This window comes from Azospirillum sp. CT11-132 (genome assembly GCF_047302835.1).
In the GTDB taxonomy this organism is placed as follows: Bacteria; Pseudomonadota; Alphaproteobacteria; order Azospirillales; family Azospirillaceae; genus Azospirillum.
On sequence record NZ_JBGLZA010000003.1, the window covers coordinates 7,501 to 64,677 of the forward strand.

The following is a 57,177-nucleotide window of genomic DNA, read 5'->3' on the forward strand; positions in this document are numbered from 1 at the left end:
ATGACGGCATCAGTGGGGCCGTCCCCGAAGGTCAGATATTGGCCGAAGACACCGCGCAGGCCGGCGGCATTGGCGGCAATCTGCGCATCGTCCAGCATCGGCCGGGTGGTGTCGCGGAAGCTGGGATCGCCGATCCTGGTGGTGCCGCCGCCGATCAGGACGATGGGGCGGTTGCCGGTGCGCTGAAGCCAGCGCAGCGCCATGATCGACAGCAGATGCCCGACATGCAGGCTGGCCGCCGTGGCGTCGAAGCCGACATAGGCGGTCAGCACCCCGCCCGGCGCCGCGGCGGCGAGGCCCGACCGGTCGTCGGCCGGGTCGCTGCATTGGTGGAGGAAACCGCGCTCGCGCAGGATGCGCAGGAAGTCGGCGGCACTGGAACTGGTCGGCATCGGGACGTCTCTACGGTTGGCCGGGCCGTCCGGAGACTGTCTCTGTCGCGTGAGAGAACCATGGCCGCCGGACTTGCGACGGCATGGTTTCGGGTATGACCGATCGACGCCGCGCTATGCGAGCGGCGGATAATACATCGGGGTGGTGAGGGCGATGCGGTCGGTCATGGCGGCAGTCCTACCTGGGGATGCCGGAAAGATCCACCCCCATCAGGTCAATGCAGGCCCCCGCTCACCGCCGCCCGAGCATCTGCCGGCGGGCCAGCGCGCGGTGGAGCTGCATGCGCTGGGACACGCTGCGCAGGCGGGGGCTGCGGGCGCCGGGGGCGAACAGCCCGTCCAGATTCCGGCCGAACATTTCCCAGCTGCGCAGCGGGCCGGTGTCGATGTGCAGGAAATGCGAGCGCGGATACCAGCCGACGCCGCCGCGCTTGAGGTCCAGCGCGCTACGGTGCGCGTCGGGCAGGCGCGACGACAGGGTGACGTCCAGGGCGCGGCCGAGCAGATGCTGGCTGTGTTCCGCCACCCCCAGGCTGCGGGCGGCGAGCATGGCGTTGGTTTCCGGCGTGCGGAAGGCCGACAGGATGGTCGCCTTGGACTGACCCACCGCCTCCAGTATGTCGGCCAGGAAGTCGAGCGTGCCGACGTCGACCGGCCCTTCCTTGTTGGCGTGGTGGTCGCGCAGGAACTTGGCGAGATCGGCCATCGCGTCGGGCAGCGGGCCGGAGGCGTCGCGATAGGGGCCGTCGAAGGATTCGCCGGTGTTCTGGTTCTTCAGGCTGAGACGGCGCGGCGCAGCCGGGGCGGCCAGCGCGCGGTCGGACATCAGAACCAGCGCGCCGCACCCGATCAACAGGCTGCGGCGCTTCAAGGACAAGGGCGAGGAGGACATGCTGGCGGTCGATTCCTTCGGCGGGGCACCGTCAGGTCAACAAAATGGCGACCGATTCGCAAATGCAAAGTGGCGGCGCATGGCGCGGCTGCATGAGAAGCGGGAGAGCCGGGCTTTCACAGCAGGCGTTGCGCCTTGAAGCTGGTGTGGCGGCCGCCCTTGCCGATCACCAGATGGTCGTGGACGACGAGACCGATGGCGTTGCCGGCGCGGACGATCTCCTTGGTCATCTCGACATCGGCGCGGCTGGGGGTGGGGTCGCCGGAGGGGTGGTTGTGCACCAGGATCACGGCGGCGGCCGACAACTCCAGCGCCCGCTTCACCACCTCGCGCGGGTAGACGGGGGTGTGGTCGATGGTGCCGCGCTGCTGCACCTCGTCGGCGATCAGCTTGTTCTTGCGGTCGAGGAACAGCAGGCGGAACTGCTCCGTCGGTTCATGCGCCATGGCGGCGGCGCAATAGTCGATCAGTGCCTGCCAGGAGGCGAGCACCGGCCGGTCGATCACCCGCTGCTGCAGGGCGCGCAGGGCCGCCGCACCGACGATGCGCACGGTGGCGACGGCGTTGTCGGTGCCGAGAGACACGCCCTCCGCCTTCAGACCGCGCAGCCGTTCGGGCGGAGCGTTAACCACTCCCCACAGGTCGCCGAAGGTGCGGATCAGCAGCTTGGCCAGCGGCTTCACGTCGCGCCGCGGGCTGGCGGCGAACAGCACCATCTCCAGCAGCTCGTAATCCTCCAGCGCGTCGGCGCCGCGGTCGAGGAAGCGGCGGCGCAGCCGGTTGCGGTGGTCGAGGTAATGGGGATCGCCGTCCTCCGTCCCGTCCTCCGCCCCGCTGTCCGCGGCGGGGGATGGGGAGCCGGTGGCGGCATTGGCGGCGGCATTGGAGGCGGTATCGATCCGGGACGACAGCAGGTCCGGGAGGGGCAGGAGGCCGGCGGTCAGGCCGGCGTCGTCCATCTGCGCGCCGCCGTCCTTGCCCGCCGTTCCGCGCGCCTTCCGGCCGCGTCCCCCCGAAGCTTGTCCTGCCGTCCTGTGTCCTGCCATCGGTCATCGCCATGCATCTGTATGGAGATGACTATAGCGTCTGAACGCGCGAGCGCACAGGGGTCGCGCTCGCGCGGATGGGGAAAGCCGTGGGTCGCCCCTGGTTCAGTCGGCGAGGCCGTGCTGTTCGCTTCCCCGGCCGGGCAGCATGCGGGTCAGGACGTTGTCGCGGCGGACGAAGTGGTGCCACAGGGCCGCCGCCGCGTGCAAAGCGGCGAGCGCAAGGATCAGGTTGGCGCCAAGCTCGTGGATCTCCTTCACCGAGCGGCCCAGCGTGCGGTCGGCCTCGACGGGGGAGGGGATGGTGAACAGGCCGAAGAAGGACAGCGTGTCGCCACGCAGCCAGGTCAGCACCACGCCGACCAGCGGAATGCCCAGCATCAGGAGGTAGAGCCCGAGATGGACGGCCTGGGAAGCGCCGCGTTCGACCGGCGTCATCTCCGGCGGCAGGGCGGGCGTGCCGCGGGTGAAGCGCAGGCCGATCCGCGCCAGCACCAGCCCCAACAGCAACAGGCCGAAGGAGATGTGCAGCCACCAGATCGTGGCGCGCATCGGATGACCGCGTTCATAGAAGTCCTCGCCGAAGGTCAGCAGATAGACGCCGACGATCAGAAGGGCGATCAGCCAGTGCAGGGTTTTCTGGGTTGCGCTGTAGGTGTTGGGCATCGGACGGACTCCTGTGGAAAGGCGGCGTTGATCGCGCCTCCATTCAGGCGGTGATGTTCAGGGTGCGGCCCCGGTTGGGGTCGGCGGGCAGGCTGGGAGCGGACCCGCGCGACTCGGCGGCCTGGGCGGCGGCGCTCTCGCGGGTGTCGTTGTCCCGGTCGCCGTCGCTGTCGATCCCGGTGGGGGCCGGCGGGGTTGCCGGGCGGCTCTGCAGCGGCGACGGCATCGACGGCAGGGAGGCGGAGGACGTGGCGGACAGCATTGGCGGTCATCCTGGCAAGAGCGGTGGGGCAAGAGCGGCGTGGGGAGCCGGGGCCGATCACGCCGGCGCGGCTGGGGAGGGGCATTCCCCACCGGTCTATCCTGCCAAGCTTACATGTGGCTTACGGGGCGCCGGAGACAGCCGGGATCGGGCGCCCTGCGTCGGTTCGCCGCTGCATAGGCGGAAAGTGCAGGGTGAAGCTGGCGCCGCCGCCGGGGGTGTCCTCGACCGAGACGCTGCCGCCATGGGCCGCCATCGTGCGGGCGACGATGGACAGGCCCAATCCGGCACCTTTGGAGCCGTCGGCGCGGTCCCGGCCGCCCTGCCAGAAGCGTTCGAACACATGGGCGCGCATGTCCGGCGGAATGCCGGGGCCGCGGTCGATCACCCGCAGCACCGGCTCGCCGGCGGCCGAAACCGCCAGCTCCACGCTGACCGTGCTGCCGGCAGGGGCATGGCAGACGGCGTTTTCCACCAGATTGCGCAGGGCGCGGAACAGCGGATCATGGGCGCCGCGCACCGGCAGCGGCCGGTCGTCGCCGACCACCTCGATCAGGCGCCCCTGCCCGAGCGCCAGCGGGGCGAGGTGAGCCGAGACCTCCACCGCCAGCCGGGCGAGATCGACCGTATCGTCGGGGGCGATGCGCAAGGCGTCCAGCCGCGCCAGATCGAGCAGCTGGTCCACCAGCCGGGCCATGCCGGCGACATCCTCGCGAATCGGGGCGCCGGGGGTGCCGATCAGCGCCAGATGGGCGTCCAGCACCGCCAGCGGCGTGCGCAGCTCGTGCGCGGCGTCGGCGATGAAGCCGCGCTGCGCCTCGTATCCGGCCTCCAGCCGGTCGAGCGCCAGGTTGACCGCGCGGACCAGCGGCAGGACCTCGCGCGGCATGCCCTGTTCCGGCAGCCGTTCCGACACGCTGTCCGGCCCGATGGCGGCGGCGCGGGCCGACGCGCGGCGCAAGGGGCGCAGGCCGCGATGGATGATGACGAGGTTGACCAGGATCAGCACCAGGGCGAAGGGCAGCCAGATCCAGCCGAAATGCTCGATGAACTCCTCCAGCAGCCATTCGATGTGCAGCTCCTCCTCGCCGGAGGCCACCTGGATCCAATAGGGCTGGCCGCCGACGGTGATGCGGTGGCTGAGCCCGTAGAGCGGCGGTTCTCCATTCTGCGCCGGCACGCGGAAGACGTTCCGCGGCCGGTCCGTCGCGCTGGGGTCGAGCGGTCCATCGACGCCGTCGGAGCCGAGCAGCAGCCGGTCATTCCCATCGACCACGGCGAAGGAGGCGGCATTCACCCGCAGCATCGCGCGCACCGACTCGGGCAGGTCGGTGTTCAGCCGGCCATCCTTCTTCTGGTCGTCGGGCCCGCGAATCGCCTTCTCGATGACGCGGGCGACGCCGGACAGGGTCCGCTGGCGCATGCGGTCGTGGGTGCCCTTGAACTCGACATAGAGCAGCAGCGCCGTGGTGGCGACCGCCAGCAGCGTGACCAGCACCAGCCAGCGCGCGATGGCCGCCAGCAGGGACGGCGGGCGGTTTTCCTTCGCGCCGGCGCTCATCTCCCGTTCTCCTGGCCCCCGTCCTCCCCGCCAACCTCCGCCGGGGCTTCGGTCAGGATATAGCCGATGCCGCGCAAGGTCTGGACGCCGGCGGTCGCACCGGCGGCCTGCAGCCGCTTGCGCAGCCGGTGGATCAGCACCTCGACCGCGTTCGACCCGACCTCGTCGCCAAAGCCGTAGAGGCCGTTTTCCAGCGCCGCCTTCGACACCACCCGGCCGGCGCGCCGCAGCAGCAGCTCCAGCGCGTCAAGCTCGCGCCGGCTGAGGTCCAGCGGCCGGCCGGCGACGGTTGCCAGACGCGCGGCCGAATCGAAGGCGACGTTGCCCTGTTGCAGCACCATGCCCAGCGCCGCCCCCGGCCGGCGCAGCAGGGCGCGGATGCGGGCCACCAGCTCCTCCAGCGCGAAGGGCTTCAGCAGATAGTCGTCGGCCCCCAGGTTCAGGCCCCTGACCCGGTCGTCCACCCCATCGCGGGCGGTCAGGATCAGCACCGGGGTGGTGTCGGCCCGCGCCCGCAGCGCCGACAGCAGGGTCAGCCCGTCGGCGTCGGGCAGGCCGAGGTCGAGCAGGACCGCGTCGAAACCGGCGACCGCCAGGGCGGCCGACGCATCCTCCGCGCTGTGGACGAGGTCGACGGCGAATCCGGCCTTGCGCAGCCCCTCGGCGGTCAGGGACGCCAGCCGGCGGTTGTCTTCGATCAGCAGCAGCCGCAAGGGGAAGTTCCGGAGCCGTGGGCGGGATGCGGTCGCCGCGACTTTCCGCCTTTTGCCCGGCGACTGCAAGCGAGGCGGGATGGGGGCAGGGCGGGTTCAGATTTTGCTAGTCGAGGCTGTTATCGGCCGTCATCCCCGCGAAGGCGGGGAACCAGGCGGTTCCGTGCCTAAGATTTTGAATTGGCTGGATTCCCGCCGTCGCGGGAATGACGGCCGAGAGACGTCGGCAGGAGTCGATACAAGCTCATAAACTCTCACCTCAGCCAGGGCGCGGTGGCCCACAGGTCGCGCAGGGCGTTGGTCGATCTGGCCAGCTCGGCGGCGTACTGGTCGGGAGGCAGCAGGCGAAGCTGCTGATACAGATCCTTCATGCTGGCCTGGAAAGCCGGATCCTTGGTGGCGCCGGCCAGCGCATCGATCAGCTTCGCCCGTACGTCGGGCGGCAGGCCCCGCGGGGCGGCGATGCCGCGCAACGACGACATCAGCGTGGGGAAGCCCTGCTCCGCGAAGGTGGGAATGTCCGGCACCTGCTCCTGCCGCCGCTCGGTCATCACGCCCAGGATGCGGATGCGGTCCTTCTTCTTGTACTGCATCGCCTCGCCGACATTCACGCCGCTCAGCATGATCTTCTTGTTGGCCAGCGCCGCCTCGTTGGCGGCGGAGCCCTGGAAGGGCACATGGGTGAAGGTCACGCCGGCCTGACGCTGGAACATCAGCATCGCCAGATGGTCGTCGGAGCCGATGCCGGTGGTGCCGACCGTCACGCTGTCGGGATTGGCCCTGGCGAAGGCGGCGACGTCGGCCAGCGAGCGGAATGGGCTGTCCTGATGGACGGCGAAGGCGCCGGGATCGTCCACCAGATTGTAGAGCGGGTCGAGCCGGTCCAGCGAATAGCGGGCCTGGCGTTCGATCGGGATGGCGTTGACGTTGGGCGAGTTGATGGCGCCGATGGTGTAGCCGTCGGGAGCAGCGTCGGCGATGGCGGCGAAGCCGATCTCGCCGCCGGCGCCGGGCTTGTTCACCACCTCGATCCGGGCGCCGTTGCCCAGATGCCGTTCGAGAACGGGCACCAGCGCACGGACCAGCAGGTCGGTGCCGCCGCCCGTGCCGAATGCGACGATCATCGTGACCGGCCTCTCCGGATAGGCCGCCTGGGCATGCGTCGCCGACAGGAACAGGGCGCCGGCCACGGATGCCAGGGTCAGAGCTTTCCAGAACGTCATGGTCCCCCCCTTCGACGATGCGCCGTGCTGCGATGCGCCACGCTGGCGGGCCGGAGGCGGCTTGCCGGGCGGCAAGGAGCGGCATCCAGGCCGATTCGACACAAAACGGCAGCCATCCCGGCGGGTTCGCTGTAATCGCCCATGGCGACGGTCCGGCTGCCGCGGAATATCTGGGATTGTTCCTAATTCAGCAAGAACAATCCTTCAATGCTGAAGCATATGGCTTCGCGTCATCGCGTCAATACACCGCAGAAGCTCAGGTATGATTGATGACAGGGATGGGCTTGCCCAAATATGTACTGTAAATATGTCGCGGAAGTCAGAAGGTTTTGCTTTGCCGTTCCTGGCTATGGGAAGTCGAGAATCGTCGTCGGACAGTCGTCTTCCGCCGCCCGGTCGCCGACGACCCTTAACGCAGAGTTGCAGGTTCCCGATATGCTTTGGCGCCTTGGCGTCGGGGTTTTCCCTTTATTCGGGAGGGCAATGAAATCTTTATCGGCCCTTGATATGCGACGCATTCATCGGTACTCGCGGCTGTGGCGCCGGATGGGCCGCGGACGGCGGAACGGGCGGCGGCAGGCCGATGGAAAAGGACGGCATTCCGGGCCATTCCCGGGCGTTGACAGTTGGTGGGCACCGCACTATGGTGCGCGCCTTCAATCGAGCCGCCGAGCGTTCAGGAACAGCATCATGAAAATCGTCAACTCCCTGAAGTCGATGAAGACGCGCCATAAGGCCTGCCGCGTGATCCGCCGCAAGGGCCGCGTCTACGTCATCAACAAGCAGAACCCCCGTTTCAAGGCCCGCCAGGGCTGATCGATCCGCAAGGGTCGATCGACTGCGAGGCCGGGCATCGCGCCCAGCCTCCCCGTCATCGGGTGTTTACGCAAGAGCCGCGCCTTCGGGTGCGGCTCTTGCGTTTTGGGGCTTCGGTATCGGGGCCTCCGGAATCGGGGCCTCCGGAATCGGGAACGGCATCGTCTTGTATTAGGATCGCGGCGGATGGTACGTGTGGCGGACGAGTTCGCCGCAACGGGATAAGGACCGCCCGCCATGAAGATGCCGGTGCCGGACAGCGGGATCATCGCCCGCCGCCGGGAGATCGTGGAGGCGCTGCGCGCCATCGTTCCCGGCGAAGGCGTGATCGTCGACGAGAACGAGCTGCGCGCCTATGAATGCGACGGCCTGACCGCCTTCCGCCAGCTGCCGATGGTCGCCGTTCTGCCCAGCACGGTGGAGCAGGTGTCGCAGGTCCTGAAGGCCTGCAAGGCGATGGGGGTGAAGGTGGTGCCGCGCGGCGCCGGCACCTCGCTGTCCGGCGGCGCCCTGCCGCTGGCCGACGGCGTGCTGCTGGGCATGGGCAAGTTCAAGCGCATTCTCGACATCGACTATGCCAACCGCTGCGTCACCGTGCAGCCGGGGGTGACCAATCTCGGCATCTCCAACGCCGTGGCGCATGAGGGCTTCTATTACGCCCCCGATCCGTCCAGCCAGATCGCCTGCACCATAGGCGGCAACATCGCCGAGAATTCCGGCGGCGTGCACTGCCTGAAATACGGGCTGACCACCAACAATGTGCTGGGGCTGGAGATGGTGCTGATGGACGGCACCGTCATCCGGCTGGGCGGCAAGCATCTGGACGCCGGCGGTTATGACCTGATGGGAATCATCACCGGGTCGGAGGGGCTGCTGGGCGTGGTGACCGAGGTCACGGTGCGCATATTGAAGAAGCCGGCGACCGCCCGCGCCGTGCTGCTGGGCTTCCCGACCAGCGAGCAGGGTGGCGACTGCGTGGCGGCGATCATCGCCGCCGGCATCATCCCCGGCGGCATGGAAATGATGGACCGCCCCGCCATCCACGCGGCGGAGGCCTTCGTCCATGCCGGCTACCCGCTGGACGTCGAGGCGCTGCTGATCGTCGAGCTGGACGGACCGGCGGCGGAGGTCGACCACCTGATCGACCGGGTGGAGGCCATCGCGCGCGACAAGGGCGCCTGCTATGCCCGCGTGTCGACCAGCGAGGAAGAGCGGCTGGCCTTCTGGGCCGGGCGCAAGGCCGCCTTCCCGGCGGTGGGGCGGATCAGCCCCGACTACTACTGCATGGACGGCACCATCCCGCGCAAGGCGCTGCCGCTGGTGCTGCAACGGATGCAGGAGATGTCGGACCGCTGCGGCCTGCGGGTCGCCAACGTCTTCCATGCCGGCGACGGCAACCTGCACCCGCTGATCCTCTACGACGCCAACAAGCCGGGCGAGCTGGAGGCGGCGGAGGAGTTCGGCAACGACATCCTGCGCCTGTGCGTCGAGGTCGGCGGCGTGCTGACCGGCGAGCATGGGGTCGGCGTGGAGAAGCGCGACCTGATGACCGACCAGTTCGACGAGGCCGACCTCCAGCAGCAGCAGCGGCTGAAATGCGCCTTCGACCCCGACGGTCTGCTGAACCCCGGCAAGGTCTTCCCCACGCTGCACCGTTGCGCCGAGCTTGGCCGGCTGCATGTCCACCAGGGGGAACTGCGCTTCCCCGACATCCCGCGCTTCTGAAGGGCCGCTGTCCGTCATGACCATCACCACATTGAAGCCGGAGACCGCCGCGCAGGTGACCGACGCGGTGCGCTGGGCTCTGTCGGCCGGCGAACCGCTGGAAATCCTGGGCAGCGGCAGCCGCCGCGGGCTGGGCCGCCCGGTGCAGGCCGGCCACGTGCTCGACCTGTCGGGCCTGTCCGGTGTCATCGCCTATGAGCCGGAGGAACTGGTGCTGACCGCGCTGGCCGGCACGCCGATGGACACCATCCGCGTCCTGCTGGCCGACCGTGGGCAGCATCTGGCCTTCGAGCCTCCCGAAGGAGGAACTTTGGGCGGTCTGGTCGCCAGCGGGCTGGCCGGTCCGCGCCGCATTTCCGCCGGATCGGCCCGCGACCACACGCTGGGGATCGCCGGCGTCAGCGGCCGGGCCGAGGCCTACAAGGGCGGCGGCAAGGTGGTGAAGAACGTCACCGGCTATGATGTGCCCAAGCTGATGGCGGGCTCCTTCGGCACGCTGACCGCGCTGACCGAGATCACGGTGAAGGTGCTGCCGGCGCCGGAGGACACCGCGACTCTGCTGCTGTTCGGGCTGGACGACGCGGCGGCGGTGGCGATGCTCGACCGCGCGCTGCGCAGCCCCTACGAGGTGTCGGGCGCCGCCCATCTGCCGGCGGGGACCGCCGCGCGGTCGGGGGTGGCCGACGTGGCGGGAGCGGGCGGGGCGGTGACGCTGGTGCGTCTGGAGGGCTTCGGCCCCTCGGTCGCCGCGCGCGTCACCATGCTGCGCGAGGAGTTGCGGGCCGACGCCGTGCTGGGCCGCGACGAGTCGTTGGCGCTCTGGCGCGAGGTTCGGGATGGGGGGTGGTTGGGTGCGGGTACGGACCCCCACCCTAACCCTCCCCCGCTGGGCGGGGGAGGGGACTATCGTCGCTCTGCCGCATCAGCACCTGACTCCCTCCCCCGCCCAGCGGGGGAGGGTCGGGGTGGGGGCAACCGCAGCGACACCTCCCACCTCTGGAAACTCTCCGTCCCCCCTCCACCGGCCCCTCCACCGTCGAGACCATCCGCCGGACGCTCGACGTCGAGGTCTTCTATGACTGGGGCGGCGGGCTGGTCTGGCTGACGGCGCCGCCCGACTCGGCGGCAACCATCCGTGCGGCTCTCTCCGCCGGCGGCCACGCCACGCTGGTGCGGGCGCCGGAGGCGGTGCGCGCGGCGACGGACGTGTTCCAGCCCTTGCCCGAGCCGCTGATGGCGCTCAGCCGCCGGGTGAAGGAGAGCTTCGACCCCAAGGGCATCCTCAACCCCGGCCGCATGTATGCGGGGCTGTAACGGGAAGACCGATCTCGATGCAAACGAACTTCTCGCTGGCCCAACTGGCCGATGCCGCGATCCGCGAATCGGACCAGATCCTGCGCAAATGCGTGCATTGCGGCTTCTGCACCGCGACCTGTCCGACCTACACCATCCTTGGTGACGAACTGGACAGCCCGCGCGGCCGCATCTACCAGATCAAGGACATGCTGGAGAAGGGCGGCCCGCCGCCCGACACCACGGTCAAGCACATCGACCGCTGCCTGTCCTGCCTGTCCTGCATGACGACCTGCCCGTCGGGCGTCCATTACATGCATCTGGTCGATCATGCCCGCGCCCATATCGAGGCGACCCACAGCCGTCCGCCGGCCGACCGGGCGGTGCGCGACCTGCTGGCGCGGGTGCTGCCGAATCCTCGGCTGTTCCGGATGGCCCTGCTGGGCGCATCGCTCGGCCGGCCGTTCCGCGTCATGCTGCCCAAGCGGCTGTCGGCGATGCTGGCGCTGACCCCGGCCAGCGTCCCAGCGCCCAGCTACAGCGACCGTCCCGGCGTTCATCCGGCGGAGGGGCCGCGCAGGAAGCGCGTGGCCCTGCTGATCGGCTGCGCCCAGCAGGTGCTGGCGCCGCAGATCAACGAGGCGACCATCCGCCTGCTGACCCGCCACGGGGTGGAGGTGGTGGTGTCCAAGGGCGCCGACTGCTGCGGCGCCTTGACGCACCACATGGGCAAGGAGGACCTTGCCCACGCCGCCGCGAAGAAGACCATCGACGCCTGGACGAAGGAGATCGACGGCGAGGGGCTGGACGCCATCGTCATCAACGCATCGGGCTGCGGCACCAGCGTCAAGGATTACGGCCACATGTTCCGCGAGGACTCCGCCTATGCCGCCAAGGCGGCACGGGTGGCGTCGCTGGCGAAGGACGTGACCGAACTGATGGACGAGATCGGCTTGGCCCGGCCGGTGGTGGAGACGGGGCAGGCGGTCGCCTACCACTCCGCCTGTTCGATGCAGCATGGCCAGCGCATCAAGGAGCCGCCGCGCGCCCTGCTGCGTGCCGCCGGCTTCCTGGTGAAGGAGATTCCGGACGCCCATCTCTGCTGCGGGTCGGCCGGCACCTACAACATGCTGCAGCCGGAACTGGCGGGGGAACTGCGCGACCGCAAGGTCGCCGCCATCGAAAGCACGCAGGCCCAGGCGGTGGCGGCCGGCAATCTCGGCTGCATCACCCAGATCGCAGGCGGCACCGGACTGCCGGTGGTCCACACGGTGGAGTTGCTGGATTGGGCGACCGGCGGCCCGATGCCCGACGCGCTGGCCGGCCGCGCCGCCTTCCGCCAGGGTGGCGCGCGGGCGGCCTGAGCGGCAGGGCGGGGAGGGCGGCAAGGACCGGGGCGCACGTCAGCGTGGGCGGAGCCGGGGGTTCCGTACCCCCACAATTCTGTGTTTATCTAAGTTCATCTGTGTCAGAAAATCCGCCCGCTCCACCGCCCATCCTCCCATCCCCGCCCCGTTCAGGTCATCACCTTGTCCTTGCCACCCACGGAAAACATCAGCATGAGCGCCGCCTACGGAATCACCCAACGCCTGTCGGCTTGGGGTGTTCACATCTTCACGGCCAGCGGCGCCGTGCTGGGGCTGCTCGGTCTGCTGGCGGCGGCGGCGGGTGACGCCAAGCTGTGCCTGATGTGGCTGGGCATCGCGCTGGTCGTCGACGGCGTCGACGGCACGCTGGCCCGCCGCGTCTCGGTCAAGCAGGTGCTGCCGGGCATCGACGGGTCGGCGCTGGACCTCGTGATCGACTACCTGACCTATGTCGTCGTGCCGGCGGTGTTCATGCACCGCTTCGGCCTCCTGCCGGAGGGGCTGATCAGCATCGCGCTGGCCGCCTGGGTCCTGCTGACCGCGCTCTATTGCTTCGCCAATGTCGGGATGAAGAGCGGCGACAATTATTTCGTCGGCTTCCCGGCGATCTGGAACGTTGTGGCCCTCTATCTGTGGCTGCTCGACCTCAGCCCCTGGTTCAACGCTGCGGTGGTGGTGGCGCTGGGGCTGCTGACCTTCACCACGGTCAAGTTCCTGCATCCCTTCCGCGTCAAGGCGCTGATGCCGCTGAACATCGGCGTCACTACGGTCTGGCTGCTCTGCTGCATCGCGCTGGTGGTGCTGGAGCCGGCGCGGCCGGGCTGGCTGTTCGGCCTGTGGCTGGCGACCTCGGTCTATTACGCCGCGGTCTGCGCCTGGCGGACTCTGCGCGGTCCCTGATGAGGGCCTAAAGGGAGTCGCGGGGGAACCGGGACGGCCGGCGGACGTTGCTCATGGGCAGTCCGGCATCCGCTCCAGCGAAGGGTTCCCGCTTTGGCCGAAGGCTCCACCAAGGTCGTGCTCGCCGCGCTCGGCGGCAATCTGATGATTGCGCTGACCAAGTTCGTCGCCAGCGCGATGACCGGCAGCGCCGCCATGTTCAGCGAGGCGATCCATTCCGTCGTCGACAGCGGCAACCAGCTGTTGCTGCTCTACGGCATCCGCCGCGCCCGCCGTCCGCCGACGCCTCAGCATCCGTTCGGCCATGGGCGCGAGGTCTATTTCTGGTCCTTCGTGGTCGCCGTGCTGCTGTTCGGCATCGGCGCCGGCCTGTCCGTCTATGACGGCTGGCACGCCCTGTCCAACCCGGAGCCGGTGGAAAGCCCCTGGGTGAATTTCGCCGTGCTGGGCTTCGCCGTGCTGTTCGAAGGCTTTTCCTGGTTCGTCGCGCTGCGCGAGTTCCGCCGTACCCAGAGCGGCGTCGGCATCCTGTCGGCGCTCCACCGGTCGAAGAACCCGTCGGTCTTCGTCGTGCTGCTGGAGGACACCGCGGCGCTGATCGGCCTGCTGATCGCCGGCATCGGCCTCTATCTGGGCGAGGCGACCGGCAATCCCATCTACGACGCCTATGCCTCCATCGCCATCGGCGTCGTGCTGGCGATCGTCGCCGCGCTGCTCGCCTACGAGTCGAAGGGGCTGCTGATCGGCGAGTCGGCCGACCGCCGCATCGTCGAGGGCATCCGCCGCATCGTTGGCGAGGAGGCGCGGGTGAAGCGCCCGCTCGACGTGCTGACCATGCATATGGGTCCCGACGACGTGCTGCTGAACCTGTCGGTGGAGTTCCAGGACAGCCTGAACGCCCGCGAGGTGGAGGACGCCGTCTGCACGCTGGAAAGCCGCATCCGCAGCCAATACCCGGTCGTCCGCCGAATCTTCGTCGAGGCCGAGTCGCTGCGCGCCCGCCGGGGCCGGCAGGAAGATGGCCGGCAGGCGGATGACGGAACCGCCCCGGCGCAGGGGCTTCCCGCCGAGTGATGGCGACGGCCCACCCGATCCGCATCGGCACCGCCGGCTGGAGCATCCCGAAGCTCTCGGCCCCGGGCTTCCCGGTCGAGGGCACCCATCTGGAACGCACCGCCCGCGTCATGCCGATGACCGAGGTGAACAGCAGCTTCTATCGCCCGCACAAGCCGGAGACCTGGGCACGCTGGGCGGCCTCCACCCCGCTCGGCTTCCGCTTCGCGGTGAAGCTGCCCAAGGCGATCAGCCACGAAGCCCGGCTGGTCGGCACGGAGGCGGCGCTGGACCGCTTCCTGGCTGAGGCCGGGATGCTGGGCGACCGTTTCGGTCCGCTTCTGGTCCAACTGCCGCCCAGCCTGCGGTTCGACCGTGGGGTGGCGGAGGATTTCTTCGCCCTGCTGCGCGCCCGTTTCGACGGCGACGTGGTATGCGAGCCGCGCCACGCCTCCTGGTTCACCGACGCGGCCGAATCGCTGCTGGCCGCCCATCGCGTCGCCCGCGTCGCCGCCGATCCTGCCCCGGTGCCGGGAGCCGGCGAGCCGGGCGGCTGGGATGGGATGCGTTACTGGCGGCTGCACGGGTCGCCGGTGATCTACCGCTCCGCCTACGAGCCGGCGGTGCTTGACGCGCTGGCCGAGAAGCTGTCGGCGGAGGCTGCGCTGCGGCCGGTCTGGTGCGTCTTCGACAACACCGCCGACTTCCACGCCGTCGACGACGCGCTGGCGACGATGGCGCGGCTGGGAATGGAACCGCCCGTCGCCCAGCGCTGAGAAACGCTCGATTATCGGCGGACTCTCCTTTGGAGGGAGCCTCCAGCACGACCGAGACAGTGCATTGTTGCAAGGCTATGCTGCGGCAAAACGCCCCCGATAGAGGGGCAACGTCGTGCAGGCGGTGCGGTCATGGAGTTCGTTGTTCTACTGCTGATCTTCGGCTTCATCACCCACCGGCTGGACCGGCGGTTGAAGGCACAGGCGGCTGAAATCGCCCTCCTGCGCGGCAGGTTGGACAAGGCGCTGGCCGGCGCGCTGCCACCCTCCCCCGCCGAGGCTGTACCCGCCGACGAGGCCGTCCCCGAGGTCGAAGCACTTCCCGAGGAGGAGGTCGGCGAACCGGTCTTCGCGTCCGAAGCCGAAGAACTGCCAGCCCTTCCACCGCCACCCACCGCCCCGGCCCCGGCGCGGGCGGGTTGGCGCGAGTTGGAAGAATCGCTGGCCTCGCGCTGGCTGATCTGGCTCGGCGGCGGCACCATGGCGCTGGCGGCGGCCTTCTTCATCAAGCTGTCGGTCGATCACGGCTGGCTCGGGCCGAGCGTCCGCGTCGCGCTCGGGCTGCTCGCCGGCTTCGGGCTGATGGTGGGGGGCGAGTGGCTGCGCCGCCGGCCGATGCAGCGCGCCGTCGCCGCCCTGCAGCCGGATTACGTGCCGCCGGCCCTGACCGCCGCCGGCCTGTTCACCGCCTTCATCAGCGTCTATGGCGGATTCGCCCTGTTCGGCCTGTTCGCGCCGCTGGTCGCCTTCGCGTTGCTGGCCGCCCTGTCGCTGATCGGCATCGGGCTGTCGCTGCTGCAGGGGCCGCTCATCGGGGCGCTGGGGCTGCTGGCCGGCTATGTCTCTCCCCTGCTGGTGTCGACGGACAATCCCGACGCCTGGGGCCTGTTCGCCTATCTGCTGGCGCTGAACGGGGCGGGAATGGCGGTGGTGCTGTATCGCGGCTGGCGCTGGCTCGGCTGGGGCGCGCTGACCGGCGCGGCCCTTTGGCCGCTGCTTTGGCTGATCGACCCCTGGCGCAGCGGCGACGCGCTGCCGACCGGCATCTACCTGCTGCTGACCTCGGCGCTGTTCCTGGTGCCGGCGGTACTGGGCGTGCTGGACCAGACGCCGCCGGAGCCCGCACCCGCCACCGGCTGGCGCCGCGCGCTGCCCGACTGGATCCGGCGCAAGCAGCGCCATCCCGCCGACCGGCTGGCGATGATGGCGATGCGGGTGTTCGGCCTGCTGGTCGCTGCGGTCACCTGGATCGACGACCACGGCTCGGTGTCGCTGGTCGTGCTCGGCCTGTTCGCCCTGTTGGCGATGGTCGCCGGCCGGCGGACGGAGCGGATCGCCGGCGTCGCCTGGATCGCCGCGCTGAGCGTGCTGCTGGCGCTGGCGCCCTGGAGCCTGCCCTATGTCCCCGCCAGCCCGCCGCCGCTGAACGCGGACGGCCAGCCACTGATCGTTGCCGATCCGGCCGGCTATCCGGCGGCGGTCGCGCATTTCCTGTGGGTGGCGGGCGGATTCGCCGCCCTGTTCGGCATCGGCGGCTTCATCGCCCTGTGGGACGCGCGGCGGGCCGCCCTGTGGGCCTCCCTGTCGGCGCTGGTGCCGCTGGCCCTGCTGACTCTGGCCTATGCCCAGGTGGCACCGCCGGAAACGGCCATCGGCTGGCCGGCCGCCGCGCTTGGCCTTGCCGCTCTGCTGGTCGGCGCCACCACGCCGCTGGCCCGCCACCGCCACCGGCCGGGCGCCTCGCTGGGGCTGGCCGCCTTCGCCGCCGGGGCCACCGGCGCCATCGCGCTGGGCGCCACCATGGTCCTGCAGGAGGCGTGGCTGACGGTCGCGCTGGCGATGCAGGTGCCGGTGCTGGCATGGCTGGAGCGGCAGCTGAACCTGCGCGAGCTGCGCGGCGTCACCCTGCTGGTGGCGGTGGCGGTGCTGGTGCGGCTGGCGGTCAATCCATATGTGCTGGATTACGAAGGCTATGGCTGGATCGCCTACGGCTATGGGCTGCCGGCGCTGGGATTCCTGGCGGCGGCGCGCTGGATGCGCTCGGCGCCGGATGGCCAAGATAAGGGCGGCAGAGGCGACGATCTGGTGGTGATGGTGCTGGAGGCCGGCGCCCTGATCTTCACCACCCTGATGCTGTCGCTGGGCATTCACCGCTGGATGACCGGCAGCCTTGATGAGGCGCCGTCCACCCTGGCGGAGGTGGCGCTGCACACCCTGTCCTGGCTCAGCCTCGCCCTGCTGCTGGCGGCCGACCGGCGGTGGAGCGCGCGGCCCGTCGCGGTGTGGGGTCGGCGCCTGCTGGTGCTGCTGGCCGCCTTCAACGCCGTCTTCCTGCATCTGACCGCGCTGAACCCGCTGTGGAACGACGAATGGGTCGGCACCTGGCCGGTGGTCAACCGGCTGCTGCTGGCCTATGGCGCGCCGGCCCTGCTGGGGCTGGTCTATCTGTGGTACGACCCGCCGCGGTCGCGGTCCTTGCGCAGCGCCGCTCCGGTTCTGCCGCTGCTGCTGATCGCCACCAATCTGGCGCTGGAGATCCGCCGCGCCTTCCAGGGTCCGGTCCTGTCCGGCTACGAGATGTCGGACGCCGAATGGTACAGCTATTCCGCCGGCTTCCTGCTGTTCGCGGTGGCGATGCTGGTGGTGGGCATCCGCTTCGGCTGGGGCTGGATGCGCCATGCCGGGCTTGTCCTCGTGCTGGCGGTGGTCGCCAAGGTGTTCCTCAGCGACATGTCCGACCTGGAGGGGATGTACCGCGTCGCCTCCTTCCTCGGCCTCGGCCTCTGTCTCGTCGGCACCGGCTGGCTCTATCAGCGGCTGCTGCGCCCGCCGCCCGCCGGTGCGCCTTCAGAGCCGCCGCTCCCAGCCACAGATGATCTGTTGGACCAACGGACGCATTGACAGGCCGGGCGCGGGACGCTCCCATACGGGCAAGGATGGGCCGGGGACAAACCCGGCCCGTGCAACCGGAGGAGCAGTGCTCATGGCAAGCGACACGCACGGCAACGCCTATCCCATCCTGCCTGACGGCGAGGAGGGCTTCACCGTCGAGGCGGCGCGGATGAAGTTCGGCCCCGGCATGCTGGCCGAACTGGGCGGTGACGCGGTCTCGCTGGGCATGACGCGGGTGGCGCTGTTCACCGACCCGCGGGTTGCCGCAACCGCGCCCTTCGCCATGGCGCTCGACTCGCTGAAACGGGCGGGCATGGATCCCGTGGTCTATGACCGCTGCCGGGTGGAGCCGACCAGCGCGTCCTTCCTCGACGCCGCCGATTTCGCGCGGGACGGCGGCTTCGACGGCTATGTCTCGATCGGCGGCGGGTCGGTGATCGACACCGCCAAGGCGGCCAACCTCTACGCCACATATCCCGCCGACTTCCTTGCTTACGTCAACAAGCCGCTGGGGGAGGGCATCCCGGTCCCCGGCCCGGTCAAGCCGCACATCGCCTGTCCGACCACCTGCGGCACCGGCAGCGAGACCACCGGCGTGGCGATCTTCGACCATGTGGAAAAGCAGGTGAAGACCGGCATCTCGTCGCGCTACCTGCGGCCGAGCCTTGCCGTCGTCGATCCACGCACCATCGACAGCCTGCCGCCCGGCGCCATCGCCGCCACCGGCTTCGACGTGCTGACCCACGCCATCGAGAGCCACACCGCGCGCCCCTTCCGCTCCCGCCCGAAACCTGAATCGCCGACCGCCCGTCCGCCCTACCAGGGCGCCAACCCGTGGTCGGACATCGGCAGCCTGCAGGCGATCCGGCTGGGCGGGCAATGGCTGGAACGGGCGGTCAACGACCCCGACTGCGCCGAGGCCCGCGACGCCCTGATGTTCGCGGCGACGCTGGCCGGTCTGGCCTTCGGCAACGCCGGGGTGCACATCCCGCACGCCATGTCCTATTCGGTGGCCGGGATGAACCACAGCTTCACCGCCACCGGCTACGAGACGGTGGAGCCGATGGTTCCGCACGGCATCTCGGTGGTGCTGAACGCCCCCGCCGCCTTCCGCTTCACCGGCCCCGCCGCCCCGGAAGCGCACCTGCGCGCCGCCGAGGCGCTGGGGGCGGATGTGCACGGGGCCTCGCCGGAGGATGGCGGCGAGTTGCTGGCGACGCGGCTGATTTCGATGATGCGAGCGACCGGCCTGCCGAACGGGCTGTCGGCGCTGGGCTATGGCGAGGCCGACATCCCGGGACTGGTCAAGGGAGCCGCCGCCCAGCAACGCCTGCTGACCATCGCCCCGCGCCCGGTGTCGGAGGACGACCTTCGCGGGCTGTACGCGGATGCGATGCGTTACTGGTGAGGGGATGGGGCCGCGCTGCCTTCGAGCTTGGCGAGGGTGGCGCGGGCGGCGGCGAGGTTGTTGGTTGCGACGGTGATGTAATAGGGGGTTCTTAGATTCCCGAAGATCTTAAGAGCCGCTTCGTGAGAGGCGACGGCCTGTTTTGCATTGTCTATGTCGCAGGTCAGTTCTGCAAGCGCCTGCAAGGCACTGCCCAAGTTGGTCTGAGTCGATGCCCAATCAAGTGGAACGCGCTCGCTGGTTCGTTCGAGTAAAGCGTTTTCGTAGGCTCCGACAGCCTGCCGCAATCGAGCGCTATCTTTCTCGCGCTCCCCAATTATTGAGAGTGCATTGCCGAGATTGTTCTGTGTCATTGCCCATTCGAGCGGAATACGCTCCCGAGTATATTCAAGTAAGGCGCTTTTGTAGGCATCCATAGCCTGCTGCAGCAGGATGCTATCGTTGATGTGTTCCCCGAGCGTATGCAGGGCAACTCCGAAATTGTTCTGCGTGCTGGCCCATAGGAGGGGGGTGCGATCACGGGTGAGTTCGAGCAATGCGTTTTTGTAGGCTTCCACAGCCTGCCCTAGCAACACGCGGTCATCCTCGCGCTCGCCAAGGATTGAGAGTGCGTTGCCAAGATTGCTCTGTATTCCGGCCCATTGAAGGGGGGTGCGGTCGCGGGTGAGTTCGAGTAAAGCGCTATTCCGGGCGTCGATACCCTGTCGCAGTTGAGAACTGTCACCCTCGTACTCACCGAGCGTCTGGAGCGCATTTCCAAGATTGTTCTGAACGCGTGCCCACAGATCGGGTTGATCGCTTCGTAGCGGCATGGCTTCGCGATATCGAACAATTGCAGTGCGCAGAGCCTCGTTGTCACCCCGCTCCTCACCCTGCTGCCGAAGGGCGTCAGCGGAAGAGGTGAGATAGTCGCATCGTTTTTTCGTGTCCCCGATGGGCAGGAGATTGGCGGCGGCGAGGAAATGGTCGGCGGCGGCGCGGTGGTCGAAACGCAGGGTGCTCAGCCGCGCGCGTTCGGCGCGGGTGGCGGCCTGGCGGCGGGCGAGATCGTCGGCGTTGGCCTGCGCCTTGGCGCGGGCGGCGGCCTGGGCGTTTTCCAGCCCGACCAGCAGGCGTTCGGTGTGATCGTAATCGCCCTTTTCAATGGCGGCGCGGACCTCTCCCAATGTTGGGCGGTCATCCGGGCCGGCGGCCTGCTCCAGCGCGGTAAGACGCTCCACCATCTCGCGGTATTGCAAGGCGATGGAGGTCAGCTTGGCGGTGAGATGTTCGGGTGGGACCTGTTCGTGCCGCAGGACGGTGAAGAAGGAGGCCAGCGCCTCCCGACTGATCGTGCCGAAATGGTCGGCGGTGGCGATGGCCTTCGCTTCGGAGCTTTGGGACAGATCCCGCACGCCCGCGAAAATGGCGGCGATCTGTTCCGGCGTCGCGCCGTGGTTCGTCGTGATCGTGTTGCCGGTCATCGATCCACCCGCACCGACGCCGCCAGTGCTGGCGCTGACGTAGGTGCCGCCGGTCTGGTACGGTGCGGGCGCTGTGGATTTGCGCCGCCAAAGCCAGCCACCCGCACCGCCCGCGAGCGTCAGAACGGCCAGCACTGCGGACACCGCTCCCGCATTCTGTTCGGCATTGAGCCATGCCCAGATCGTTTCAGCGAATGTGGAAAGCGTTTCGGTCATGGTAACGCGCAGTCTTGGGAAGAATTGCGCGCATCGTGTCACGTGGGTGGAGTATCCCGCAAGCGAGGCGTGTTGCGTGCGGGCCGGTGCGCCGACCATGGCCCTCTCCCGCCCCGGGAGAGGGAGGGGACCCACGAAGTGGGGAGGGTGAGGGGGAGGCCAAGAATCCCGAACCGCATGGCTTCGTGCCTAACCCCTCACCCTTCCCACCGCTTTGCGGCGGGCCCCTTCCCTCTCCCGGGGCGGGAGAGGGGACGTCGCGCTGGCTTCGGGCAGGTGCCATCTTGACAAGGGGCGCCGCCCAGCCGGATTTTCGGCGGTCGGTTGCCTAAGACATCCGCTGGACATAGGATTAACGTCCTGCGTTTCTGCGGAGTCCCCATGTCCCTCGTTGCCCGGTTTCCCACCCCGTTCACCGCTCCCCGCCGCCATCACGTGGGCGGCGTGGAACAACTGAACAGGGCCCGGAAAACCGTTTCACGGTGTTTCAAACGTTCCATCCACCCCCGCGAAACAGGGGCGCCAACGTCAGAACTGCTCCTCGCTCAGCGCCATCACCGTGTTGCGGGCGCTGGCGATGGTCGGCAGCAGGGCGGGGGCGGTGGCCAGCACCTGCTCGGCGTAGAAGCGCGCGACGATCAGCTTGGTTTCCAGGAAGGACGCGTTGGCGCCCGGCTGGCGCATCCCCTCCATCGCCTTCATCGCCGAGCGGGCGAGCATCCAGCCGCCGGCCACCGTGCCCCACAGCTTCAGATACGCCACCGCGCCGGCCGCCGCCCCCTGCAGGTCGCCCTCCGCCTGGGTCGCGACCATCCAGTCGATGGCCTTGTCCAGCGCGTCCAGCCCGGCCGACAGCTCGGTGCGGATCACCGCGAGGTCGTCGCCGGGGGCGGCCCCCAGCTCCTCCACCGTCGCCCGCATGTCGGCGACGAAGGCTCTCGCTGCCGCGCCCTTGTCGCGGCCGGTCTTGCGGAAGGTCAGGTCGTTGCCGTGGATGCCGTTGGTGCCCTCATAGATCGGGGTGATGCGGGCGTCGCGGTAATGCTGGGCGGCGCCGGTCTCCTCGATGAAGCCCATGCCGCCATGGATCTGCACGCCGGTGGAGGCCACCTCGCAGCCAATGTCGGTCGACCACGCCTTGACGATCGGGGTCAGCACGTCGACCCGCGCGGATGCTGCGGCGCGCACCGCCGGATCCTCGTGGTGGCGGGAGATGTCCAACTGCGTGCCGGCATAGAGCGCCAGGGCACGGGCGGCCTCGGTCTTGGCGCGCATGTCCAGCAGCATGCGGCGCACGTCCGGATGCTTGATGATGGCGACGCCGGAGCCCTTGGGATCGGCCAGATCCTTGCTCTGCACGCGGCTCTTCGCGTAGTCGCGGGCCTGCTGATAGGCGCGCTCGGCAATCGCGACACCCTGGATGCCGACGCCGAGACGGGCGTTGTTCATCATCGTGAACATGTATTCGATGCCGCGGTTCTCCTCGCCGACGAGGTAGCCGATGGCGCCCTCGTCGTCGCCATAGGCCATCACCGCGGTCGGGCTGGCCATGATGCCCAGCTTGTGCTCCAGGCTGGCGCAGCGCAGGTCGTTGCGCTCGCCGGGTGTGCCGTCGGGCTTGGGCAGGAACTTTGGCACGATGAACAGGCTGATGCCCTTGATGCCGGCCGGGGCGTCGGGCAGGCGGGCCAGCACCAGATGGACGATGTTCTCCGTCAGGTCATGCTCGCCATAGGTGATGAAGATCTTCTGGCCGGTGATGCGATAGCTGCCGTCGCCGGCCCGTACCGCCTTGGTCCGCACCGCGGCAAGGTCGCTGCCCGCCTGCGGTTCGGTCAGGTTCATCGTCCCGGTCCATTCGCCGGAGATCATCTTCGACAGATAGACCGCCTTCTGCTCGACGCTCGCATGCTCGGTCAGCAGATCCACCGCACCCTGGGTCAGCAGCGGGCACAGGCCGAAGGACAGGTTGGCGGCCTGCCACATCTCGTTGACCGCGAAGGCGACGGTCCAGGGCAGGCCCTGCCCGCCATACTCCGGCTCGAAGGGCAGGCTGTTCCAGCCGGCTTCGGTGAACTGGCCATAGGCCTCCTTCCAGCCGGTGGCGGTGCGGACGACGCCGTTCTCCAGCTTCGCCCCTTCCTTGTCGCCCACCCGGTTCAGCGGGGCGAGCACGCCGGAGGCGAATTTGCCGGCCTCCTCCAGGATGGCGTCGACCAGATCGGGGGCGGCGCTGTCGCAATCGGGCAGGGCGGCGATGGCGTCGAGGCCCACCACCTCGTTCAGGACGAAGCGCAGATCGTCGACCGGAGCGGTGTAGGTCATGGCGGGGCGAGTCTCCCAGAGCGGATTTGTAGGGGAAGGATTGTTTGGTTTACCTATACGTTAACATACAGCATCGGATGGCGCTTGGCGAGAGGGCGGGATGCCGCGTCATGACAAGGCTAGGCCCGCTCCGCGGCGTCATCAAGCCTCCGTCCGCTTGGCATGGCGTCTGCATGGGAGTGACCGCCTCCCATCGGGGCCATCACACGGGGATCGACCCATGACCTACGCTTCCGCTCTCGGCAACCTCAGCAACGCAGCCACCCAGGCCGCCGCCCAGGCCGCAGGGGCCACCCGTGGCCCGGCCAATGTGGAGGCCGCCGTGCGCAATGCCAGCGCGAAGACGGGGGTCGATTTTTCCTACCTCATGGAAAAAGCTGCCGTGGAGAGCGGCTATCGCACGGACATAAAGTCCTCCTCCTCCTCGGCGACGGGGCTCTACCAGTTCATCGACAGCACCTGGCTGCAGACGATGAAGGATCACGGCGCCGACCATGGCTATGGCAAATACGCCAACGCCATCCAGACCCGCGGCGACGGCCGGCCCTATGTCGCCGATCCGGCGATGAAGAAGGAGATCCTGGAACTGCGCAAGGACCCGACCGCGTCGGCCCTGATGGCCGCGGAATACACCCGCGACAACAAGGAGTATCTGGAGGAGACGGTGGACGGCAAGATCGGCTCGACCGAGCTGTATCTGGCGCATTTCCTGGGGGCGGGCGGCGCGTCGAAGTTCCTGAACGCGATGCAGGAGAACCCCGGCCGCACCGCCCGCGACGTCTTCCCCGACGCGGCGGCGGCCAACAAGAACGTCTTCTACGACAAGGCCACCGGCAAGGCGAAGTCGCTGAAGGAGATCTACGACCGCTTCGCCACCAAATTCTCGGAGAACCCGCTGGCCAACTTCGCCCCGGCCCAGGTGGTCAACGACGCGGTGCGCAAGCAGGACATGCCGGACGGCTTCACCACCCAGGTGCCGATGGCCCCGGCCAAGTCGCTGAACGGCACGCCGCTGTCGATCTATCAGGTGCTGGCGCTGAACGCCCTGGAGACTCCGGACGAGGTCGACAGCGTCAGCGGCCGCCCGGCCCGCCTGCGCGACAAGGACCACCGCCGCATGCGTGACGAGCCGGTACGCACCGACCAGACGGCGGGCACCGGCGTCGCCATGGGCTTCGGGCTCGGGCTTGGTCGCATCGTCGGGTCCGAATCGGCGACGCCGGTCGCCTCGGCCACCGCGGGTGCCGCCGGGACCGACGGGGTCGCCAAGGCGGCGTAAAGCTGTCGACAGGGCAGGGTGGGGTCAAAATGCCCTACTCTGGCGCTTTGACTTGATGGCCGGATGGGTGCAAGGTCGCGCCGTTTTTTGGCGCTCACCCCTCAGGACCGATCATGAGCAACCAGCAGCCCGCCGTCACTTTCGAGGAAATCCGCGCGCTCGTGCGCAACCTGCCCGGCCCCGACCTGGAGGCCGGCACTGCGGCCCTCCAGCGCGAACGGCAGCTGACCAAGCCTGCGGGCTCCCTCGGCCGGCTGGAGGAGATCGCGCAGTGGATGGCGACGTGGCAGGGCCAGCACCCGGCCGAGGCGCGCCGTCCCCGTGTCGCCGTCTTCGCCGGCAACCACGGCGTGGCCGCCCGCGGCGTTTCGGCCTTCCCGGCCGATGTGACGGTGCAGATGGTCGCCAACTTCCAGAATGGCGGCGCCGCGGTCAACCAGCTCTGCGAAGTGGCCGACGCCGACCTCCGCGTTTACGAACTGGACCTGGACAACCCGACCGCCGACTTCACCCAGGGCCCGGCCATGGGTGAGGAGGAGTGCTGCCGCACCATGGCCTACGGCATGATGGCGGTGGAGATGGGCGTCCAGCTGCTGTCGCTGGGCGAGATGGGCATCGCCAACTCGACCTCGGCAGCGGCGCTCTGCCTCGCCCTGTTCGGCGGCGAGGCGGCCGACTGGACCGGCCGCGGCACCGGCATCGACGACGAGGGCCTCGCCCGCAAGATCGCCGCGGTGGAGGCCGGTGTCGCCGCCAACCCGCAGGCGAAGGACGACCCGTTCGAGGCGTTGCGCTGCCTGGGCGGCTACGAGTTCGCCGCAATCGCCGGCGCCATCCTGGCCGCCCGCGTCGCCCGCGTTCCGGTTCTGCTCGACGGCTTCGCCTGCACCGCCGCCGCCGCCGTGCTCTACAAGGCCGACCGCCGCGCGCTCGACCACTGCATGGTCGCCCACCGCTCGGTCGAGCCGGGCCACACCCGGCTGATGCAGGCCATCGGCAAGGAGCCGCTGCTCGATCTCGGCATGCGGCTGGGCGAGGGCTCCGGCGCGGCGCTGGCGATCAACATCGTGAAGTCCGCCGTCGCCTGCCACGCCGGCATGGCGACCTTCGCCGAGGCGGGTGTCAGCACGCAGGGGTGATTGGCGCGTGGGATTTTGTGGGGGCGGTCCTCGCCCTCACAGCATCCCGATTACAGCATCCCATCCGCCAGATCGCTGATCGCCGCCGACAGGAACAGGTCCAGCATCACCAGCGCGGCGGCGGCCAGACCCGACAGCGACAGGGCGGTGCGCAGGACAAACCACTGGTAGGTCAGCATCGCCATCATCACGCCGAAGACCAGCGCTTCGGACACTCCCGACGGCAGCAGGCCGGTGGCGGACAGCACGATGGTCGGCAGGTAGATCATCATCTGTACCACCGCCGACCAGTTGTAGGCGGTCAAAGCACCCGGATAGAGCTGCTCCTTGCCCATCAGCGACGCGATGCGGAACAGGGCCAGCGGGAAGGCGGTCCAGCTGACGACGTAGGCGATACCCTCCACCGTCACCAGCTGCAGGATCGGCGTGCCGCCCAGCTGGTCCCACAGCCGGATCGCCAGCAGCAGCGCATAGGCCGGCAGCACCACCAGAGCGGCATAAAAGGAATTCAGCGCGCCGTCCGGTGTGCGGTCGAAGAACTCCATCCCCGTCCGGTCGAAACGGGCCAGCCGCCACGCGCCGGTCAGGGAGGACAGGATGGCGGGGGTGGTCAGCGGCATCGTGATGTCCCGGTCAGGCTTCTCACCCGGCAAGGCGCGCGAACACGCCCTTCAGGATCGACTCGTAGATGGCGGTCAGCTGGCGCAGATCCTCCACCGAACAATATTCGTCCACCTTGTGCATGGTCTGGCCGACAAGCCCGAACTCCACCACCGGGCAGACATTCTTGATGAAGCGGGCGTCTGACGTGCCGCCGGTGGTCGAATATTCCGGCCGGCGCCCGGTCACCTCCTCCACCGCCTCCGCCACCAGCTCGGTCAGCGGGCCGGGCGGGGTGACGAAGCTGTCGCCGGAGCAGTAGATCTCCAACTCATAGGCGCCGCCGACGGCATCGAAGGTTTGACGCAGCCACGCCTCGATGCTGGCCGGGGTGTGGGCGTCGTTGAAGCGGATGTTGAAGGTCGCCTTGCCCTGCGCCGGGATGACGTTGGTCGCCTTGTTGCCGACGTCGATGGTGGTCAGCGCCAGGGTGGAAGGCTGGAAATGCGCCGTGCCCTTGTCCATCGGGTGTTCGGTGATGGCGGCCAGCATGCGGACCAGCCGCGGCAGCGGGTTGTCGGCCAGATGGGGATAGGCGACGTGGCCCTGCGCGCCGAATACGGTCAGGAAGCCGCTCAGGCTGCCGCGCCGGCCGATCTTGATCATGTCGCCCAGCGCCTTGGGGTTGGTCGGCTCCCCCACCACGCAGGCGTCGATGCGCTCGCCGCGCTCGGCCAGCCAGTCCAGAACCTTGCGGGTGCCGTTGATCGCCACCCCTTCCTCGTCGCCGGTGATCAGCAGGCTGATGGAGCCGGTGGGCGGCCCATCCTGCAGCCGGCGCGACACGGCGGCGACGAAGGCGGCGATGGCTCCCTTCATGTCGACGGCCCCGCGGCCGAACAGGCGCCCGCCCATCACCTCGCCGGCGAAGGGATCGACCGTCCAGCCCTTGTCGCCCGGCGGCACCACGTCGGTGTGGCCGGCGAAGCAGAAGTTGGGTCCCTCGGTGCCGAGCCGGGCATAGAGGTTCTCCACCGGCTCCGTTCCCTCCTGCTGAAAGCGCAGGCGGTGGCAGGTGAAGCCCATCGGCGTCAGCGCCGCCTCCAGCACGCCCAATGCGCCGTCGTCGCGCGGCGTGACGCTGGGGCAGCGGATCAGGTCCTGGGCGAGGGCGACGGGGTCGATGGTCATGCGGCTCTTTTCCAACCGGCCCGGTCTCCGCCGGTCGTCATCCCCGCGCAGGCGGGGATCCAGGTGCAGGGGCCGGAGTGCTGCGATGCGAAGCCTGGACCCCCGCCTGCGCGGGGGTGACGGAGGATCGGGTTGAACGGCTTGCCGATCAATCCCGCAGCAGGTCGTTGATCGCCGTCTTCGAGCGGGTCTTCTCGTCGACGCGCTTGATGATGACGCAGCAGTACAGGCTCGGGCCCGGAGTGCCGTCCGGCAGCGGCTTGCCGGGCAGCGAGCCGGGGACAACGACCGAATAGGCCGGGATGCGGCCGATGAAGACCTCGCCGGTGTGGCGGTCGATGATCTTGGTCGAGGCGCCGATGTAGCAGCCCATGGAGATGACGGCGCCTTCCTCGACGATCACGCCCTCGACGATCTCCGAACGGGCGCCGATGAAGCAGTTGTCCTCGATGATGACCGGGTCGGCCTGCAGCGGCTCCAGCACGCCGCCGATGCCGACGCCGCCCGACAGGTGGACGTTCTTGCCGATCTGCGCGCAGGACCCGACGGTGACCCAGGTGTCGACCATGGTGCCGCTGTCGACATAGGCGCCGACATTGACGAAGCTCGGCATCAGGATGACGCCGGGGGCGACATAGGACGACTTGCGGGCGATGGCGCCGGGCAGGGCGCGGAAGCCGGCGTTCTGGAACTGGCCTTCGGTCCAGCCTTCGAACTTCGGCGGCACCTTGTCGTACCAGGACGAGCCGCCGGGTCCGCCGGGGATCATCTCGTTGGCGTTCAGGCGGAAGGACAGCAGAACCGCCTTCTTCAGCCACTGGTTGACCTTCCAGCCGTCCGCGGTCTTCTCCGCGACGCGCAGGTCGCCGGCATCGAGCGCGTCCAGCGCCGCGTTCACGGCGTCGCGGACGGGGCCGGTGGTGGCGGTGGTGAGATCGGCCCGGTTTTCCCAGGCGGCGTCGATGGTGGCTTGCAGGCTGGCGTGGCTCATGGCGCGGTCGTTCTGCTGTCGATTGTCCAAGGGACGGCACCATGGAGCCGCATCGCGCCCGCTGTCAACCGTACCCGCGGCCGGGATTGGCCGGTTTGCGACAAAGCTCTAGAGGCCGGCCACCGCGGCCAGCCAGGAGGGCAGATCGTCCACGGTGTGGTCGATGTGGATCCCGGCGCCGACACCGGCCTTCTCGTATTCCTTCTCGCCCCGGACCCAGACGGTGGTCATGCCCAGCGCATGGGCGGGGGCGAGGTTGCGGGCGATGTCCTCCACCATGCAGGCGTCGGCCGGGTCGACGCCGTGGCGCTCCACCAGCGTGGCGTAGGGGCGGGGATCGGGCTTCGGCACGAATCCGCCGGCGGCGATGTCGAACACGGCCTCGAACCGGTCGAGGATGCCCAGCCGGCCGGCGACATTCTCGGCATGGCGGACGGAGCCGTTGGTGTAGATGATCTTGCGGCCGGGCAGCCGGGCGAGCGCGTCGGCCAGCTGGGCGGAGGGCTGGACGCCGGTCACGTCGATGTCGTGGACATAGTCCATGTAGGCAACCGGATCGACGTCATGCTCCATCATCAGGCCGCGCAGCGTGGTGCCGTATTCGCGGAAGAACTGCTTCTGCCGCACCCGCGCCTCGTCCATGCCGATGTTGAAATGGGTGGCGATGAACTCGTTGATCCGGCGGTCGACCTGGGCGAACAGGTTGCAGGATGCCGGGTAGAGCGTGTTGTCGAGATCGAAGATCCACACGGCGCGGTCGCGCAGCGCGGCAAGGGGATTGCCGGCGGATCCGGTGGCGGAGTCGGGCGCCGGAGCGGCGGGGGAGGTCGGGACGGTCATCCCCCAAGAATGGGGCCGCCGGCGTGCCGCCGCAAGGCGCTTCACATGGTCGCAGCGTCGGCCCGTCCCTTGGGTCGAGCCGCCGCCATGGGGGCTCCCCCGCATCGTTGGTTGATTGAAGATTAACCCCTAAAGAGGTAGCATGGGCCGGACCTTATAACGGTTTGCAGCCTAAGGTTTTTCACCCCGCCCGCCGCGCGGCTCGTCCGCCTCGTGGCCCGCCGATCTGGGATCGCCGTGGACCTTCTCCTGACCACCGGTACTTCCGCCACCAATGCCGGTCCGACCGGCCCCGTGACGCTGGTCGCGCTGTATCCCGGCCCGGCCCTGCGGCTGGATGCGGCGCTGGCCGTCGCCGAAGCCAATGCCGAGGCGGAAGACATGATGGACAGCGACCCGCGCTGGCTGCCGGAACTGCGCAACTGGCTGTCGGGGTCAAGCGTGGCGCCGGGGCTGCGCTCGGTGCCGGTGGAATCGCTGCGCGGGATCATGATCGTCGAATGGGCCGGCGTGCCGCTGCCCGACGGCGGCTTCCTGCTGTTGGGCCGCGACGACACGCTGGAACGGCAGCTGCGCCACACGCTGACCGAATCGCGGCGGCGCTACAAGGATCTGGTGGAGGTCTCCTCCGACTTCGCCTGGGAAACGGGACCGGACGGCACCTTCGTCTTCGTCAGCCACAAGGGCGCGCTGGGCTATCCGGCCGACGCGCTGATCGGCCGCGACCCGCGCAGCCTGGCGCTGGAGGATGCGGAAGACCTGCCGATGCCCTTCGACTGCCGCCGCGCCGTCGATCAGTCCGAGCTTTGGCTGAAGAGCGCCGACGGCACGCCAGCCTGCATCGTCGCCTCCGCCCTGCCGCTGTTCGGGCCGCAGGGCGACTGGATCGGCGCCCGCGGCGTCTGCCGCGACGTGACCGAACAGGTGCTGCGCTCCAACGAACTGGCGCGCATCCGTTATCGCGAACGGCTGCTCGGCCACATCGTCCACACCCTGCGCGACCGGCTCGACGCCGCGGAAGCGCTGGTGGTGGCCGCCACGGAGACGGCGCGGGCGCTCAGCGCCGACGGCTGCCGGATCTACCGGGCGGAGGAGGGGGGCGGCAGCGCCGGCGCCGCGGGCGGGGGTCGTGTCGCCCTGTCGCTGGTGGCGGAGTTCGGCGCGGAATTGCCGGAGGTCGGCACCGCGCTGCTCGACCGCATCGCCAATGGCGAAGGGCAACTGGCCGACCGGCTGGGCGACGTGCAGCTGATCGGCGAGCGGACCGAGTACCGGCAGGCGGTGAACGGCGCGCTGCTGGTCTGGCGCACCGGCGATTCGGAGCCCTGGGACGACGACGACCGCCAGTTGATGTCTGGCGTGGCCGACCATATCGGCATCGCCCATGCCCATCTCGCCTATCAGGAGCGGCTGCGCCGCCTGTCGGAGCGCGACGGGCTGACCGGCCTGTTCAACCGCCGCACCTTCTTCGAACGGCTGGAGGAATCGATCTCGCGGCCGGACAGCGGGCCGTCGGCCCTGCTCTATGTCGACTTGGACAACTTCAAGGCGGTCAACGACCTGCACGGCCACCAGCAGGGCGACACGGTGCTGAAGGCCATCGGCACGCTGCTGACCACCGGGGTGCGGCCGGGCGACCTGCCGGGACGGTTGGGTGGCGACGAGTTCGTGCTGTGGCTGGGCCGCACCGACGAGGAGAAGGCGCGGATCGTCGCCGATCGGCTGCTGAACGGCATGCGTGACCTTGCCCACCTGTCGGCAAGCCCGGAGAAACCGCTGGGCCTGTCGATCGGCATCGCCGTGCATACCCCCGGCCGCGGCGAGACGGTGCGCGAGCTGACCGACCGCGCCGATGCCGCCATGTACGACGCCAAGAAGAGCGGCAAGGGCCATTACGCCCTGGCTCCGGTCTTCCAGGTATCTTCGTCCGACATTTCCGCCGCGGAGCCCGCCCCGTGACCCCGCCCGCCTCCCCGCGTCCCGAGACACTCGACCCCGCCGACTACGAATCCGCCAAGCGGATGGTGCAGAGCGAGGATCCGGCGGTTCGCCGGAAGGTCGCCGAGCATCCCAAGACCCGGCCGGAGCTGCTGTATTTCCTGGCCGCCGACGCCGCGGCCGAGGTGCGGCGCGCGATCGCCACCAATGCCGGAACGCCGCGGCAGGCCGACCTGCTGCTGGCCAAGGACCGCGAGGTCATGGTGCGGCAGGCGGTGGCGCAGAAGATCGCCCGCCTGCTGCCGGAGCTGTCGGCCGATCAGGCGATCCAGATCGAACGGCTGACGGTGGAATGCCTGGAAACGCTGGCGCGCGACCAGGCGACGGAGGTGCGCGGCATCCTGGCCGAGGCGCTGAAGGACCTGCCCAACGCCCCGCACGGCGTCATCAACCGGCTGGCCCGCGACGTGGAGCTGTCGGTCTGCGCACCGGTCCTGCAGCATTCGCCGATCCTCACCGAAGAGGATCTGACCGACATCATCATGAAGGGGCCGGTGCGGGGCGCGATGACCGCCATCGCCAGCCGGCACAACGTCTCCGCCTCCGTCGCCGACGCCATCGCGCGCTCCGACGACGAGGCGGCGGTGACGGCGCTGCTCGGCAACCCGTCGGCCCAGATCCGCGAAGAGACGCTCGACCGCATCCTCGATCAGGCGCCGCAGCACGAGCCCTGGCATTCGCCGCTGGTCCGCCGTCCGCGGCTGCCGGCGCGTGCGGTGGCGCGGCTGGCCAGCTTCGTCGCCGACAATCTGCTGAAGGTTCTGCAGGACCGCGACGACCTCGATCCGGAGGCGGCGCGCGGGCTGGTGGAGGCGGTGCGCCAGCGGGTGGGGCAGGCGGCGGCCGGCACCGCGCCCGGCCAGCCGCTTGGCCCGGTCGATTTCGGCGAGGAGGCGGTCGGCGGTGCCGCCGGGCCGGAGAAGCCGGTGGAACGCCCCAGCGACAAGGCGGCCCGCCTGAACAAGGAAGGCAAGCTGACCGAGAAGCTGATCGAGGGGTCCATGGTGGAGGGCGACCGCGGCTTCGTCATGGCGGCGCTGGCGGAGCTGTCGCAAATCCCGCTTCCGGTGGTCGACCGCATCGTCGCCACCCATGCGCCGCGCGCCGTCACCGCGCTGGTGTGGCGCGCCGGGCTGACCATGCGCTTCGCCCGGCAGGTCCAGTTGCGGCTTGCCCAGATTCCGCCAAAAACGGCGCTTAATGCTCGCGACGGCACGCACTATCCGATGACCGATGAAGAGATGCGCTGGCAGCTCGAATTCTTCGGCGTCGAGGAGAAGGCGTGACGTTTCCAACCGTTTTCGGGTTTTCCCTGGCATGCGTGTCGCTTTCCTCGCCTTCTTCGTCATCCTGATCGCAGCATCCACCAGCTTCGCCGCCCCGCCGCGCGAAACGCCGGAGGAGCGCGAGGTCGCCGCGACCTTCGACGCCGCCCGCAGCGCGCTGGCCGAAAAGCGGGGGTCGGCGGTGATCCCGCTGCTCACCCGCAACTCGGTCAAAGCGCTGGAGTCGGTGCGTGACGCCGCCCGCCAGCCCGGCGACGCGCCGCTGCAGCGGCTGGAACCGGCCGAGCGCTTCGCCGCCATGGGTCTGCGCCGCTATCTCGGCCCGTCCGAACTGCGCCGCATGTCGGTCGGCGACATCGCCAACCATGCGCTGAAGGCCGGCTGGCTCGGCCCCAACGTCATTTCCCGCAGCTCTCTGGGGCCGGTGCGGGTCAAGGGTGACCGGGCATCGGGCCTGCTGATGGTCGACAACCGGCCGGCGCTGGTTCCGGCCGACTTCGTGCGCGAAGGCGGGGCGTGGCGCATCGACCTGTCCAGCGTCTTCTCCTTCGGCAGCCAGATGCTGAAGGGCTTCGCCGCCATGTCCGGCAAGGACGAGACCGCCTATATCGACGAGTTGCTCAACCGCCTGCCGGCCAAGCCGGGGGCGATGAGGACGCACTGAGCCCACGTGCGATACTCCGTCCGGCTCAAATCCTTCCGGCCGCGTCCATCCGCGTGATTGCGGCGATTCAAGAGTTTGCGTAGACTCGCGCCCGCTTCCACCAAGTGTTGGCGCCGACGATGACCGCACCGGAAGAGTCCAGTCCCATGCCAGCCCCCGGCCGATCCGTGCCCTGCGGCGCGCATTTTCGCGCCGCGGTGCTGGAGCTTGCCGCCCTGCGCGGGGTGGGGGTGTCGGCGCTCGTGACGGCCGCCCTGCTGCTGGCCCCGGAGGGGGCAGCCGATCCCGGATTGCGCGACTCGGGCGGGGAAGCGGTGCTGGAGGTGGAGGGCGTGGAATCCTGCGACGCCGCGATCCGCAGGGCGCTGGCCGCCGCCCTGGCGCTTGCCGATCCGGGCGCCCGCATCCTGCCGGCCGAAGACGTGCGCCGGCTGGAAGCCGCGGTGGAGACGCTGGGCTACCGCAACAAGACGCTGGCCCACGCGCTGCAGCGCCTGTCCTTCCAGCCGCTCGACGGTCAGATCACCGAAGTGCGCGACGCGGCGCAGCTGTTCGGTTTCGTCAATGAATGGTGTTTCGACGAGGATCAGGTGAGGCGGCGTTTCCGTGAACTGGCGCCGGTCTATCACCCCGACACCGGCATCGTCGCCTGCCGCGAGCGGATGGGCCAGTTGATCGATGCCCGCAACCTGCTGGTCCACCATGTCCGCAGCGTCTACAGCTCCGGCGATTGGCTGGCGAAGCGGGGCGGGACCCCCGTCTGATCCGACTCCTGACCCGGAGCCGGGACGATCGCTTCAACTGGCCAGCCCGATCGCCTCCTCGACGATCGCTTGATCCATCGTGGTGCCGTCCAGCACGGCCCCGGTCAGGTCGGCGCCGGTCAGATCGGCTTCGGTCAGGTCGGCGCCGGTCAGGTCGGCTCCGGCCAGATTTGCCCCGGCGAGGTTGGCCTTGCGCAGGTCGGCCTTGCACAGCAGCGCCATGCCCAGCCGGGCGCGTTGCAGATTGGCGCGCCAGATATGGCCGCTCATCGTCTGGATATGGACGGGGCCAAGCTGGGCGCCGGTCAGGTCGGCACCGGTCAGGGTGGCGCGCTCGAAATTCACGCCGCGCAGATCGGCCTTCGACAGGTTGGCCTTGCGCATGTCAGCCAACGACAGGTCGGCTATCGCCATCGCCGCACCCGACAGGTTGGCGCCGCGCAGTGCGATGCATTGCAGGATCGCCGCCGACAGGTTGATGCCGTCCAGCTTGCGGCCCGACAGGTCCAGCGCCGACAGGTCGGCGCGCTTGCCGGCCTTGCCGCCGCTGTCGATCCAGCTCAGATGCTCCATCAGCATCTCGCGCAGGTCGTCTTCCGGGTTCTCCAGCGTCTTGGCCAGAACCGCCGCCTGCAGGTTGGGCGAGCGCATCTGGGCGGCGTCGAGGATGGCGCCGATCATGGTGGCGCCGCTGAAGTTGGTGCGGTTGATGGCGCAGCCGGTCATCACCGCCCCCGACAAGCGGGCGCCCGACAGGTTGGCCTCCGTCAGGTCGGCGTCGGTCAGGTCGCAGCCGGTTAGGTTGGAGCCGGTCAGGTTGGCGCGCATGAACTTCGTGCCGCGCAGGATGGCGTCGGTCAGGTCGGTCTGCATGACGAAGGCGTTGGCGATCTTCGCCCGCGACAGGTCGGCGCCGCGGATGGTCGCCGCCGTCAGTTCCGACGTCAGGACCGAATCCTCATACTCCTGCGTGTACATCTCGCCGCTGGCGTCGTAATGCAGCAGCGTGCCGTCGCGCAGGTCGACCTCCACCAGCGTCGCCTCGCTCAGCACCGCGCCGCGCAGGCACGCGCCGCGCAGGTCGGCCCGACGCAGGTCGGCCTTCTCAAGGTTGGCGAGCCGCAGGTCGGCGGCATAGAGGTTGGCGTTGGAAAGGTTGGCGCCGGTCAGCCGCGCGCTGAACAGCTTGGCGCCCGACAGATCGGCGTCGGACAGGTCGATGCCGGACAGGTCGAGATGCGACAGGTCCCGCATCTTCAGGTTGGCGCGCACGCCGCCGGGCTGGCTTTTACGGAATGCCTGGTGCCGCAACAGGATCGCGTTGAGCTGGCTCTGGGTCAGCTTGGTGCGCGGACTGTTGGACCCGAAGCCCTGGGCGGACGACATCGCCGGCATACCTTCTCTATTTGGTAACCCATAATCCGAAAGAGTCGCCAAAATTTGGTTAAGAGTCGGCGGACTGTGACAAGGTTGCGACCGATAACCGCGTCCCCGCAAGGGCGACCTTCGGCGGGAGTCCAAGGACCGCTTGCAACGGTTGACTCGTGGTTCCGGCTTCTCTATGGTCCGCCGACCTGTCTTCCGCCAAGTCGATAGACCGGGTACCCCGGCCCCATGCCGGGTATCTCCGCCAGTCCGCGAAATTCGCGCACTGGCGCTTTCGTGCTTGTGCGGGTGGCGGCTCTGACGCTGGACCCGGAACTGGGGAACGAGTAACGCATGTTCGAAGGCCTGACCGGACGCCTGGGCGACATCTTCGACAAGCTGCGCCGCCGTGGCGCGCTGACCGAGGAGGACGTCTCCGCTGCACTGCGCGAAGTTCGCGTGGCGATGCTGGAGGCCGACGTCGCGCTGCCCGTCGTCAAGCAGTTCGTCACCCAGGTGAAGGAGCGCGCCGTCGGGCAGGAGGTGCTGAAGTCCGTCACCCCCGGCCAGCAGGTCATCAAGATCGTCCACGACAACCTCGTGGAGATGCTGGGCGAAGGCGCCGACATCAACCTGAATGCCGCCGCCCCGGTGCCGATCCTGATGGTCGGCCTGCAGGGCTCGGGCAAGACCACCAGCACCGCCAAGATCGCGCTCCGTCTGAAGACGAAGGAGCGCAAGAAGGTCCTGATGGCCTCGCTGGACGTCCGCCGTCCGGCCGCCCAGGAACAGCTGAAGGTTCTCGGCGAGCAGACCGGCGTCGCGACGCTGCCGATCGTGCCGGGCCAGGACCCGGTCGCCATTGCCAAACGCGCCATCGAGACCGGCCGTCTCGAAGGCTATGACGTCGTCATGCTCGACACCGCCGGCCGCCTCGCCATCGACGAGGAGCTGATGGCGGAGGTCGCGGCGGTCCGCGACGCGACCAAGCCGGCGGAAACGCTGCTGGTCGCCGATGCGATGACCGGCCAGGACGCCGTCACCGTCGCCACCAACTTCAACGACAAGGTCGGCATCACCGGCATCGTGCTGACCCGCATCGACGGCGACGCCCGTGGCGGTGCGGCCCTGTCGATGCGCCAGATCACCGGCAAGCCGATCAAGCTGCTGGGCGTCGGCGAAAAGATCGACGCGCTGGAGTCCTTCCACCCCGACCGCATCGCCGGCCGTATCCTCGGCATGGGCGACGTGGTGTCGCTGGTGGAAAAGGCCGTCGAGACCATCGATAAGGACGAAGCCGAAAAGCTCGCCCGCAAGATGGAGAAGGGCCAGGGCTTCGACCTCGACGACATGGCGATGCAGCTGAAGCAGCTCCGCAAGATGGGCGGCATGTCCGGCCTGATGGGGATGCTGCCGGGCATCGGCAAGATCAAGGACCAGCTGAAGGACGCCAACGTCGACGACGGGATGATCAAGCGCCAGGAGGCGATCATCTCCTCGATGACCAAGGCGGAACGCAAGAACCCCGACATCATCAAGGCTTCGCGCCGCAAGCGAATCGCCGCCGGTTCCGGCACCTCGGTGCAGGAGGTCAACAAGCTGCTGAAGCAGTTCGAGACCATGCGCGGAATGATGAAGCAGGTGCAGAAGCTTGGGAAGAAGGGGATGCTGCGCGGCGGCCTGGGAAATCTGCTGCCGAAGGGACTCGGCGGCTTTGGCGGCAAGGGGCCTTTCGGCTGACCTGACCGCCTTACGAAATCACCTGATACCTGTTTGACTTGAGAAGAGAAAGTTTCGACCAATGGCTCTGAAGATTCGTCTGGCTCGCGGTGGTGCGAAGAAGCGTCCGTTCTACTCGATCGTCATCGCGGACGCCCGCAGCCCGCGTGACGGCCGCTTCATCGAGAAGATCGGCACCTACAACCCGATGCTGCCGCGCGAGCACGAGCAGCGCATCATCCTGAACGCCGAGCGCGCCAAGCATTGGCTGTCGGTCGGCGCCCAGCCGACCGACCGTGTCGTGCACTTCCTGGCCAATGCCGGCCTGGTCGAGAAGCCCGCCGTCCGCGAGACCCCGAAGAAGTCGGCTCCGAAGGCCAAGGCGCAGGAGCGTCTGAAGGCCGAGGCCGCCGCTGCCGCGGCTGCCGCAGAAGGCTGAGCTTGGGGCTGAGGTTGAGGGTGGGCCTCTTGGCCCGCAGGGTTGAGGTCGTGACGACGTGCCGGGTGCTCCTTCGATGACCGCCAAAATCTGTGTCGGCCAGTTCGCGGGATCGCACGGCGTGCGGGGGCTGGTGAAGCTGCGCAGCTTCACCGCCGAACCCGCCGACATCATGACCTATGGCCCGCTGTCGGACGAGAACGGCGCCCGCCGCTTCACGGTGACGCTCCAGGGCATGGTCAAGGACAACTTCCTGGCCAAGGTCGACGGGGTGACCAGCCGCGAACAGGCGCAGGCGCTGGCCGGTGTGCGGCTCTATGTGGACCGCGGCGCCTTGCCGGCGACGGAGGACGAGGACGAGTTCTACCATGCCGACCTGATCGGCCTGCGTGCGGAACTCGCCGACGGAACCGTCTACGGCACGGTAAAGGCGATCTACGACTTCGGAGCCGGCGACGTGCTCGAAGTCCGAACCGCCGGCGGGCCGCTGGAGATGCTTCCCTTCTCCAAGGCCTGCGTGCCGGTGGTCGACGTCCGGGGCGGTCGCATCGTCGTCGATCTTCCGGCCGTGATCGAAGCCCGCGAGGGTTCCGATGACGAGGCGGAGGAGGACGAGGGGGAAGAGGGCGGAGACCAGCGCGGGGAGGAGGGGCCGTGAATCACGGCGCCGACGGTCCGCGGGTCTGGACGGCCAAGGTTCTGACGCTGTTCCCGGAAATGTTTCCGGGGCCGCTCGGCCACTCGCTGGCCGGCAAGGCGTTGGAAAATGGAGTCTGGGCACTGGAATCGGTGGACATTCGCTCGTTCGCGCGCGATAAACACCGCTCCGTCGACGACACCCCCTTCGGCGGAGGGGCCGGCATGGTCATGCGGCCCGACGTGCTGGACGCGGCTTTGACCGCGACGGCGGGACCTGTGGGGGCACCGGGACGCGGCCGGGCGATCTATCTGTCGCCTCGCGGACGGGTGCTGAACCAGGAACTGGTCAAGGAGCTGGCCGCCACCCCGGTGGTGACGCTGCTCTGCGGCCGGTACGAAGGGGTGGACCAGCGGGTCCTCGATGCGCACGGCCTCGAAGAGGTCAGCCTCGGGGATTTCGTGCTGTCCGGCGGGGAACTCGCCGCGCTCAGCCTGATGGATGCCGTGGTGCGCTTGCTCCCTGGCGTCATGGGCAACGTGGAGACGGCGGGCGAAGAGAGTTTCGAACGGGGGTTGCTCGAATACCCCCACTACACCCGGCCGGCGGTCTGGACCGACGGACAGGGTGTGGAACGCGCGGTGCCGGAGGTTCTGCTCTCCGGTCACCACGGAAAGGTCAAGGCCTGGCGGCTGGCCGAGGCGGAGAAGATCACGGAGGCCCGACGGCCGGACCTGTGGTCGCTCTACCAGGCAAGCCGTCCGGCAGAAACTGTTACGAACAAGGGTCGGCGGCAGGCTCGCCGGCGCGACCCGAAACCGGAGTGACGGTCCGCCGCGAGGCGCGCCGATAGAAAAGGGGTAGTGCTATGAACCTGTTGCAGCAGCTCGAGCAGGAGCAGATCGAGAAGGCCCTCGGTGGCAAGACGATCCCGGAGTTCTCCTCGGGCGATACCGTCCGCGTGAACGTGAAGGTCGTCGAAGGCACGCGCGAGCGTGTCCAGGCCTATGAGGGCGTCGTGATCGCCCGCAAGAACGCCGGCCTGAACAGCTCCTTCACCGTTCGCAAGATCAGCTACGGCGAGGGCGTGGAGCGCGTGTTCCCGCTGTACTCCCCGCGCATCGACTCGATCGAGCTGGTCCGCAAGGGCGCCGTCCGTCGCGCCAAGCTGTACTACCTGCGCGATCTGCGCGGCAAGGCCGCCCGCATCGCCGAGCGCACCACCGGCCGCGGCATGGTCAACGGCCGCCGGGCTGCCGAGTAAGGCGCCTTTCGGTTCGTTTCAGGTTCATAGGTTCGGCGCCCGGCCATCCGGCCGGGCGTCTTCTTCCCGTCACCATCAGCAAAGCTTAAGGAGTAGGCGCCATGAAGCGCACGTTCCAGCCGTCCAAAATCGTGCGTAAGCGTCGCCACGGCTTCCGCCACCGCATGTCGACCGTCGGCGGCCGCAAGGTCATCGCCCGTCGCCGCGCCCGCGGCCGCAAGGTCCTGAGCGCCTGATCCCCGCGATGGCGGCGCCGGACCACGAGGTCGGGCGCCTGATGCGGCGGCCGGAATTTCTGGCCGTGGCCGGGACACGGCGCAAGCATGTGGCTCCCGGCCTGATCCTCCAGGTGCGCCGGCACGACGATAAGCAGCGGCCCGCCGTCGGCGGTCCGCCGATCCGTTTCGGTTTGACGGCGAGCCGCAAGGTCGGCAACGCGGTGGTGCGCAATCGCGCCCGCCGCCGTTTGCGTGAGGCAGCGCGGCAGATTTTGACCGTTCATGCGGCGCCCGGCCACGACTTCGTCCTGGTCGCCCGCGGCGGCACGGCCGAGCGGCCGTGGACCGATCTGCTCGGCGACCTGACCGCCGGGCTGAAGCGCCTCGGCCTCTGGCGCGAGGCGGAAGGGTAGGAGGCCAGCGACGTCATGTTTCGCATCGCCGGCCTCAGCCCGCTCGCGCACCTGCTCCGCGCGCTCGTTTATCTCTATCGCTGGACCTTGTCGCCCTTCGTGGGCTGGCATTGCCGTTTCCAGCCGACCTGCTCCTGCTACGCCATCGAATCGCTGGAAAAGCATGGGGCCATCCGGGGGGGATGGCTGACTGTGCGCCGGCTCGGGCGTTGCCATCCCTGGGGCGGGTCGGGATGGGATCCCGTGCCCGATCCCGCTCCGCAGGGGGCGCCCCAGGCGTCCCATCGCTGCGGCCTGCGGGAAAAAGGGCATGCGGCGGTTGCCCAGCCCGGCGAAAACCCGTAACAAGGCCGCGCACACGCCGCCCTTCTTCCAAAGGCCCCACGGCAACCGGGACGCCATGACCGACCAACGCAACCTCATCATCGCGATTGCCCTGTCGATCGCCATCCTTCTGGGCTTCCAGTATTTCTACGAAAAGCCGCGGGTGGAGCAGCAGAAGCAACTCGCCGCCCAGCAGGCCGCCCAGACGGAGCAGTCGGTGCCGGTGCCGGCCCCCGGCGTGCCCGCCCAGCAGCCACCCGCCACGGCAGAGGTCGCGAAGGAGCGCCCCGAGCTGCTCGCCGAGCAGCTGGCGGCCGGCACCCGCGTGAAGATCGACACGCCGGCCCTGCACGGGTCCGTCAACCTCGTCGGCGGCCGCATCGACGACCTGACGCTGGCGCAGTACCACGAGACGCCGGACCCGAAGAGCCCGGAGATCGTGCTGCTGGCCCCGGCCGGCACGCCCGCCGCCTATTATGCCGAGTTCGGCTGGGTGCCGCAGGGCGCCGGCATCGCCACCCCGACCGCGACCACCCGCTGGACCGCCGACGGCACCGCGCTGACCCCGGACAAGCCGCTGACCTTGACCTGGGACAACGGCCAGGGGCTGGTGTTCGAGCGCAAGATCGCCGTCGACCCGGACTTCATGTTCACGGTGACGCAGTCGGTCCGCAACACCGGCGCCAACCCGGTCACGCTGCTGCCCTACAGCCTGGTGTCGCGCACCGGCACGCCGCACACGTCGGGCTATTACATCCTGCATGAAGGCCCGCTCGGTGTCTTCAACGGCTCGCTGACCGAAGAGAAGTACGACGACGTCCGCAAGGCCGGCAGCATCTCCAAGGAAACGACCGGCGGCTGGATCGGCATCACCGACAAGTATTGGCTGGTGTCGCTGGTGCCTGACCCGAACGAGAAGGTCACCGCGCGCTTCCTCTACAATCAGGTCGCCAACACCGACCGCTACCAGACCGATACCATGGGTGCGCCGGTCACGGTCGCGCCGGGTGCCTCGGTCGAGAACACCGGCCGCCTGTTCGCCGGCGCCAAGCAGGTGAAGCTGCTCGACAGCTACTCCGAGAAGCTGAACATCAAGAACTTCGACCTCGCGATCGATTTCGGCTGGTTCTACTTCCTGACCAAGCCGTTCTTCTACGCGCTGGATTTCCTGGGTCGTGTCATCGGCAACTTCGGCATCGCCATTCTGGTGCTGACCGTCTGCGTCAAGGCCGTCTTCTTCCCGCTCGCCAACAAGTCCTATCAGGCGATGAGCAAGATGAAGGCTCTGCAGCCCAAGATGCAGGAGCTGCGCGAGAAGTTCAGCGACGATCAGGCGCGCATGAACCAGGAGCTGATGGCGCTGTACAAGCGCGAGAAGGTCTCCCCGGTGTCCGGCTGCCTGCCGATCCTGATCCAGATCCCGGTGTTCTTCTCGCTCTACAAGGTGCTGTTCGTGACCATCGAAATGCGGCATGCGCCGTTCTTCGGTTGGATCCACGACCTGTCCTCGCCCGATCCGACGAACCTGTTCACCCTGTTCGGCCTGATCCCGTGGAGCCCGCCGACCATGCTGCATCTCGGCCTGTGGCCGCTGATCATGGGCGTGACCATGTGGTTCCAGCAGAAGATGAATCCGGCCCCGCCGGACCCGGTCCAGCAGAAGGTGTTCCAGTTCCTGCCCATCGTCTTCACCTTCATGCTTGCCGGCTTCCCGGCCGGTCTGGTGATCTACTGGGCCTGGAACAACACGCTGTCGGTCCTGCAGCAGTGGACCATCATGAAGCGCATGGGCGTGAAGGTCTGATCGGCCCGATCCCTCCTCTGCCCAATGTCTGAGACGTACCGCCGGCAAAGACCCTTGACGGGCCTCTGCCGGCGGTATGTTTTTTAGCCGATCCCAACGAGAGCGCCCGCCATGACCACCCCCGACACGCCGACCCCCGACACCCCCAGCATCGTTTCCGGCTTCGACGAGGCCGCGCTGGAGGCCGGGCGGCTGCTGTTCGCCAAGGAGTGCGACTTCGTCTGGGGCGCCAACGCGCTGAATCAGCTGCCGGAGGCCGACCTGCCGGAGGTCGCGTTCGCCGGCCGGTCGAATGTCGGCAAGTCGAGCCTCGTCAACGCGCTGACCGGGCGCAAGACGCTGGCCCGCACCTCCAACACGCCGGGCCGGACGCAGCAGCTCAACTTCTTCAACCTCGGCGACCGGCTGAAGCTGGTGGACATGCCGGGCTACGGCTATGCCAAGGAATCGAAGGAGAAGGTGGAGGCGTGGAACGACATGGTCCGCCGGTTCCTGCGCGGCCGCGTCACCTTGCGCCGGGCGCTCGTGTTGATCGATTCGCGTCATGGGCTGAAGCCCAACGACCATGAGATCATGGAGATGCTGGACCGCACGGCGGTGCCCTACGTCGTCGTACTGACCAAGGCGGACAAGGTGAAGGCCGCCGATCTGGACAGGATCCGCCGCGACACCCAGGCGGGGCTGAAGAAGCACCCGGCAGCCTTCCCCGACATCCATGTCACCAGTTCGGAGAAGGGCACCGGCATCGCCGAGCTGCGCGCCAGCCTCGCGGCGCTCGCCCTGGCCGCCGAATAAGGGCCGGCGGCGGTGGGTGGCATTTCCCCCGCGCTGCTGTTCCTGATGCAGGCCCTGCTGCTGATCGCCGGGCCGTTTCTGCTGTGGCGGCTCGGCGGCGGGCGCCACATCGCCCCGATGGTGGTCATCCAGATCCTGTTCGGGGTGGCGCTGGGGCCGTCGCTGCTCGGCCGGCTGGCGCCGGATTTGTGGGGCGTTCTGTTCGCGCCGACGGCACTGGCGCCGCTGTCCGGTCTGGCCCTGATGGCCGTCGTATTCTTTGCCTTCCTCACCGGCCTGCATCTCGATCCCGCCGAGTTCCGCGGGCGGGGAGGGGCCTTCGCCACCGTGGCGCTGTCCAGCATGCTGGTGCCGACCCTGTTGGGCGGCGCCTTGGGCTGGTGGCTGGCCGGCGCCTTTCCCGGCATGACCGGACCGCATGCGACTCCCGGCCTGTTCGCCGCCGGCTTCGGCATCTGCGTCGGCGTCACCGCTCTGCCGGTGCTGGGGGCCATCCTGCGCGAGATGGGTTTGCTCGGCGACCGGGTCGGGCGTCTGGCGCTGGGCTATGCCGCGGTGAACGACGCGCTGCTTTGGCTGCTGATCACCGCGGTTCTGGCATGGTCCACGGCCGATGGCGGCGGCGGCGATCCCTGGGCGGTCGCGAAGGTCGGGCTGCTCGGCTTCGCCTATGTCGGGGCGACGGTCCTGGTCGTGCGCCCGCTGCTGGACCGTCTGCTGGAGCGGGTGGCGCCGGATGGGCGGATGGGCGATACCGCGGTGGTGGTGACCTGTGCGGCGCTGCTGGCTTCGGCGGCGGTGACCGAACTGATCGGACTGCATTACATCCTGGGCGCCTTCATCGCAGGCAGCGCCATGCCGCGCCGCTACGCCGCCGCCATCCTCGACCGGCTGGAGCATTTCGCCACGCTGATCCTGCTGCCGTTCTTCTTCACCCTGACCGGGCTGAAGGTGAACCTGACGCTGAACGACCCGGCGCAATGGACGGTGTTCGCGCTCGCCAGCCTCGCCACGTTCGCCGGCAAGATGGCCGGCACCACGCTGCCCGCCCGCTGGACCGGCGAGTCCTGGCCGGACGCGCTCAGGCTCGGCACGCTGATGCCGTGCAAGGGGTTGATGGAGGTGATCGTGCTGACCGTTCTCTTGGAGGCAGGCGTGCTGTCCGGTCCCTGTTTCTCGGCGATGGTGCTGATGGCGGTGGCGGTCACCGCGCTGACGCAGCCGATGACGCGGCTGGCCGGATTGTGGCGTCCGGCCGGCTGTACCGCGGCGGCGACCGCGGGAGGCAGGCGTGGGGGTATGTGACCGTTAAATTGCCCCCTAGGCAACCGGCCGGCCTTTCCGTTAAAGAGACCCGACACTCCATCCCGACAAAGGGCATCCTCCCGTGCAGACTCCCACCCGTGACGAGTGGCTCGCCAAGGCCCGTACCCTGTCCGAAGCGCTGCCCTACATGCGCCGTTATGCCGGGAGCACCTTCGTCATCAAGTACGGCGGCCACGCCATGGGCGACGCCGGTCTGGCGGAGCTGTTCGCGCGCGATATCGTGCTGCTGAAGCAGGTCGGCATCAACCCGGTGGTCGTCCACGGCGGTGGGCCGCAGATCGGCCAGATGCTGGAGCGGCTGAAGATCAAGTCCAGCTTCATCGACGGCCTGCGCGTCACCGACAAGGAGACGGTCGAGGTGGTCGAGATGGTGCTGGCCGGCTCCATCAACAAGCAGATCGTCGCCGCCATCAACAGCGCCGGCGGCCGCGCCGTCGGCCTGTCGGGCAAGGACAGCAACCTGATCACCGCCCGCCGGCTGGAGCGCGTGCAACGCGATCCCGACAGCAACATCGAACGGGTGCTGGACCTGGGCTTCGTCGGTGAACCCTACAAGGTGAACCCGGAGATTCTGCAGGCCCTCGCCAAGTCGGACATCATCCCGGTGATCGCGCCGGTCGGCTTCGACGTGAACGGCGACACCTACAACATCAACGCCGACACGGCGGCCGGTGCGGTCGCGGCGGCGGTGAAGGCGGCGCGCTTCTTCCTGCTGACCGACGTCGCCGGCGTGCTCGACAAGGAAAAGAAGCTGATCGAGAAGATGTCGCTGGCGGATGCCCACAAGGCCATCGCCGACGGCACCGCCTCGGGTGGCATGATCCCGAAGATCGAGACCTGCATCGGCGCGGTGGAGCAGGGCGTCGACGCCGCTGTTATCCTGGATGGCCGCGTGCCGCATGCGCTGCTGCTCGAGATCTTCACCGAGGGCGGCGCCGGCACCCTGATCGGCAAGGCCTGACGCCGGAATAAGGGGGACTGATGTCCGACCTGCGCAAGGATTTGCTCCGCCAGATGAAGGCCATCCGCGAGAAGATGGACCCGAAGCTGGTGGAGCGCGCCAAGCTGGCGGCGTTGGGCAAGGTTCCCTACGACAGCGACGCGGCGAAGGAGGCGGTCGGCCATTTCCTGGATGCCAAGCGGGACGGCGGCGCCTTCCGGCGCAAGCTGGAACAGGCATTGAAGGCCGAGGGTGCGGCGCTGGACCTCGACAATGGGGAGAAGGTGCCGCCACCCGTTAAGCCGCGACGCGGCGGTCGGCTGACGTAAATTGCCCTCTCCCGGGGCGGGAGAGGGGCGGATTACCGACGCAAGGAGCACAGCCTTGCTGCATGTCTTCGTCAATGACGGCGGTCTGCTGCGTTGGGTCAGGGAGGCTGCCGCGGAGGAGGCGGCGCCATTGCCCGACTCCGCCGTGTGGCTCGACCTCATCAATCCGACGTCCGAAGAGTTGGCGCGGGCGGAGGCGCTGATCGGAACGGGCCTGCCCACCCGCGAGCAGATGGCTGAGATCGAGGAGTCGAGCCGTCTGCGCGTGACCGGCGGCGCCTTGACCATGACCGTCACCGCGCTGGTCTGGGCCGACACCGACGAGCCGCGCATCGCGACCGTCAGCTTTGTGCTGGCCGGGCGGCGGCTGGTGACCATCCACGACATCGATCCGCAGGCGCTGCTGGCCTTTCGCCGCCGCGCCACCCATGGCGAGATCTCGGCCGCCCGTGGCGAATTGGTTCTGGCGGCGCTGGTGGATGGGATGATCGACCGCACCTCCGTCGTGCTGCGGCGGACCGGGGTGGAGTTGGATGCGCTGAACCGCCGCTATTTCCGCGGGCGCAAGCTGCGCTCCCGCGGCGAGACGCTGGACGATGCCCAGACGCTGAAGCGCATCGGCCATGCCGGCCATCTGATCGGCAAGGCGCGGGTCAGTCTGGCCAGCCTTACCCGCATGACCGACTTCCTGGCGCGCGGCGACGGCTGGCATTCCGGTAAGGCGACGCGGCGCTGGGCCAAGACCACGCTGCAGGACCTGCGCGGGCTCGACCAGTATGCCCGTTTCCTGGCCGGCAAGGTCGCGCTGGCGCTGGATACGGCGTTGGGACAGATCAATGTCGAGCAGAACGAGATCGTCAAGATCGTGTCGGTGCTGACCGTCCTGCTCTATCCGCCGACCCTGGTCGCCAGCATCGGCGGCATGAACTTCACCGACATGCCCGGCAGCGATTCGCCCTTCGGCTATGCCAGCGCCCTCGGGCTGATGCTGCTGTCGGCGTTGCTGCCGATGGTCTATGTGCGGTCGAAGCGTTGGATGTAGCGCATTTCCACAATATGGCAGACGGATCGTCTGCGGCGCTTTCCTTTTGACAGGCGCGTCCGCCGTCGGCAGGATGGGCGCATTCCAGGGGGGTCCCGACAGGGGGCTGAGATACCAACGGCCCGACGGCGCCAAGCGTCGCCGGCAGCGTGGTGACCCTTCGAACCTGATCCGGGTCATACCGGCGAAGGGAGGGACCTCGTGACGGGCCGACCACGCCCCCGTCCGGCCGCATCGGCCCCGCTATGCCGGGGAACGGCCTGCACGAAGATACCGCACCTCCGTCCGCAGTCCCGGGTTTGTCCGCCCAACTCCGACGGAGAAACCCAATGCCTAAGGACTTCAACGAGAACGCCATCCGCATCTCGACCGGCCCGCTGCCGTCGTCGCGGAAAATCCATGTGTCCGGCACGCGCTTTCCCGACCTGCGCGTCGCCCTGCGCGAGATCGCGCTGTCGGGCGGCGAGCCGCCCCTGACCGTTTATGACGCCTCCGGCCCTTACACCGACGAGTCGGTTGCCATCGACGTGCGGGCCGGGTTGGCCAAGCACCGCCGCGACTGGATCCTGGCGCGTGGCGACGTTGAGACCACCGACAGCGGCGTGCTGCGCGCCAAGGGCGGCGGGGCAGTGACCCAGATGGCCTACGCCCGCGCCGGCATCGTCACCGCGGAGATGGAATACATCGCCGTCCGCGAGAATCTGGGCCGCGCCGCAGCGCTGGAGGCCGCCAGTGGATCGGGGCGCGACGGCGAGGATTTTGGTGCCGAGATCCCCGACTTCATCACCCCGGAATTCGTCCGGGACGAGGTGGCGCGCGGGCGGGCAATCATCCCGTCCAACGTCAACCACCCCGAGTCGGAGCCGATGATCATCGGCCGCAACTTCCTGACCAAGATCAACGCCAACATCGGCAATTCCGCCGTGACCTCCTCGATCGAGGAGGAGGTTGAGAAGATGGTCTGGTCGATCCGCTGGGGCGCCGACACCGTGATGGACCTGTCCACCGGCGCCGACATCCACCAGACCCGCGAGTGGATCCTGCGCAACTCACCGGTCCCCATCGGCACCGTGCCGATCTATCAGGCGCTGGAGAAGGTGAAGGGCAAGGCCGAGGATCTGACCTGGGAGCTGTTCCGCGACACGCTGATCGAACAGGCGGAGCAGGGCGTCGATTACTTCACCATCCATGCCGGCCTGCGGCTGGCCCACATCCCGCTGACCGCGAAGCGGGTGACCGGCATCGTCTCGCGCGGCGGCTCGATCATCGCCAAATGGTGTCTGGCGCATCACCGCGAGAATTTCCTCTACGACCATTTCGCCGACATTGTCGAAATCTGCCGCGCCTATGACGTGGCGCTGTCGATGGGCGACGGCTTGCGGCCGGGCAGCCAGGCCGACGCCAACGACGCCGCTCAATTCGCCGAACTGGAAACCCTGGGCGAACTGACCAAGATCGCCTGGGCGCGCGACGTGCAGGTGATGATCGAGGGGCCGGGCCATGTGCCGATGCACAAGATCAAGCACAATGTGGAGAAGCAGATCGCGCTGTGCGGCGAGGCGCCCTTCTACACGCTCGGGCCGTTGGTGACCGACATCGCGCCGGGCTACGACCACATCACCAGCGCCATCGGTGCGGCGATGATTGGCTGGTTCGGCACGGCGATGCTCTGCTACGTCACGCCGAAGGAGCATCTGGGCCTGCCCGACCGCGACGACGTGAAGGCCGGCGTCATCGCCTACAAGATCGCCGCCCATGCCGCCGACCTCGCCAAGGGCCACCCGGCGGCGCGGTTGCGCGACGACGCCATGTCGCGCGCCCGCTTCTCCTTCCGCTGGCGCGACCAGTTCGCCCTGTCGCTCGATCCCGACACGGCGATGGCCTACCACGACGAGACCCTGCCGGCGGAGGGCGCCAAGACCGCGCATTTCTGTTCGATGTGCGGGCCGAAATTCTGTTCCATGAAGATCACGCAGGAAATCCGCGACGCCGCGGAGTCCGGCATGGCCGAGATGTCGCAGAAGTTCCGCGAGTCGGGCGGGGAGATCTACCAGCCGGCGGCGGAGTGAGGTCTCGGCAGTGATGCCCCCTCGCTAACCCTCCCCCGCTCTCGCGGGAGAGGGAACTGCCGCCGTACTTTAGCAAAGCTCCTGCCCCCTCTCCCGCCGAAGGCGGGGGAGGGATGGGGAGGGGGCACCGCGCCACAACCACTCCTTACCCCGCGTACCTGATCTCCAGCACCTCGACCTGCTCCATTCCCGCCGGAGTGCGCACATCCACCAGATCGCCCTGCCGCGCTTTCAGCAGGGCGCGGGCAATGGGGGAGATCCAGCTGACATGGCCGCGGTCGGGGTCGACTTCGTCGGCGCCGACGATGGTGATGGTGTTCTCCGACCCATCCTCGCGGGCATAGGTGACGGTGGCGCCGAAGAAGACCTGTTCGCGGTTCTTCTGGTCCTGCGGATTGACCACCACCGCCGATTCCAGCCGCTTGTTCAGGAAGCGGATGCGGCGGTCGATCTCGCGCAGGCGCTTCTTGCCGTACAGATAGTCGCCATTCTCAGAGCGGTCGCCGTTGCCGGCGGCCCAGGACACCACCTCCACCACCTTCGGCCGCTCCACCCGCAGCAGGTGGCGCAACTCCTCCTGCATGCGTTGGAAGCCGGGCGGGGTCATGTAGTTCTTGAAGCCCTGCGGCAGCGGTGCCGGATCGTCGAGTTCGTCGTCGTCCGGCGTGTCGTTCTCGCGGGTGAAGGCCTTGCTCATGGTCCGACCTGTCCTGTGGCAGGGGTGATAACGTCCGGGAAAAGGAAAAGGCGCCTTGCGGCGCCTTTTCCCGTTCCAGAGGTCCCGGTTGGGCCGTTGGGCTTACCGCTTCCACCAGCCGCGGCGCGGCTTGGCATTTGCCTCGTCCTCGTCACCGGCGGGAGCCGGCTCGTTGGCGGGCTCGGCGGCCGGAGCGGGCTGGGGCACCGGAGCCGGAGCGGCGGCGACCGGTGCGGCCTCCGCCGGAGCCTCGGCAGCGGTCTTGCGCTTGCGCGACGCCTTCTTGGCCGGAGCCTTGTCGGTCGCGACCTCCGCCGGGGCTTCGGCGGCGGCAGCGGCCTTGCGCTTGCGGCCCTTGGCCGGGGCTTCGGCAGCGGCCGGAGCGGCCACGGGAGCGGCCTCCACCGGCGCCTCGGCGGCAGCCTTGCGCTTGCGCGAGGCCTTCTTGGCCGGCGCGGCTTCGGCAGCGGCTTCCACCGGCGCTTCGACCGCTGCGGCGGCCTTGCGCTTGCGGCCCTTGGCCGGGGCTTCGGCAACCGCCGGAGCGGCCACGGGGGCAGCCACCGGGGCAGCCTCGGCCGGAGCCTCGGCAGCGGCCTTGCGCTTGCGCGACGCCTTCTTGGCCGGAGCCTTCGCAGCGGCGGCTTCGGCCGGAGCCGGAGCGGTCACCGCCGGCTCGGTGGCGGTCACCGGAACCGGAGCTTGCTCGACCGCCGGGGCCGTATCGCCAGCCAGGATCCAGTCGAGGTCGCTCGCCTCGGCCGGGGCCGGAATGGCCTGAACCGGAACGGCGGGCTGCTCGGAACCGGCCTCCTCGCCGCCCTCCAGGCCTTCCGCACCCTCGCGGCGCGACCGGCGACGGCCACCGCGCTTGCCGCGGCGGCGCTTCTTGCGGCCTTCGCCGTTGCGCTCGCCGGCGTCGGCGCCGGTTTCGTCCTCGCCGTCCTCATCCTCGTCGTCGCCTTCGGCTTCAGCCGAGTCGGCGTCGGGTTCGGAGATGGCGGCCCCGGGGATCGCCTCGGCGGCAATCGGCAGAACGGTCTCCTCGGTCTCCTCCGTCTCGCCCTCGCCCTCGGCGGTGTCGCCCTCGGCCCGGCCTTCCTCGCGGTCACGGCCACGGCCCCGACGGCGGCGGCGGCGGCGGCGACGGTCCTCGCCATTGCCATCGCCGTTGGTCTCGGCACGCTCGGCAGTCTCCTCGACCTGGGCGGCTTCGACCTCGGCTTCCGGCTCCTCCACCGGCTGGACCGGCTCGGCGGCGAGCGCGCGGTCGGTCTCGGCCATCACGCGGTCGGCGCTGACCAGCGGGCCTTCCTCGTCGGGCAGGCGGGCTTTGTTGCGCTCCAGACGGTGGTCCGGGGCGATCAGGGTATCGTCGGCCTGGACCATGACGCTGAAGGCATGACGCTCTTCGATCTTGGCCAGTTCACCGCGCTTCTGGTTGAGGATGTAGAGCGCGATGGAGGTCGGCACGTAGATGGTGATCTCCGCCGACCGCTTGCGGATGCCCTCTTCCTCGATGGCGCGCAAGACGTGCAGCGAGGCGGATTCGACCGAACGGACGACGCCGGTGCCCGAGCAGTGCGGGCAGCGCTCGAAGTTGGTCTCCAGCAGCGACGGACGCAGACGCTGGCGCGACAGCTCCAGCAGGCCGAAGGCGGAGATGCGGCCGAGCTGGATGCGCGCCCGGTCGTTCTTCATCGCCTCCTTCATGCGGCGCTCGACGGCGGCGTTGTTCCGCGGCTCCTCCATGTCGATGAAGTCGATGACGATCAGGCCGGCCAGATCGCGCAGGCGCAGCTGGCGCGCCACCTCGTCGGCGGCCTCCAGGTTGGTCTTGTAGGCGGTTTCCTCGATGTTGCGCTCGCGGGTCGACTTGCCGGAGTTGACGTCGATGGAGACCAGCGCCTCGGTCGGGTTGATGACGATGTAGCCGCCGGAGCGCAGCTGCACCACCGGGCTGTGGATGGCGTCGATCTGCGTTTCCACCTGATAGCGGTGGAACAGCGGGATCTGGCTGTCGCGGTACAGCTGGACGCGCTGGGAATGGCCCGGCATCAGCATGTCCATGAACTCGCGCGCCGTGCGGAAGCCGGCCTCGCCCTCGACCCAGATCTCGTCGATGTCGTTGGCGTAGAGATCGCGGATCGACCGCTTGATCAGGTTCGCCTCTTCATAGATGAGGCAGGGCGCCGACGACTTCAGCGTCTGTTCGCGGATGTCGTCCCACAGGCGCAGGAGATATTCCAGGTCGCGCTTGATCTCGGGCTTGGAGCGCTCCAGCCCGGCGGTGCGCAGGATGACCGCCATGCCATCGGGAATGTCGAGATCCGACAGGATTTCCTTCAGGCGCTTGCGGTCGGCCGGGTTGGTGATCTTGCGGGAAATCCCGCCGCCGCGGCCGGTGTTGGGCATCAGGACGCAGTAGCGGCCGGGCAGCGACAGGTAGGTGGTCAGCGCCGCACCCTTGTTGCCGCGCTCCTCCTTCGTCACCTGCACCAGCATGACCTGCCGGCGCTTCACCACTTCCTGGATCTTGTAGGAACGCAGCGGGCGCGAACGGCGGCGCTGGGTCTCGGCCTCTTCGTCCTCGTCGCCGCCGACCATGTCGGGGCTGTCGGCGGCCTGTGCGGCGCCCTCGGTCTGGGCGGCCTGCTCGTCACCGGACTCGGTGTCTTCGGCGCCGTTGTCGTCGCCGTCCTCCTCATCCGACGCCTCGGGCGCGATGGGGGAGGGCATCGGCGACCATTCCTCGACGATCTGCTCGGGGCGGATCGGCTCGCCCATCACGGCGCCGTCGGCGGCGGCCTCGGCCCGGGCTTCCGCCTGCTCTTCCAGCCGGCGCTCCTCGGCCAGCAGGGCCTCGCGGTCGGCGATGGGTATGCGGTAATAATCGGGATGGATTTCGGAGAAGGCGAGGAAGCCGTGGCGGTTCCCGCCATATTCCACGAAGGCCGCCTGAAGCGAAGGCTCGACCCGCGTCACCTTCGCCAGGTAGATGTTGCCCTTCAGCTGCTTGCGGCTGGCGATCTCGAAATCGAGTTCTTCCAGCCGGTTCCCATTGACCACGGCAACCCGGGTTTCTTCCGGGTGCGTGGCATCCACCAGCATGCGCTTGGCCATATACGGTCCTCAACGGCGCGACCCAGGGAACCCGCGCGACCGGTCGGGCCGCCTGGACGCAGCGTCTGTTGTGGGCGAAGCATACGGCACGACGGACCGGAACCGTCGAACGGCGCTGACGAGAGCAGCCAGGACGGCCCGGTCGACACGCGCCGGGCTGCCGCCTTGCGGCCACAGCCAGCTTCGAGGTTTCGTCCTCTCACCGCCAATCCGAACGCGCCACCCCGCGACGTCCCTCCGGCGCGGATGGCCGGACAGGCGGTGTCGGAGGCGACGCCGCAGCCCCTTGGTCGGCCCCGTGACCGGCGATCGGCTGATCCTGGGAGGTTGGTCCCGGCATCAGCGAATCGGCGCTCACCTTGGGAGTCCGACCCGAATCTGGCGAATTGCGGTCTGTCGCAAAGATACCATAGACAAGCGATCCCTCTTGCACAACGCGGAAATGCGCCGATTCGGCGAACAAGTTCGTCGCGGGGAAGCGAAGGAGCGTGCCTCCACCATGGCAGCCCGTCCCGACATGGCCGCCGCTGCGCTCGCGCTCACTGTTGCAGGAACGGCACCCCCGTCCGGAATTGACTCAAGCTCTGACGATCCGCGTTGAGAGCGTTGAATTGGCTAGGCTATAGCTGAGCGTCCGTTGCCTTGTTTTGTGCCCCTTCAGCCGCCGAGGAGTTTCGATGCCACGGCCGCCCAGCCCGACCACAGCCGCCGCTCCAGCCATCGCTTCGCCCCATCGGCTGGCGATGCGCGTTCTCGGTGCGGTTCTGCCGGCTCTGCTGGCGCTGGTGCTGATCGGCTTCGGAACGGCCGGCATTGCGAGGGCGCAGACCACCGCGGCCCTGCCGTCGGCGCCGCCGCGCACGGCGGTTGTCGATGCCCGGCTGGGCATCCATCCGGACAAGACCCGCTTCGTGCTGGAGCTGAGCGACACGGTGTCCTTCACCGTGTCGATGGCCGCCGATCCCTACCGCGTCATCATCGATTTGCCCGACCTGATCTGGCCCGGCGGCGCGCTGCCGGTGGAGGGCAAGGGGGTGGTCGCGCGCTACCACCATGCGGCGGGCGGCCCGCGCGGCACGCGCCTGACCTTCGAGACGGTCGGCCCGGCCCGGCTGCGCGACGGCTACATGATCCCGGCGCGCGATGGCCACCAGCCCCGCTTGGTGCTCGACCTGGAGAAGATCTCGGCGGCGGAGTTCAGGCAGCTCGCCGCGGCCGGGAAGGACGCCAAAGAGGTTACCGGCAAGAGCCCGTTGACGATGTCGTCCATCGTCTCGTCGGCGATGGCGGTTCCGGCGCCGGTTCCGGCTCCGCAGCCTTCGCCGCCGGCTGCCGAAACCAATGCCGCTGTCAGCGCCCCGCCGCCCTTCGCGCCGCTGCCGCCGATCCCGCCTGCCCAGCTGATCCCGGCCGCGCTGCCCGTTGCCCCGCCGCTGCCGGACAACAAGCCGCCGACGGTGGCGGAAAAGCCGCTGATCGTGCTCGATCCCGGCCATGGCGGCCAGGACCCCGGCGCCATCGGCGTCGGCGGCATCTATGAGAAGGACATCACGCTCGCCACCGCCAAGGAGGTGAAGCGCCAGTTGGAGGCGACCGGCCGCTACCGGGTGAAGCTGACCCGCGACAGCGACGTGTTCATCCGCCTGCGCGACCGCGTCTCCATCGGGCGGGAGGCCGGCGCCGACCTGTTCATCTCGCTGCATGCCGACAGCATCAGCAGCGGCGACGTGCGCGGCATGTCGATCTATACCCTGTCCGACAAGGCGTCCGACCGCGAGGCGGAGATGTTGGCCGCCAAGGAGAACCGGGCCGACGCCCTGGTCGGGCTCGACCTGTCGGGCGAGAACAAGCTGGTCGCCAACATCCTGATCGATCTGGCCCAGCGCGACGCCATGAACCATTCGAAGCGGTTCGCGACGCTGGCGCTGCAGAATCTCGGTCGCGACGTGCCGCTGATCCCCAACCGGCCGCACCGGCAGGCCGGCTTCGCCGTGCTGACCGCGCCCGACGTGCCGTCGGCGCTGATCGAGATGGGATACCTGTCGAACCAGCGGGATATCAAGCTGCTGACCTCCTCCGGCCACCGCGAGCGTTTGGGCAAGGGGCTGGCCCGGACCATCGACGCCTATTTCCGTTGGCTGCACGGCACGCAACGGAGCTAAAACGCGGCCGGGCTGCCGGCATACTGATTGCCCGAATACCCCCTTTGCGCCGGCGCCTTCTTGCGGGCGCCCTCTGCGTGTCACATTTTCCTGACATGACGGGAACGAGGGCGGCACTTCGCACTGCGGCGGTGTAGGATGCGCCGCCCTGTCAGGCGCACCTGCGATCCGGATCCATTGACCGGACTGCCGGCGCGCCGTTCGTCGTCTCTTGCGGGATCGGTCATGCGCCTTCTTTTGTCCTTGCTGATGGCCTTCGTGATGCTGGCTCTTGCCGGCGCCGGAGGGCTGGTCTTCCTGTTCGAGCATTACGACCACGACCTGCCCGACTACACCAAGCTGGCCAATTACGAGCCGCCGGTGACCACGCGCATCTATGCCGGCGACGGGCGCCTGATGGCGGAATTCGCGTCGGAACGGCGCATCTTCGTGCCGATCGACGCCATGCCGCGTCAGGTGATGAATGCCTTCATGGCGGCCGAGGACAAGAATTTCTATGGCCACCAGGGCGTCGATCCGATCGGCATCCTGCGTGCGATCCTGACCAACGTCGAGAATTTCGGCCGCGACCGCCGCCCGGTCGGCGCCAGCACGATCACGCAGCAGGTCGCCAAGAACATGCTGCTGACCAACGAGGTCTCCTTCGCCCGCAAGATCAAGGAGGCGATCCTGGCGATCCGCATCGAGCGGACCTTCAGCAAGGACCGCATCCTGGAGCTGTACTTGAACGAGATCTTCCTGGGGAACCGTTCGTACGGCGTGGCGGCGGCGGCGCTGAACTATTTCAACAAGGCGCTGGACGAGCTGAGCATCGAGGAGGTCGCCTTCCTGGCGGCCTTACCCAAGGCGCCCTCCAACTACAATCCGGACCGCCAGCACGACGCCGCCGTCGCCCGCCGCAACTGGGTGATCGGCCGCATGGCGGAAGACGGCTACATCACGCCGGAGGAGGCGAAGGCCGCGCAAGGACGGCCGCTGGTCACCCGCAAGCGCGACGAGCAGGAGGTGGTGACCGCCGAGTATTTCTCCGAGGAGGTCCGGCGCGAGCTGGTGAAGCTCTACGGCGAGCAGGCGCTGTATGAGGGCGGGCTGTCGGTCCGCGCCTCGATGGATCCGACGCTGCAGGCGACCGCGACCAAGGCGCTGCGCGACGGGCTGATCGCCTATGACCGCCGCCATGGCTGGCGTGGCCCAGTGGCCAAGATGGAGAATTTCGACAACTGGCCGAAGAAGCTGGCCGCCCTGCCGCCGCCCGCCGGGTCGGAAGGCTGGAAGATGGCGGTGGTGCTGAAGGACGACCAGTCGGACGGGCTGGACATCGGACTTGCCGACGGCAGCCGCGGCCGCATCCCGCTGTCCGAGCTGCGTTGGGCGCGCGCCTCCAAGGATGGCGACGTCTCCGGCCCGGCGATCCGCAAGCCGTCCGACGTCGCCAAGCTGGGCGATGTCCTGCTGGTCGAGCCGCTGAGCGGTCCGTCGAAGGACGAGGACGAGAAGCCGGCCAAGAAGGGTGACAAGTCCGCGCCCAAGGAACTGCCGCCCAACAGCTATGCCCTGCGCCAGATCCCGCAGGTGCAGGGCGGCCTCGTCGCGCTCGATCCGCACACCGGCCGCGTGCTGGCGATGGTCGGCGGCTTCTCCCCCGCCATGAGCGTGTTCAACCGTGCCACCCAGGCGCTGCGCCAGCCCGGTTCGTCCTTCAAGCCCTTCGTCTATCTGACGGCGCTGAACCAGGGCTTCACCCCGTCGTCGCTGGTGATGGACGCGCCCTTCTCCTTCGATCCGGGCGGCGGGCAGCCGGTCTGGCGGCCGGAGAACTACAGCCATGAATTCTACGGGCCGACCCCGCTGCGCGTCGGCATCGAGAAGTCGCGCAACGTCATGACCGTCCGCCTCGCCCAGCAGATCGGCATGGACAAGGTCAAGGCGCTGGTCGAGAAGTTCGGCATCGTCGACAACCTGCAGCCCTACCTGCCGATGTCGCTGGGTGCCGGCGAGACGACGGTGCTGCGGCTCGCCACCGCCTACGCCATGCTGGACAATGGCGGCAAGCGGGTGGTGCCGACCTTCATCGACCGTGTGCAGGACCGCAACGGCAAGACCGTCTTCCGCCACGACAACCGCCCGTGCGAGGGCTGCAACAACGTCGCCTGGAAGGACGGGATGGCGGTGCCGGCGGTGCCCGACACCCGGGAGCAGGTGAACGACCCGCGCACCACCTACCAGATCGTCTCGATCCTGGAAGGCGTGGTTCAGCGCGGCACCGCGGCGGCGCTGAAGTCGCTGGGCAAGCCGCTGGCCGGCAAGACCGGGACCACCAACGACAGCCACGACGCCTGGTTCATGGGTTTCTCGCCCGATCTGGTGGTCGGCACCTACATCGGCTTCGACCAGCCGCGCTCGCTGGGCGGCCACGAGACCGGCGGGTCCGCCGCGGTGCCGGTGTTCAAGGAGGTCATGCAGGTGGCGTTGAAGGACAAGCCGGCGACGCCGTTCCGCGTGCCGCCCGGCCTGCGCCTCGTCCGCGTCAACCCGGCCAACGGCCAACTGGCCCAGCCGGGGGACAACCGCGCAATCTGGGAAGCCTTCCTGCCGGGCACCGAGCCCAACCCCGACCAGCCGCAGGTGGTGCTCGACGGCTCCTCGCAGGCTTCCGGCGCCATGATGGGCGATCCGAACGCCACAGGCGGCTTCGGCTCGCAACAGCCGGGCGTGCCGGCTCCGCCGGCCGCGGCGACGCTGGGAACCGGCGGGCTCTACTGAGCCAAAA

Annotated in this window: 50 protein-coding genes and 1 riboswitch (1 of these 51 only partly in view); of the genes, 33 read left to right on the top strand and 17 right to left on the bottom strand. The window is 68.7% G+C overall.

All coding sequences use genetic code 11. From position 1 onward, the window contains the following. The 8 genes from tyrS to ACCD06_RS05810 form a co-directional block, all read right to left on the bottom strand. A protein-coding gene (tyrS, locus tag ACCD06_RS05775; protein WP_413339434.1) for a tyrosine--tRNA ligase crosses the window boundary here: on the bottom strand, positions 1-392 show its 5' portion. It extends 856 nt beyond the left edge of the window; 392 of the gene's 1,248 nt are visible here — the first part of the coding sequence; the start codon lies at positions 390-392; the stop codon falls past the left edge of the window. A gap of 232 nt (positions 393-624) precedes the next feature. Then, positions 625-1,284 (bottom strand): YcbK family protein, encoded by a 660-nt coding sequence (locus ACCD06_RS05780; protein ID WP_109075262.1) that lies wholly within the window; start codon positions 1,282-1,284, stop codon positions 625-627. A 116-nt stretch (positions 1,285-1,400) separates the two neighbouring features. Beyond that, complete coding sequence (gene radC, locus ACCD06_RS05785) at positions 1,401-2,243, bottom strand: RadC family protein (RefSeq protein ID WP_413339436.1); 843 nt, start codon at positions 2,241-2,243, stop codon at positions 1,401-1,403. Positions 2,244-2,435: 192 nt separating this feature from the next. Further along, complete coding sequence (locus ACCD06_RS05790; RefSeq protein WP_109075272.1) at positions 2,436-2,996, bottom strand: cytochrome b; 561 nt, start codon at positions 2,994-2,996, stop codon at positions 2,436-2,438. 43 nt (positions 2,997-3,039) lie between these two features. After that, entirely contained in the window at positions 3,040-3,258 is a 219-nt protein-coding gene (locus tag ACCD06_RS05795; RefSeq protein WP_136705111.1) for a hypothetical protein, read from the bottom strand. A gap of 121 nt (positions 3,259-3,379) precedes the next feature. Beyond that, the gene (locus ACCD06_RS05800; protein ID WP_413339439.1) at positions 3,380-4,819 is read right to left on the bottom strand and encodes an ATP-binding protein; all 1,440 of its coding nucleotides are present in this window, start codon (positions 4,817-4,819) and stop codon (positions 3,380-3,382) included. Then, a complete protein-coding gene (locus ACCD06_RS05805) occupies positions 4,816-5,532 on the bottom strand; it encodes a response regulator transcription factor (protein ID WP_413339441.1) in 717 nt (238 codons plus the stop codon). Before ACCD06_RS05805 ends, ACCD06_RS05800 begins: the two co-directional genes overlap by 4 nt. A 254-nt stretch (positions 5,533-5,786) precedes the next feature. After that, on the bottom strand, positions 5,787-6,755 hold the full coding sequence (locus ACCD06_RS05810) for a tripartite tricarboxylate transporter substrate binding protein (RefSeq protein WP_413339443.1): 969 nt from the start codon (positions 6,753-6,755) through the stop codon (positions 5,787-5,789). A gap of 690 nt (positions 6,756-7,445) precedes the next feature. Here ACCD06_RS05810 and ykgO point away from each other — a divergent pair. The 10 genes from ykgO to ACCD06_RS05860 all read left to right on the top strand — a co-directional run bounded on the left by ykgO (position 7,446) and on the right by ACCD06_RS05860 (position 18,985). Next, positions 7,446-7,571, top strand: a complete 126-nt coding sequence (gene ykgO, locus ACCD06_RS05815) for a type B 50S ribosomal protein L36 (RefSeq protein ID WP_012973122.1) — start codon at positions 7,446-7,448, stop codon at positions 7,569-7,571. A gap of 237 nt (positions 7,572-7,808) precedes the next feature. Next, positions 7,809-9,296, top strand: coding sequence for an FAD-linked oxidase C-terminal domain-containing protein (locus ACCD06_RS05820; RefSeq protein WP_109075277.1), 1,488 nt, complete (start codon positions 7,809-7,811; stop codon positions 9,294-9,296). A 16-nt stretch (positions 9,297-9,312) separates the two neighbouring features. Continuing rightward, the gene (locus ACCD06_RS05825) at positions 9,313-10,401 is read left to right on the top strand and encodes an FAD-binding protein (protein WP_413339447.1); all 1,089 of its coding nucleotides are present in this window, start codon (positions 9,313-9,315) and stop codon (positions 10,399-10,401) included. An 83-nt stretch (positions 10,402-10,484) separates the two neighbouring features. Continuing rightward, positions 10,485-10,610, top strand: a complete 126-nt coding sequence (locus ACCD06_RS05830) for an FAD-linked oxidase C-terminal domain-containing protein (RefSeq protein ID WP_413339449.1) — start codon at positions 10,485-10,487, stop codon at positions 10,608-10,610. 17 nt (positions 10,611-10,627) lie between these two features. After that, the gene (gene glcF, locus ACCD06_RS05835) at positions 10,628-11,953 is read left to right on the top strand and encodes a glycolate oxidase subunit GlcF (RefSeq protein WP_413339451.1); all 1,326 of its coding nucleotides are present in this window, start codon (positions 10,628-10,630) and stop codon (positions 11,951-11,953) included. Between the two features lie 195 nt (positions 11,954-12,148). After that, entirely contained in the window at positions 12,149-12,856 is a 708-nt protein-coding gene (pcsA, locus tag ACCD06_RS05840) for a phosphatidylcholine synthase (protein ID WP_109075280.1), read from the top strand. 93 nt (positions 12,857-12,949) lie between these two features. Then, positions 12,950-13,930, top strand: a complete 981-nt coding sequence (locus ACCD06_RS05845; RefSeq protein WP_413339453.1) for a cation diffusion facilitator family transporter — start codon at positions 12,950-12,952, stop codon at positions 13,928-13,930. Beyond that, entirely contained in the window at positions 13,930-14,685 is a 756-nt protein-coding gene (locus ACCD06_RS05850; protein ID WP_413339455.1) for a DUF72 domain-containing protein, read from the top strand. The genes ACCD06_RS05845 and ACCD06_RS05850 overlap by 1 nt, the downstream gene beginning before the upstream one ends. Positions 14,686-14,817: 132 nt before the next feature. Continuing rightward, positions 14,818-17,586, top strand: a complete 2,769-nt coding sequence (locus ACCD06_RS05855) for a DUF2339 domain-containing protein (protein WP_413339457.1) — start codon at positions 14,818-14,820, stop codon at positions 17,584-17,586. Between the two features lie 82 nt (positions 17,587-17,668). After that, positions 17,669-18,985: a hydroxyacid-oxoacid transhydrogenase gene (locus tag ACCD06_RS05860; protein ID WP_413339459.1), complete on the top strand. Its 1,317-nt coding sequence runs from the start codon at positions 17,669-17,671 to the stop codon at positions 18,983-18,985. On the opposite strand, the gene ACCD06_RS05865 is transcribed toward ACCD06_RS05860, so the two are convergent. Next, a complete protein-coding gene (locus tag ACCD06_RS05865) occupies positions 18,976-20,763 on the bottom strand; it encodes a tetratricopeptide repeat protein (RefSeq protein ID WP_413339461.1) in 1,788 nt (595 codons plus the stop codon). The two genes, ACCD06_RS05860 and ACCD06_RS05865, sit on opposite strands and share 10 nt — an antisense overlap. A gap of 429 nt (positions 20,764-21,192) precedes the next feature. Then, the gene (locus ACCD06_RS05870) at positions 21,193-22,989 is read right to left on the bottom strand and encodes an acyl-CoA dehydrogenase (RefSeq protein ID WP_413339463.1); all 1,797 of its coding nucleotides are present in this window, start codon (positions 22,987-22,989) and stop codon (positions 21,193-21,195) included. A gap of 220 nt (positions 22,990-23,209) precedes the next feature. On the opposite strand from ACCD06_RS05870, the gene ACCD06_RS05875 reads away from it, so the two are divergent. Continuing rightward, complete coding sequence (locus tag ACCD06_RS05875; protein ID WP_413339465.1) at positions 23,210-24,268, top strand: hypothetical protein; 1,059 nt, start codon at positions 23,210-23,212, stop codon at positions 24,266-24,268. Positions 24,269-24,381: 113 nt separating this feature from the next. Beyond that, positions 24,382-25,407 carry a nicotinate-nucleotide--dimethylbenzimidazole phosphoribosyltransferase gene (gene cobT / locus ACCD06_RS05880; RefSeq protein ID WP_413339467.1) on the top strand — a complete coding sequence of 342 codons (1,026 nt, stop codon included), beginning with the start codon at positions 24,382-24,384 and terminating at the stop codon, positions 25,405-25,407. Positions 25,408-25,457: 50 nt separating this feature from the next. Here cobT and ACCD06_RS05885 read toward each other — a convergent pair whose 3' ends face one another. From ACCD06_RS05885 to ACCD06_RS05900, 4 genes are all read right to left on the bottom strand, one after another. Then, positions 25,458-26,027: a hypothetical protein gene (locus ACCD06_RS05885; RefSeq protein WP_413339469.1), complete on the bottom strand. Its 570-nt coding sequence runs from the start codon at positions 26,025-26,027 to the stop codon at positions 25,458-25,460. Positions 26,028-26,049: 22 nt separating this feature from the next. Further along, positions 26,050-27,198 carry a succinyl-diaminopimelate desuccinylase gene (gene dapE, locus ACCD06_RS05890; RefSeq protein WP_413339471.1) on the bottom strand — a complete coding sequence of 383 codons (1,149 nt, stop codon included), beginning with the start codon at positions 27,196-27,198 and terminating at the stop codon, positions 26,050-26,052. A 148-nt stretch (positions 27,199-27,346) separates the two neighbouring features. Further along, a complete protein-coding gene (dapD, locus tag ACCD06_RS05895; RefSeq protein ID WP_413342459.1) occupies positions 27,347-28,189 on the bottom strand; it encodes a 2,3,4,5-tetrahydropyridine-2,6-dicarboxylate N-succinyltransferase in 843 nt (280 codons plus the stop codon). Between the two features lie 108 nt (positions 28,190-28,297). Continuing rightward, positions 28,298-29,029, bottom strand: coding sequence for a pyrimidine 5'-nucleotidase (locus tag ACCD06_RS05900; RefSeq protein WP_136705127.1), 732 nt, complete (start codon positions 29,027-29,029; stop codon positions 28,298-28,300). 237 nt (positions 29,030-29,266) lie between these two features. Here ACCD06_RS05900 and ACCD06_RS05905 point away from each other — a divergent pair, with 237 nt between their 5' ends. The 4 genes from ACCD06_RS05905 (at position 29,267) to ACCD06_RS05920 (ending at position 33,741) form a co-directional block, all read left to right on the top strand. After that, positions 29,267-30,988, top strand: a complete 1,722-nt coding sequence (locus ACCD06_RS05905; RefSeq protein ID WP_109075292.1) for a diguanylate cyclase domain-containing protein — start codon at positions 29,267-29,269, stop codon at positions 30,986-30,988. Continuing rightward, entirely contained in the window at positions 30,985-32,313 is a 1,329-nt protein-coding gene (locus ACCD06_RS05910) for a DUF2336 domain-containing protein (protein ID WP_109075293.1), read from the top strand. The genes ACCD06_RS05905 and ACCD06_RS05910 overlap by 4 nt, the downstream gene beginning before the upstream one ends. Before the next feature lie 31 nt (positions 32,314-32,344). Beyond that, entirely contained in the window at positions 32,345-32,977 is a 633-nt protein-coding gene (locus ACCD06_RS05915) for a hypothetical protein (protein ID WP_109075294.1), read from the top strand. 146 nt (positions 32,978-33,123) lie between these two features. Beyond that, complete coding sequence (locus tag ACCD06_RS05920; protein ID WP_247871119.1) at positions 33,124-33,741, top strand: hypothetical protein; 618 nt, start codon at positions 33,124-33,126, stop codon at positions 33,739-33,741. Positions 33,742-33,774: 33 nt separating this feature from the next. On the opposite strand, the gene ACCD06_RS05925 is transcribed toward ACCD06_RS05920, so the two are convergent. Next, on the bottom strand, positions 33,775-35,127 hold the full coding sequence (locus ACCD06_RS05925) for a pentapeptide repeat-containing protein (RefSeq protein ID WP_109075332.1): 1,353 nt from the start codon (positions 35,125-35,127) through the stop codon (positions 33,775-33,777). Positions 35,128-35,460: 333 nt separating this feature from the next. Here ACCD06_RS05925 and ffh point away from each other — a divergent pair, with 333 nt between their 5' ends. The 15 genes from ffh to thiC all read left to right on the top strand — a co-directional run bounded on the left by ffh (position 35,461) and on the right by thiC (position 48,425). Further along, complete coding sequence (ffh, locus tag ACCD06_RS05930) at positions 35,461-36,846, top strand: signal recognition particle protein (protein ID WP_109075295.1); 1,386 nt, start codon at positions 35,461-35,463, stop codon at positions 36,844-36,846. A 61-nt stretch (positions 36,847-36,907) separates the two neighbouring features. Beyond that, positions 36,908-37,264 carry a 30S ribosomal protein S16 gene (gene rpsP / locus ACCD06_RS05935; protein ID WP_063633821.1) on the top strand — a complete coding sequence of 119 codons (357 nt, stop codon included), beginning with the start codon at positions 36,908-36,910 and terminating at the stop codon, positions 37,262-37,264. Between the two features lie 76 nt (positions 37,265-37,340). Continuing rightward, positions 37,341-37,922 (top strand): ribosome maturation factor RimM, encoded by a 582-nt coding sequence (rimM, locus tag ACCD06_RS05940; protein ID WP_413339476.1) that lies wholly within the window; start codon positions 37,341-37,343, stop codon positions 37,920-37,922. A gap of 59 nt (positions 37,923-37,981) precedes the next feature. Beyond that, on the top strand, positions 37,982-38,728 hold the full coding sequence (gene trmD, locus ACCD06_RS05945) for a tRNA (guanosine(37)-N1)-methyltransferase TrmD (RefSeq protein ID WP_247870563.1): 747 nt from the start codon (positions 37,982-37,984) through the stop codon (positions 38,726-38,728). Between the two features lie 41 nt (positions 38,729-38,769). Beyond that, positions 38,770-39,165 (top strand): 50S ribosomal protein L19, encoded by a 396-nt coding sequence (gene rplS / locus ACCD06_RS05950; RefSeq protein ID WP_012973145.1) that lies wholly within the window; start codon positions 38,770-38,772, stop codon positions 39,163-39,165. A 101-nt stretch (positions 39,166-39,266) separates the two neighbouring features. Next, complete coding sequence (gene rpmH / locus ACCD06_RS05955; RefSeq protein ID WP_098740538.1) at positions 39,267-39,401, top strand: 50S ribosomal protein L34; 135 nt, start codon at positions 39,267-39,269, stop codon at positions 39,399-39,401. Between the two features lie 8 nt (positions 39,402-39,409). Continuing rightward, positions 39,410-39,796 (top strand): ribonuclease P protein component, encoded by a 387-nt coding sequence (gene rnpA / locus ACCD06_RS05960; RefSeq protein WP_413339479.1) that lies wholly within the window; start codon positions 39,410-39,412, stop codon positions 39,794-39,796. 15 nt (positions 39,797-39,811) lie between these two features. Further along, a complete protein-coding gene (gene yidD, locus ACCD06_RS05965) occupies positions 39,812-40,141 on the top strand; it encodes a membrane protein insertion efficiency factor YidD (RefSeq protein ID WP_136705134.1) in 330 nt (109 codons plus the stop codon). 55 nt (positions 40,142-40,196) lie between these two features. Continuing rightward, positions 40,197-41,924, top strand: coding sequence for a membrane protein insertase YidC (gene yidC, locus ACCD06_RS05970; RefSeq protein WP_136705135.1), 1,728 nt, complete (start codon positions 40,197-40,199; stop codon positions 41,922-41,924). Between the two features lie 111 nt (positions 41,925-42,035). Beyond that, entirely contained in the window at positions 42,036-42,719 is a 684-nt protein-coding gene (gene yihA / locus ACCD06_RS05975; protein ID WP_199230789.1) for a ribosome biogenesis GTP-binding protein YihA/YsxC, read from the top strand. Positions 42,720-42,731: 12 nt separating this feature from the next. Beyond that, a complete protein-coding gene (locus ACCD06_RS05980; protein ID WP_413339482.1) occupies positions 42,732-44,024 on the top strand; it encodes a cation:proton antiporter in 1,293 nt (430 codons plus the stop codon). A gap of 82 nt (positions 44,025-44,106) precedes the next feature. Next, positions 44,107-45,006: an acetylglutamate kinase gene (argB, locus tag ACCD06_RS05985; RefSeq protein ID WP_085088015.1), complete on the top strand. Its 900-nt coding sequence runs from the start codon at positions 44,107-44,109 to the stop codon at positions 45,004-45,006. Positions 45,007-45,026: 20 nt separating this feature from the next. Further along, complete coding sequence (locus ACCD06_RS05990; RefSeq protein ID WP_109075301.1) at positions 45,027-45,314, top strand: hypothetical protein; 288 nt, start codon at positions 45,027-45,029, stop codon at positions 45,312-45,314. Between the two features lie 55 nt (positions 45,315-45,369). Next, a complete protein-coding gene (locus ACCD06_RS05995; RefSeq protein WP_136705138.1) occupies positions 45,370-46,356 on the top strand; it encodes a CorA family divalent cation transporter in 987 nt (328 codons plus the stop codon). 76 nt (positions 46,357-46,432) lie between these two features. Then, positions 46,433-46,566, top strand: a riboswitch (TPP riboswitch). Positions 46,567-46,685: 119 nt separating this feature from the next. Beyond that, positions 46,686-48,425 (top strand): phosphomethylpyrimidine synthase ThiC, encoded by a 1,740-nt coding sequence (gene thiC / locus ACCD06_RS06000; RefSeq protein ID WP_136705139.1) that lies wholly within the window; start codon positions 46,686-46,688, stop codon positions 48,423-48,425. A gap of 145 nt (positions 48,426-48,570) precedes the next feature. Here thiC and greB read toward each other — a convergent pair whose 3' ends face one another. Both greB and ACCD06_RS06010 read right to left on the bottom strand, forming a co-directional pair. Then, the gene (gene greB, locus ACCD06_RS06005; RefSeq protein ID WP_136705140.1) at positions 48,571-49,122 is read right to left on the bottom strand and encodes a transcription elongation factor GreB; all 552 of its coding nucleotides are present in this window, start codon (positions 49,120-49,122) and stop codon (positions 48,571-48,573) included. Positions 49,123-49,224: 102 nt separating this feature from the next. Further along, on the bottom strand, positions 49,225-52,245 hold the full coding sequence (locus tag ACCD06_RS06010) for an Rne/Rng family ribonuclease (RefSeq protein ID WP_109075305.1): 3,021 nt from the start codon (positions 52,243-52,245) through the stop codon (positions 49,225-49,227). Between the two features lie 677 nt (positions 52,246-52,922). Here ACCD06_RS06010 and ACCD06_RS06015 point away from each other — a divergent pair. Then, on the top strand, positions 52,923-54,407 hold the full coding sequence (locus ACCD06_RS06015) for an N-acetylmuramoyl-L-alanine amidase (protein ID WP_413339487.1): 1,485 nt from the start codon (positions 52,923-52,925) through the stop codon (positions 54,405-54,407). A 225-nt stretch (positions 54,408-54,632) separates the two neighbouring features. Then, positions 54,633-57,170: a penicillin-binding protein 1A gene (locus ACCD06_RS06020; RefSeq protein WP_413339489.1), complete on the top strand. Its 2,538-nt coding sequence runs from the start codon at positions 54,633-54,635 to the stop codon at positions 57,168-57,170. The last annotated feature ends 7 nt before the right edge of the window (positions 57,171-57,177 follow it).

Bases quoted from the DNA above. Each gene is read 5' to 3' on its own strand.
- ACCD06_RS06020 (WP_413339489.1), top strand. From the start codon at position 54,633: ATGCGCCTTCTTTTGTCCTTGCTGATGGCCTTCGTGATGCTGGCTCTT.
- rpsP (WP_063633821.1), top strand. From the start codon at position 36,908: ATGGCTCTGAAGATTCGTCTGGCTCGCGGTGGTGCGAAGAAGCGTCCG.
- ffh (WP_109075295.1), top strand. From the start codon at position 35,461: ATGTTCGAAGGCCTGACCGGACGCCTGGGCGACATCTTCGACAAGCTG.
- ACCD06_RS05790 (WP_109075272.1), bottom strand. From the start codon at position 2,996: ATGCCCAACACCTACAGCGCAACCCAGAAAACCCTGCACTGGCTGATC.
- rimM (WP_413339476.1), top strand. From the start codon at position 37,341: ATGACCGCCAAAATCTGTGTCGGCCAGTTCGCGGGATCGCACGGCGTG.
- yihA (WP_199230789.1), top strand. From the start codon at position 42,036: ATGACCACCCCCGACACGCCGACCCCCGACACCCCCAGCATCGTTTCC.
- ACCD06_RS05800 (WP_413339439.1), bottom strand. From the start codon at position 4,819: ATGAGCGCCGGCGCGAAGGAAAACCGCCCGCCGTCCCTGCTGGCGGCC.
- ACCD06_RS05900 (WP_136705127.1), bottom strand. From the start codon at position 29,029: ATGACCGTCCCGACCTCCCCCGCCGCTCCGGCGCCCGACTCCGCCACC.
- rnpA (WP_413339479.1), top strand. From the start codon at position 39,410: ATGGCGGCGCCGGACCACGAGGTCGGGCGCCTGATGCGGCGGCCGGAA.
- yidC (WP_136705135.1), top strand. From the start codon at position 40,197: ATGACCGACCAACGCAACCTCATCATCGCGATTGCCCTGTCGATCGCC.
- thiC (WP_136705139.1), top strand. From the start codon at position 46,686: ATGCCTAAGGACTTCAACGAGAACGCCATCCGCATCTCGACCGGCCCG.
- ACCD06_RS05865 (WP_413339461.1), bottom strand. From the start codon at position 20,763: ATGGTCGGCGCACCGGCCCGCACGCAACACGCCTCGCTTGCGGGATAC.
- ACCD06_RS05915 (WP_109075294.1), top strand. From the start codon at position 32,345: ATGCGTGTCGCTTTCCTCGCCTTCTTCGTCATCCTGATCGCAGCATCC.
- ACCD06_RS05855 (WP_413339457.1), top strand. From the start codon at position 14,818: ATGGAGTTCGTTGTTCTACTGCTGATCTTCGGCTTCATCACCCACCGG.
- ACCD06_RS05820 (WP_109075277.1), top strand. From the start codon at position 7,809: ATGAAGATGCCGGTGCCGGACAGCGGGATCATCGCCCGCCGCCGGGAG.
- dapE (WP_413339471.1), bottom strand. From the start codon at position 27,198: ATGACCATCGACCCCGTCGCCCTCGCCCAGGACCTGATCCGCTGCCCC.
- ACCD06_RS05810 (WP_413339443.1), bottom strand. From the start codon at position 6,755: ATGACGTTCTGGAAAGCTCTGACCCTGGCATCCGTGGCCGGCGCCCTG.
- ACCD06_RS05920 (WP_247871119.1), top strand. From the start codon at position 33,124: ATGCCAGCCCCCGGCCGATCCGTGCCCTGCGGCGCGCATTTTCGCGCC.
- rpmH (WP_098740538.1), top strand. From the start codon at position 39,267: ATGAAGCGCACGTTCCAGCCGTCCAAAATCGTGCGTAAGCGTCGCCAC.
- ACCD06_RS05875 (WP_413339465.1), top strand. From the start codon at position 23,210: ATGACCTACGCTTCCGCTCTCGGCAACCTCAGCAACGCAGCCACCCAG.
- ykgO (WP_012973122.1), top strand. From the start codon at position 7,446: ATGAAAATCGTCAACTCCCTGAAGTCGATGAAGACGCGCCATAAGGCC.
- dapD (WP_413342459.1), bottom strand. From the start codon at position 28,189: ATGAGCCACGCCAGCCTGCAAGCCACCATCGACGCCGCCTGGGAAAAC.
- ACCD06_RS05925 (WP_109075332.1), bottom strand. From the start codon at position 35,127: ATGTCGTCCGCCCAGGGCTTCGGGTCCAACAGTCCGCGCACCAAGCTG.
- pcsA (WP_109075280.1), top strand. From the start codon at position 12,149: ATGAGCGCCGCCTACGGAATCACCCAACGCCTGTCGGCTTGGGGTGTT.
- ACCD06_RS05825 (WP_413339447.1), top strand. From the start codon at position 9,313: ATGACCATCACCACATTGAAGCCGGAGACCGCCGCGCAGGTGACCGAC.
- greB (WP_136705140.1), bottom strand. From the start codon at position 49,122: ATGAGCAAGGCCTTCACCCGCGAGAACGACACGCCGGACGACGACGAA.
- ACCD06_RS06015 (WP_413339487.1), top strand. From the start codon at position 52,923: ATGCCACGGCCGCCCAGCCCGACCACAGCCGCCGCTCCAGCCATCGCT.
- ACCD06_RS05795 (WP_136705111.1), bottom strand. From the start codon at position 3,258: ATGCTGTCCGCCACGTCCTCCGCCTCCCTGCCGTCGATGCCGTCGCCG.
- radC (WP_413339436.1), bottom strand. From the start codon at position 2,243: ATGGACGACGCCGGCCTGACCGCCGGCCTCCTGCCCCTCCCGGACCTG.
- rplS (WP_012973145.1), top strand. From the start codon at position 38,770: ATGAACCTGTTGCAGCAGCTCGAGCAGGAGCAGATCGAGAAGGCCCTC.
- ACCD06_RS05990 (WP_109075301.1), top strand. From the start codon at position 45,027: ATGTCCGACCTGCGCAAGGATTTGCTCCGCCAGATGAAGGCCATCCGC.
- trmD (WP_247870563.1), top strand. From the start codon at position 37,982: ATGTTTCCGGGGCCGCTCGGCCACTCGCTGGCCGGCAAGGCGTTGGAA.
- yidD (WP_136705134.1), top strand. From the start codon at position 39,812: ATGTTTCGCATCGCCGGCCTCAGCCCGCTCGCGCACCTGCTCCGCGCG.
- ACCD06_RS05850 (WP_413339455.1), top strand. From the start codon at position 13,930: ATGGCGACGGCCCACCCGATCCGCATCGGCACCGCCGGCTGGAGCATC.
- glcF (WP_413339451.1), top strand. From the start codon at position 10,628: ATGCAAACGAACTTCTCGCTGGCCCAACTGGCCGATGCCGCGATCCGC.
- ACCD06_RS05780 (WP_109075262.1), bottom strand. From the start codon at position 1,284: ATGTCCTCCTCGCCCTTGTCCTTGAAGCGCCGCAGCCTGTTGATCGGG.
- cobT (WP_413339467.1), top strand. From the start codon at position 24,382: ATGAGCAACCAGCAGCCCGCCGTCACTTTCGAGGAAATCCGCGCGCTC.
- ACCD06_RS05870 (WP_413339463.1), bottom strand. From the start codon at position 22,989: ATGACCTACACCGCTCCGGTCGACGATCTGCGCTTCGTCCTGAACGAG.
- ACCD06_RS06010 (WP_109075305.1), bottom strand. From the start codon at position 52,245: ATGGCCAAGCGCATGCTGGTGGATGCCACGCACCCGGAAGAAACCCGG.
- ACCD06_RS05860 (WP_413339459.1), top strand. From the start codon at position 17,669: ATGGCAAGCGACACGCACGGCAACGCCTATCCCATCCTGCCTGACGGC.
- ACCD06_RS05885 (WP_413339469.1), bottom strand. From the start codon at position 26,027: ATGCCGCTGACCACCCCCGCCATCCTGTCCTCCCTGACCGGCGCGTGG.